At 72.3% G+C, this 57,671-nt stretch carries 44 protein-coding genes and 2 pseudogenes (1 of these 46 running past the window's edge); 16 read left to right on the top strand and 30 right to left on the bottom strand.

Annotated features, from left to right (window positions below; genetic code table 11):
* The 3 genes from I3F54_RS09430 to I3F54_RS09420 all read right to left on the bottom strand — a co-directional run.
* Window positions 1-1,148, bottom strand: the 5' end (the start) of a protein-coding gene (locus I3F54_RS09430; RefSeq protein WP_240118193.1) for a SpoIIE family protein phosphatase. Its footprint begins 1,357 nt before the window's first position; 1,148 of the gene's 2,505 nt are visible here — the first part of the coding sequence; it begins with the start codon at window positions 1,146-1,148; the stop codon falls past the left edge of the window.
* Between the two features lie 125 nt (window positions 1,149-1,273).
* On the bottom strand, window positions 1,274-3,685 hold the full coding sequence (locus I3F54_RS09425) for an MFS transporter (RefSeq protein WP_240118192.1): 2,412 nt from the start codon (window positions 3,683-3,685) through the stop codon (window positions 1,274-1,276).
* A gap of 151 nt (window positions 3,686-3,836) precedes the next feature.
* Window positions 3,837-4,277 (bottom strand): SRPBCC family protein, encoded by a 441-nt coding sequence (locus I3F54_RS09420; protein ID WP_240118190.1) that lies wholly within the window; start codon window positions 4,275-4,277, stop codon window positions 3,837-3,839.
* Between the two features lie 181 nt (window positions 4,278-4,458).
* Here I3F54_RS09420 and I3F54_RS09415 point away from each other — a divergent pair, with 181 nt between their 5' ends.
* From I3F54_RS09415 to I3F54_RS09405, 3 genes are all read left to right on the top strand, one after another.
* Window positions 4,459-5,502, top strand: coding sequence for an Rv2578c family radical SAM protein (locus I3F54_RS09415; RefSeq protein ID WP_240118188.1), 1,044 nt, complete (start codon window positions 4,459-4,461; stop codon window positions 5,500-5,502).
* Between the two features lie 136 nt (window positions 5,503-5,638).
* Entirely contained in the window at window positions 5,639-7,231 is a 1,593-nt protein-coding gene (locus I3F54_RS09410) for an alpha/beta hydrolase (protein ID WP_240118187.1), read from the top strand.
* A gap of 91 nt (window positions 7,232-7,322) precedes the next feature.
* The gene (locus tag I3F54_RS09405; RefSeq protein WP_240118185.1) at window positions 7,323-7,847 is read left to right on the top strand and encodes a GNAT family N-acetyltransferase; all 525 of its coding nucleotides are present in this window, start codon (window positions 7,323-7,325) and stop codon (window positions 7,845-7,847) included.
* A 129-nt stretch (window positions 7,848-7,976) separates the two neighbouring features.
* Here the strand turns inward: I3F54_RS09405 and I3F54_RS09400 are convergent, their stop codons facing one another.
* A complete protein-coding gene (locus tag I3F54_RS09400) occupies window positions 7,977-8,561 on the bottom strand; it encodes an adenylosuccinate lyase (protein ID WP_240118183.1) in 585 nt (194 codons plus the stop codon).
* A 379-nt stretch (window positions 8,562-8,940) separates the two neighbouring features.
* Between I3F54_RS09400 and I3F54_RS09395 the strand changes: the two genes are divergently transcribed.
* From I3F54_RS09395 to pssA, 9 genes are all read left to right on the top strand, one after another.
* Window positions 8,941-10,746 (top strand): 3-hydroxyacyl-CoA dehydrogenase family protein, encoded by a 1,806-nt coding sequence (locus I3F54_RS09395; protein ID WP_240118182.1) that lies wholly within the window; start codon window positions 8,941-8,943, stop codon window positions 10,744-10,746.
* Between the two features lie 160 nt (window positions 10,747-10,906).
* Window positions 10,907-11,719, top strand: coding sequence for a TetR family transcriptional regulator (locus I3F54_RS09390; RefSeq protein WP_240118180.1), 813 nt, complete (start codon window positions 10,907-10,909; stop codon window positions 11,717-11,719).
* Between the two features lie 462 nt (window positions 11,720-12,181).
* Entirely contained in the window at window positions 12,182-13,519 is a 1,338-nt protein-coding gene (ccrA, locus tag I3F54_RS09385) for a crotonyl-CoA carboxylase/reductase (RefSeq protein WP_240118324.1), read from the top strand.
* A gap of 9 nt (window positions 13,520-13,528) precedes the next feature.
* The gene (locus I3F54_RS09380; RefSeq protein ID WP_240118179.1) at window positions 13,529-15,556 is read left to right on the top strand and encodes a protein meaA; all 2,028 of its coding nucleotides are present in this window, start codon (window positions 13,529-13,531) and stop codon (window positions 15,554-15,556) included.
* Window positions 15,553-16,512, top strand: a complete 960-nt coding sequence (locus tag I3F54_RS09375; protein WP_240118177.1) for a CoA ester lyase — start codon at window positions 15,553-15,555, stop codon at window positions 16,510-16,512. Before I3F54_RS09380 ends, I3F54_RS09375 begins: the two co-directional genes overlap by 4 nt.
* Window positions 16,513-16,517: 5 nt before the next feature.
* Window positions 16,518-17,042, top strand: a complete 525-nt coding sequence (locus I3F54_RS09370; protein ID WP_240118176.1) for a MaoC family dehydratase — start codon at window positions 16,518-16,520, stop codon at window positions 17,040-17,042.
* A gap of 3 nt (window positions 17,043-17,045) precedes the next feature.
* Entirely contained in the window at window positions 17,046-18,260 is a 1,215-nt protein-coding gene (locus tag I3F54_RS09365; protein ID WP_240118175.1) for an acyl-CoA dehydrogenase family protein, read from the top strand.
* Between the two features lie 171 nt (window positions 18,261-18,431).
* Window positions 18,432-19,088: a phosphatidylserine decarboxylase gene (locus I3F54_RS09360; RefSeq protein ID WP_240118174.1), complete on the top strand. Its 657-nt coding sequence runs from the start codon at window positions 18,432-18,434 to the stop codon at window positions 19,086-19,088.
* A gap of 22 nt (window positions 19,089-19,110) precedes the next feature.
* Window positions 19,111-19,929, top strand: coding sequence for a CDP-diacylglycerol--serine O-phosphatidyltransferase (pssA, locus tag I3F54_RS09355; RefSeq protein WP_205382880.1), 819 nt, complete (start codon window positions 19,111-19,113; stop codon window positions 19,927-19,929).
* A gap of 132 nt (window positions 19,930-20,061) precedes the next feature.
* Here the strand turns inward: pssA and I3F54_RS09350 are convergent, their stop codons facing one another.
* Window positions 20,062-21,180, bottom strand: coding sequence for a glycerate kinase (locus tag I3F54_RS09350; protein ID WP_240118323.1), 1,119 nt, complete (start codon window positions 21,178-21,180; stop codon window positions 20,062-20,064).
* 197 nt (window positions 21,181-21,377) lie between these two features.
* On the opposite strand from I3F54_RS09350, the gene I3F54_RS09345 reads away from it, so the two are divergent.
* Entirely contained in the window at window positions 21,378-22,451 is a 1,074-nt protein-coding gene (locus tag I3F54_RS09345) for an ADP-ribosylglycohydrolase family protein (protein WP_240118322.1), read from the top strand.
* Window positions 22,452-22,560: 109 nt separating this feature from the next.
* A complete protein-coding gene (locus I3F54_RS09340; protein ID WP_240118173.1) occupies window positions 22,561-23,298 on the top strand; it encodes a Sir2 family NAD-dependent protein deacetylase in 738 nt (245 codons plus the stop codon).
* Between the two features lie 167 nt (window positions 23,299-23,465).
* Here the strand turns inward: I3F54_RS09340 and I3F54_RS09335 are convergent, their stop codons facing one another.
* The 6 genes from I3F54_RS09335 to lpdA form a co-directional block, all read right to left on the bottom strand.
* Window positions 23,466-25,466, bottom strand: a complete 2,001-nt coding sequence (locus I3F54_RS09335) for a DUF1996 domain-containing protein (protein ID WP_240118172.1) — start codon at window positions 25,464-25,466, stop codon at window positions 23,466-23,468.
* 591 nt (window positions 25,467-26,057) lie between these two features.
* Window positions 26,058-26,366, bottom strand: coding sequence for an SHOCT domain-containing protein (locus I3F54_RS09330; protein WP_240118171.1), 309 nt, complete (start codon window positions 26,364-26,366; stop codon window positions 26,058-26,060).
* Window positions 26,367-26,395: 29 nt separating this feature from the next.
* On the bottom strand, window positions 26,396-26,857 hold the full coding sequence (locus I3F54_RS09325) for a DUF6325 family protein (protein WP_240118170.1): 462 nt from the start codon (window positions 26,855-26,857) through the stop codon (window positions 26,396-26,398).
* Window positions 26,858-27,008: 151 nt separating this feature from the next.
* Entirely contained in the window at window positions 27,009-27,539 is a 531-nt protein-coding gene (locus I3F54_RS09320; protein ID WP_240118169.1) for a methylated-DNA--[protein]-cysteine S-methyltransferase, read from the bottom strand.
* A 40-nt stretch (window positions 27,540-27,579) separates the two neighbouring features.
* Window positions 27,580-29,163: an AlkA N-terminal domain-containing protein gene (locus I3F54_RS09315; protein WP_275675907.1), complete on the bottom strand. Its 1,584-nt coding sequence runs from the start codon at window positions 29,161-29,163 to the stop codon at window positions 27,580-27,582.
* 137 nt (window positions 29,164-29,300) lie between these two features.
* Complete coding sequence (gene lpdA / locus I3F54_RS09310) at window positions 29,301-30,713, bottom strand: dihydrolipoyl dehydrogenase (protein ID WP_240118168.1); 1,413 nt, start codon at window positions 30,711-30,713, stop codon at window positions 29,301-29,303.
* 316 nt (window positions 30,714-31,029) lie between these two features.
* On the opposite strand from lpdA, the gene I3F54_RS09305 reads away from it, so the two are divergent.
* On the top strand, window positions 31,030-31,572 hold the full coding sequence (locus tag I3F54_RS09305; RefSeq protein ID WP_240118167.1) for a hypothetical protein: 543 nt from the start codon (window positions 31,030-31,032) through the stop codon (window positions 31,570-31,572).
* A gap of 82 nt (window positions 31,573-31,654) precedes the next feature.
* Here the strand turns inward: I3F54_RS09305 and I3F54_RS09300 are convergent, their stop codons facing one another.
* From I3F54_RS09300 to I3F54_RS09250, 11 genes and pseudogenes are all read right to left on the bottom strand, one after another.
* A complete protein-coding gene (locus tag I3F54_RS09300) occupies window positions 31,655-35,560 on the bottom strand; it encodes a glycoside hydrolase family 2 TIM barrel-domain containing protein (RefSeq protein WP_240118166.1) in 3,906 nt (1,301 codons plus the stop codon).
* Window positions 35,561-36,300: 740 nt separating this feature from the next.
* Window positions 36,301-36,822, bottom strand: coding sequence for a peptide-methionine (S)-S-oxide reductase MsrA (msrA, locus tag I3F54_RS09295; protein WP_240118165.1), 522 nt, complete (start codon window positions 36,820-36,822; stop codon window positions 36,301-36,303).
* Window positions 36,823-36,968: 146 nt separating this feature from the next.
* Window positions 36,969-37,910, bottom strand: a complete 942-nt coding sequence (locus tag I3F54_RS09290) for an alpha/beta hydrolase (RefSeq protein ID WP_240118164.1) — start codon at window positions 37,908-37,910, stop codon at window positions 36,969-36,971.
* Window positions 37,907-39,151 (bottom strand): branched-chain amino acid ABC transporter permease, encoded by a 1,245-nt coding sequence (locus I3F54_RS09285; protein WP_240118163.1) that lies wholly within the window; start codon window positions 39,149-39,151, stop codon window positions 37,907-37,909. Before I3F54_RS09285 ends, I3F54_RS09290 begins: the two co-directional genes overlap by 4 nt.
* A complete protein-coding gene (locus I3F54_RS09280; protein WP_240118162.1) occupies window positions 39,148-40,035 on the bottom strand; it encodes a branched-chain amino acid ABC transporter permease in 888 nt (295 codons plus the stop codon). Before I3F54_RS09280 ends, I3F54_RS09285 begins: the two co-directional genes overlap by 4 nt.
* Entirely contained in the window at window positions 40,035-40,889 is an 855-nt protein-coding gene (locus tag I3F54_RS09275) for an ABC transporter ATP-binding protein (RefSeq protein ID WP_240118161.1), read from the bottom strand. The genes I3F54_RS09280 and I3F54_RS09275 overlap by 1 nt, the downstream gene beginning before the upstream one ends.
* Window positions 40,886-41,680, bottom strand: a complete 795-nt coding sequence (locus tag I3F54_RS09270) for an ABC transporter ATP-binding protein (RefSeq protein WP_240118321.1) — start codon at window positions 41,678-41,680, stop codon at window positions 40,886-40,888. Before I3F54_RS09270 ends, I3F54_RS09275 begins: the two co-directional genes overlap by 4 nt.
* A 6-nt stretch (window positions 41,681-41,686) precedes the next feature.
* Window positions 41,687-42,916, bottom strand: a pseudogene (locus tag I3F54_RS09265) (substrate-binding domain-containing protein); the annotation flags it as partial.
* Window positions 42,917-43,432: 516 nt separating this feature from the next.
* Window positions 43,433-43,987 carry an O-acetyl-ADP-ribose deacetylase gene (locus tag I3F54_RS09260; protein WP_240118160.1) on the bottom strand — a complete coding sequence of 185 codons (555 nt, stop codon included), beginning with the start codon at window positions 43,985-43,987 and terminating at the stop codon, window positions 43,433-43,435.
* Complete coding sequence (locus I3F54_RS09255) at window positions 43,984-45,393, bottom strand: NAD(P)/FAD-dependent oxidoreductase (RefSeq protein ID WP_240118159.1); 1,410 nt, start codon at window positions 45,391-45,393, stop codon at window positions 43,984-43,986. Before I3F54_RS09255 ends, I3F54_RS09260 begins: the two co-directional genes overlap by 4 nt.
* 235 nt (window positions 45,394-45,628) lie before the next feature.
* The gene (locus I3F54_RS09250; protein ID WP_240118158.1) at window positions 45,629-46,477 is read right to left on the bottom strand and encodes an inositol monophosphatase family protein; all 849 of its coding nucleotides are present in this window, start codon (window positions 46,475-46,477) and stop codon (window positions 45,629-45,631) included.
* Window positions 46,478-47,109: 632 nt separating this feature from the next.
* Between I3F54_RS09250 and I3F54_RS09245 the strand changes: the two genes are divergently transcribed.
* The gene (locus I3F54_RS09245) at window positions 47,110-47,775 is read left to right on the top strand and encodes a hypothetical protein (RefSeq protein ID WP_240118157.1); all 666 of its coding nucleotides are present in this window, start codon (window positions 47,110-47,112) and stop codon (window positions 47,773-47,775) included.
* A gap of 56 nt (window positions 47,776-47,831) precedes the next feature.
* On the opposite strand, the gene I3F54_RS09240 is transcribed toward I3F54_RS09245, so the two are convergent.
* The 8 genes and pseudogenes from I3F54_RS09240 to I3F54_RS09205 all read right to left on the bottom strand — a co-directional run.
* On the bottom strand, window positions 47,832-49,358 hold the full coding sequence (locus I3F54_RS09240; protein WP_240118156.1) for an NCS1 family nucleobase:cation symporter-1: 1,527 nt from the start codon (window positions 49,356-49,358) through the stop codon (window positions 47,832-47,834).
* Window positions 49,359-49,479: 121 nt separating this feature from the next.
* Entirely contained in the window at window positions 49,480-50,499 is a 1,020-nt protein-coding gene (locus I3F54_RS09235; protein ID WP_240118155.1) for a TIGR03842 family LLM class F420-dependent oxidoreductase, read from the bottom strand.
* 21 nt (window positions 50,500-50,520) lie between these two features.
* Complete coding sequence (gene hydA / locus I3F54_RS09230; RefSeq protein WP_240118154.1) at window positions 50,521-51,921, bottom strand: dihydropyrimidinase; 1,401 nt, start codon at window positions 51,919-51,921, stop codon at window positions 50,521-50,523.
* Between the two features lie 73 nt (window positions 51,922-51,994).
* Window positions 51,995-52,837 (bottom strand): nitrilase-related carbon-nitrogen hydrolase, encoded by an 843-nt coding sequence (locus I3F54_RS09225; protein ID WP_240118153.1) that lies wholly within the window; start codon window positions 52,835-52,837, stop codon window positions 51,995-51,997.
* 157 nt (window positions 52,838-52,994) lie between these two features.
* The gene (locus I3F54_RS09220; RefSeq protein ID WP_240118152.1) at window positions 52,995-54,557 is read right to left on the bottom strand and encodes a PucR family transcriptional regulator; all 1,563 of its coding nucleotides are present in this window, start codon (window positions 54,555-54,557) and stop codon (window positions 52,995-52,997) included.
* A 26-nt stretch (window positions 54,558-54,583) separates the two neighbouring features.
* Window positions 54,584-55,834 carry an aspartate aminotransferase family protein gene (locus I3F54_RS09215; protein ID WP_240118320.1) on the bottom strand — a complete coding sequence of 417 codons (1,251 nt, stop codon included), beginning with the start codon at window positions 55,832-55,834 and terminating at the stop codon, window positions 54,584-54,586.
* Window positions 55,835-55,863: 29 nt separating this feature from the next.
* Window positions 55,864-56,706, bottom strand: coding sequence for a nitrilase-related carbon-nitrogen hydrolase (locus I3F54_RS09210; protein WP_240118151.1), 843 nt, complete (start codon window positions 56,704-56,706; stop codon window positions 55,864-55,866).
* 118 nt (window positions 56,707-56,824) lie between these two features.
* Window positions 56,825-57,671: pseudogene (locus tag I3F54_RS09205) on the bottom strand (hypothetical protein); the annotation flags it as partial.

The following is a 57,671-nucleotide window of genomic DNA, read 5'->3' as shown; positions in this document are numbered from 1 at the left end:
CCGGTGGTCATGCACTGGAAGAACGGGGTGTGCGCGGGGAACGGCATGGCCTCGCCCACCGGTACGACGTCGTCCCAGCGACCGGGTTCGTCGGTGTGCTCCAGGGCGACCCGGTGCCACATCGTGGTGGTGTCCGGGACTCCGTCGGGGAATCCCTCGCCGGCGACGACCTGTTCGCGCAGATAGGTGCCGGCGACGTCGGTGAAGCGCGGGACGACGGCACGGCTCACCTCGACGATGGTCCGCGCGAGGTCGAGGGAGGTGCCGATCCGCCCGCTGATCTCGTTGAGGAACTCCAGCCGCTCGCGCACGGCGGCGTACTCCAGGTCCTCGGCGTCCTGAGCCTCCGCCAGGTGGTCGCCGTCCACCGGTCGCCCGCCGTCGTCGGGCAGGCGCGGCGGCAGCGGCCGGCCGGCTGCCGCGGCCCGGGCGGCCGTCTCGCGGCGCGCCCTGCGCTCGTCGCGCCGCGGCACGCCCCAGTCGGGAGTCACCGGGACCCGGTCGTTCTGGCTGAACTCCAGTACGGGATAACCGAGTTCGAGGACCTGCGCGACGATGCGGGCGCTCTCCCCGACACTCATGCTGGGCAGGATCTCGGGCAGACGGCGGGCCAGCTGATCGGCGCCGGGGAAGTCCGTGTGCAGGGCGAAGCCGGGCGCGATGCGCTCGGCGGCCGGGGCGGCCGGGTCGTCCCGGGCGAGGGCCCCGGCGTCGGCGGCGAGGACGAGCAGTCGCCCGCTGCCGGGTCCGACCAGCGGATAGGCCCACCACAACACGTCGGCGCGGTCACGCCCCGGCACGGTCAGTCGGGCCCGGCCGGCCGCGGGGTAGGACAGCTGCCCGTCGAGGGAGGCCTCCAGGTCGGGGCCGAGGCCGTCGTAGGCGTCGTACGCCCCGTAGGGGCCGGGGTCGCCACGGTCCGGGAACGCGCCGGAGACGGGCAGCAGGTCGGCCACCGGGCGGCCGATCGCCTCCTCCTTGACGGTGCCGAAGAGCCGCCGTGCGCCCCGGCTCCAGTGGGAGACGAGGCCGTCACGGTCGACGACGACCACGGCGAGCGGGATGCGTCCGGCGCCGGTCGGTCCGGTCGGCGTGGCGGACGCGGCGGTGCGGCTGAGAGGTGCGTCCCGGTCCGTGCCACGCTCCATGGCCCAGGTCCTCTCCCCAGGTATCGGCAAGATCTCCTCCCCTACTCAACGGTACGGCCCATGCCTGCGGCAAGGGGCGGCAACAACGGAATTGGCCGCGGCCGGGTCCTCGGCAAGCCCATGTGTCAGTCCTCGTGCCCGAGTTGGAGGTCCCGTTCGGCTCGTCCGCCGCCCGCCAGCTGCAGCACGGTGGCCACGGGCGGGTACCCGGCGGCGATCACCGTGTACTCGCCGGAGGACAGGTCGACGAACCGGAAGGCCCCGTCGGGGCCGGTGGCGAGCGTGTCGACGACGTTCCCGGCGGCGTCGAGGAGGGTCACGCGCGCGTCCTCGACGGGCCGTCCGCCGCCGGCCCGGACGGTGCCGCGCAGCACGGCGCCGCCCGCGAGTTCGATGTCCTGGCGGGTCTCCCGGGAGGCCTGGACGGTGACCGGGAGGGCGGCGGGGCGGAAGGCGGGGGCGCTGGCAGCGAGGGTGTACTCCCCGGCGACGAGTTCGGTGATGACGTAGCACCCCTCGCGTCCGCTGCGGGTGGCGGCGACGACCTCGCCGTGGACGTTGGTGAGGGTGACGGTGGCGTCCCGCACGGGGGTTCCGTCGGCGGTGGCCACGCTGCCGGCCAGGCGTCCCGCGCCGCCGAGGACGACGTCCAGCTCCACGGGGCGTTCGCCGACCGTCACGGAGACGGCCTGCGGCTGGTGGCCGCCTGCGGCGGCGATGAGCACATAGGCGCCGGGGCCGGGCGTGGAGAGCGCGTACTGGCCGGCCTCGCCGCTCGCCCCGCGCCCGATCTGCGTTCCGGAGGCGTCGATGAGGGTGAGCGCCGCGCGGGGCACAGCGGTGCCGTCGGGGTGCTGCACCGCGCCGCAGACCGGGATTCCGCCGGTGCGCGGCGCGCGGGGCGGGCCGGCGGTCGCCGGGCCGGAGGGGCGGGGCAGGGTCCGCGCGGCGGGGGCGTGCGTCTGCTCGGTCCCGTCGGTGACGGCGTGGTGGGACACCAGGGGTTTCTCCTTGAGGAAGAAGGCGATGAGCAGGCCGAGGACGAGCACCGGCACGAGCCAGAGGAAGATCCGCGGCATGGCGTCGGCGTACGCCCGGACGTAGGCGTCGCGCAGCGCCGGGGACAGGGTGCGGACGAGTTCCGGGGTGAGGGATTCGGGGTCGGGTGCGCTGCCGCCCCGGGGGAGCTCGGCACGGAGCGCGTCGGCGAGCCGGCGAGCGAAGAGGGTGCCGAAGACCGCGGCGCCGACGCTGCCGCCGATCTGCCGGAAGTAGTTGTTGGCGCTGGTGGCGGTGCCGAGGTCGGAGGCGCGCACGGAGTTCTGCACGGCGAGGATCAGCACCGGCATCACCATGCCGATGCCCGCGCCGAGGACGGCCATCCAGACGCTGTAGTGCAGCCGGGGGGTGTCGGTCTGGAGCCGGGACAGCAGCCACATCCCGGCGGCCGACAGGGCGCAGCCGAGGACGGGGTAGAGCTTGTAGCGGCCGGTGTGGCTGACGAGCTGGCCGGAGACGATCGAGGCACCGACGATGCCGCCCATCATCGGCAGCATCAGCAGCCCCGACTCGGTGGCCGAGGCCCCGTCGACCATCTGCAGGAAGGTCGGCAGGTAACTGGCGGCTCCGAACAGGGCGGCTCCGACGACCAGGCCCACCACGCCGGTGACGGTGAAGACGGAGTCCCTGAACAGCCGCAGCGGGATGAGGGGTTCGGCGGCGAAGCGCTCGGCGAGCACGAAGAGGACGGTGGCAAGCGCTGCGCCGGCGCCGAGCCCGAGGACGACGCGCGAGGTCCAGGCGTATTCGGTGCCGCCCCAACTGGTCAGCAGGACCAGGCAGGTCGAGGCGGCGGCGAGCAGCAGGGAGCCGAGGACGTCGAAGCGGGGGCGGGCGGTGGGCCGGGGCAGCCTGAGCACGAGGGTGACGACGGCGAGCGTGACCAGCCCGAAGGGGACGTTGACGTAGAAGCACCACCGCCAGGTGAGGTGGTCGGTGAAGTAGCCGCCGAGCAGTGGTCCGGCGACCGACGCCAGACCGAAGGCGGCGCCGACGAGTCCCATGAACCGGCCGCGCCGACGGGGCGGCACGATGTCGGCGATGATCGCCTGAACACCGATCATGAGTCCGCCCGCACCGACGCCCTGGACGGCGCGAAAGGCGATGAGCTGGTCCATCGTGGCGGCGCGACCCGCGAGGGCGGAGCCGATCACGAAGACCACGATGGCGAACTGGAAGACGCCCTTGCGGCCGAGGAGGTCCCCGAGCTTGCCGTAGACCGGCAGGCCGATGGTGGAGGTGAGCAGGTAGGCGGTGATCGCCCAGGACATCCGGTCCAGGCCGTGCAGCTCGCCGACGATCCTCGGCAGAGCGGTGGCGACGATCATCTGTTCCAGGGCGGCCAGCAGCAGGGCCAGCATCAGCCCGACGAAGACCAGCCGCACCCGGCGCGGACTGAGTGCCCCGGCCGGTGCGGGGGCGGCGCGGCTCGGGGGCGCCACCGCCGGTTCGTCGTGCACCAGAGTGATCCCGCCCACCTACCGCTCCCCTCGTCACGCCTGTCACAATCCCCGCGTAATGCGGCAACTGCGGTCAGGCGCGACGGGTTACGGCGGCGCGGCACGTCACACGGAGATCCACCCGAACCGGTGAGGGGGTCAACCCCCCTTCACCGGCGACGACGTGGCGTCACTCGACCTCGGCGGCGAGCTTGGCGAGCAGGGCGTCGTAGATCCGGCCCAGCCCCTTGGGCGCGAAGGCCCGCTCGAAGAAGCCGCCGATGCCGCCGGCGCCCTGCCAGGTGGTGGTGACGACGACCCGGGCACGGCCCTCGCCGGCGGGCGTGACGGTCCAGGTGGTGACCATCGAGGAGTTCCGGTCCTTCTCGACGAGCTGCCCGTCGGTGGGTTCGGTGACATCCAGGAGGCAGTCGCGGATGCGCTTGCTGGTGGCCTGGAGCTTCCAGTGCACCAGGGTGCCCTCGCCGTCGCCGCCCTCCCGCACCTCGTACTCGCTGAAGTGCTCGGGCAGCAGCTTCCGGCGGGCGCCGCTGTAGTCGGCGAGGGTGTCGAACACCTTCTCCGGGTCCGCCGCGACGACCCGCTCCGTAGTGGCCTCGACCTGCGCCATTGGATCCCTCCAGGACCTCATGTTCTCGGGGTTGGGGCAAGCCAACCACCCCGGTCGCCGACCACCCAAATCGGGGTACCGGAACCGATCGTTCGAGTGTCAGGGACGGACCGAAGATGACGCTCGCACGATCATGCGAACATGTGTTCTATTCTATGCCCAGTGCTACCGAGGAGGCCTCATGCGCTGGGAGAACCTCACCCTGGAGTCCGGCGGCCAGGAGCGCGCCGCCGGCGCCGCGCTGTTCGGCGCGCACGCGGTGGTGACCCGCACCATCGACACGCCGGAGTTCGCCGGCGTCACCTTCCACGAGGTCCGGGCCCGCTCGATCGTCAACCGCGTGCCGGGCGCCTCCCGCATGCCCTTCGAATGGACGGTCAACCCGTACCGGGGCTGCACGCACGCGTGCGTCTACTGCTTCGCGAGGAGGACACACGGCTATCTCGACCTCGACACCGGCACCGGTTTCGACAGCCAGATCGTGGTGAAGGTGAACGCCCCCGAACTGCTGCGCCGCGAGCTCGGCGCACGCGGCTGGCGGGGGGAGCACATCGCCATGGGCACCAACGTCGACTGCTACCAGCGGGCGGAGGGACGCTACCGGCTGATGCCCGGGATCCTGGCCGCCCTGCGGGACCACGCCAACCCGTTCTCGATCCTCACCAAGGGCACACTGATCCTGCGCGACCTGGAACTGCTGACCCGGGCCGCGCGGGTGACCGACGTCGGCCTGTCCGTCTCGGTCGGCTTCAGCGACCCCGAACTGTGGCGCGCGGTCGAGCCGGGCGCCCCGGCACCGCAGCGGCGCCTGGACGTCGTCCGCACCCTGGCCGGGCACGGGCTCGGATGCGGGGTGCTGATGGCGCCGGTGATCCCGTTCCTGAGCGACGACCCCGCCCGGCTGCGCGCCACGGTGCGGGCGATCGCGGCCTCCGGTGCCACCTCCGTCACGCCGCTGGTGCTCCACCTGCGGCCCGGCGCCCGCGAGTGGTTCATGGCCTGGCTGGGCCGGGAACACCCGCATCTGGTACGCCGCTACGAGCGGCTGTACGCGGACGGCGCCTACGCGCCGAAGTGGTACCAGCGCCGGATCACCCGTCAGGTGCACGAGCTGGCACGGGAGTACGGCATCGGCCCGGACGGTGCGGGCACGCCCCGCGGGATCCGCCCGCCGGACCCGGTCGCGCCGCCCGCATCCCGGCCGACCCAGCTCACGCTGATCTGAGCGCGTTCGAGCGCATCGGGCGACCCGATCGGGTCAAGTATCGGCAGAACACGTTCCTCCGGGCGGGATCCCCGGGACGATGCGGCCGGGGCCGTGGGCACTGTGCCCCGTGCCTCTCCGTCCTGGGAGGACCCGCATGAGAAAACGCGCTGCCGTGCTGTGCGCCGCCGCGGTCGTGGCCGGTTCGCTGTCCGCCCTGCCCGCGCGGGCGAGCACTCCGCCCCCGCCTGCCGCGGCGACCACCGCCCACGACGGCCGGGGCGCCGGGCCCGACTGGAAGAAGTGCGGCACCACCCGCTATCCGACGCTCGAGTGCGCGTCCCTGCGGGTGCCACTGGACCACGCCCGCCCACGGGGCCGCCAGATCACGCTCGCCCTCTCCCGGGTCCCGCACACCGGGACGACGTACCAGGGCCCTCTGCTGGTCAACCCGGGCGGCCCCGGGGGCAGCGGTCTGAAGCTGGCCGGCTTCGTCGCCTCGGCGCTGCCGAAACGCGTGGCGGAGCAGTACGACGTGATCGGCTTCGACCCGCGCGGGGTGGGCAGCAGCGAGCCGGCTCTGGACTGCGGCCCCGGCCACTTCGACCCGCCGCGTCCCGACCCGGTCCCGAGCACCCGCGCACTGGAGAAGGCGAACCTCGCCCGGGCGAAGTCCTTCGCGGAGGCCTGCGGCAGGAAGTACGCCGACCTGCTGCCCCACATGGGCACCGTCAGCGCCGTGCGGGACATGGACGCGATCCGGCGGGCGCTGGGCGCCCGGAGCATCAACTACTTCGGGTACTCGTACGGCACCTACCTGGGCGCGGTCTACGCCAAGCTCTACCCGCACCACGTGCGGCGCCTGGTGCTGGACTCCGTCGTCGACCCCACCGGGGCGTGGTACGACGACAACCTCCGCCAGGACTACGCCTTCGAGGACCGCCACCGCGCCTTCCTGGCCTGGGTCGCCGAGCACGACGCGGCGTACGGGCTCGGCACCGACGCGGAGAAGGTCGAGGACGCCTGGTACGCGATGCGGGCGGCCCTCGGCAGGAAGCCTGCCGACGGCCGGGTCGGTGCCGCGGAAGTGGAGGACACCTTCCTGCCCGGCGGTTACTACAACGGCTACTGGCCCTACCTCGCCGAGGCGTTCGCCGCGTACGTCAAGGACCAGAACACCGTTCCGCTGGTGGCGGCGTACGACGCCTTCGGCGCCGTCGACGCCGCCGGCGACAACGGCTACAGCGTCTACACCTCGGTGCAGTGCCGGGACGCCGCCTGGCCACGCGACTGGCAGCAGTGGCGCGAGGACAACTGGGCGGCGTACGCGAAGGCACCGTTCCTGACCTGGAACAACGCCTGGTACAACGCGCCGTGCGCGTTCTGGCCGACGCGTTCGCTCACCCCGGTGGACGTGACCAACCATGCACTGCCACCGGCGCTGCTGTTCCAGGCGACGAACGATGCGGCCACCCCGTTCGAGGGCGGCCTGACGGTCCATCACCTGCTGGGGCGGTCCAGTCTGGTGGTCGAGCAGGGCGGTGGCAACCACGGCATCACCCTGAGCGGCAACAGCTGCCTGGACGGGTATCTGGCCGCGTACCTCACGGACGGGACGGTGCCGCGCGGCTACGACGACGTGGACGCGGTCTGCCCGGCGCAGCCCGGACCCGAGCCGCTGGACGCCAAGGCGGCCCGGGGCGGCAGCCGCGGCACCACGCTGCACGGCCTGGTCGGCTTCCGGAGCTGACGCGTCACGCCCGGCCGCGGCCGTCGGTCGAACCGGGCCGCGGCGGAAATCCGTTGGGACGCGGGCCGGTACCGTCGGCCATGATGGCCGCATGAGCGCGCTCACCGTCCGGGAGATGACCCACGCCGACTGCGACCGCGTCGCCGCGATCCGCGTCCGCGGCTGGCAGAGCGCCTACCGGGGGCTGATGCCGCAGCCCTACCTCGACGCGCTGAGCGTCCCGGTGGACGCCGAGCGGCACCGCAGCCGGTTCTCCCGTCGCGACGGCGGTGTGGTGGATCTGGTCGCGGAGCGGGGCGGGGAGGTCGTCGGCTGGGCCTGCCACGGCCCGTACCGGGACGGCGGCCTGCGCACCGCCGATGCCGAGCTGTACGCGCTCTACGTCGACCCGGCCCGCCACGGCATCGGCGCGGGTCGGCTGCTGCTGGCGGAGGCCGTGCGCCGGTGCGCGGCCTCCGGGCACGCGCGTGTGCTGCTGTGGGTGCTGAAGGAGAACCTCCGCGCCCGGCGCTTCTACGCGCGGTCGGGATTCGCCCCGGACGGCGCCGAGGAGCCGTTCGAGGTGGACGGCGTGGCCGTGCCCGAGGTGCGGTACGTCAGGGACCTGACCGGCTGACGCCGCGCCGGCGGCGCGGACCGCGGACGTCCTACGTGGGCGGTTCGTGAACCTCACGAACCGCCCACACCGAGCGACCCGGCCCGGTGCGCCCTCCTGCCGACGCCCGGCACCCGCCCGGCCGTCCGCTCACGTCCCCCCACGCTGCCCGGGGATGCGGGCCAGGGCCCGGACCGCGGCCTGAGCCAGGGCCGGGTGGGCGAGGGCGTCGTTGAGGACCGGCCGGGCCCGGGGGTCGCCCAGGGTGCCCAGGCCCTCGACACAGGCCAGCGCCACCCGCCGGTAGGGATCGTGCGGGTGCAGTCGGCGCCGCAGCGTGGTGATCAACGCGGGTACGGCCTCGGGTGCGCGCAGTTCGGCCAGCAGACGCACCGGGTGCAGGGCGTAGGCGACGCGCAGTTCGTTGGTGGCCAGGGCCGCGGCCGCGCGGGCGGTGCGCGGATCACCGAGGCGGGCCAGGGCGTACGCGGCGGAGGCACAGCGCTGCGGATCACGGTGGTTGAGCAGGAGGACGAGGGCCTCGAAGGCCCGCCGGTCGCCGGCCAGTCCCAGCCGGAACGCGGCCAGTTCCCTCGCCCACAGCGGCTGCCCGGGCGCGGTCAGCACGCCCGCCAGTTCGTCCGGGTCCTCGGTGGCCGCCAGCCGGTCGTACTCCGCCGCGCCGTGCGCCTCCCGCCGTACGCGCTCCGTGAGCGATCGCAACTCTTCGTCCATGACGCCGAAGCGTAGGCGGGCCGCCCGGCCGACGGGACGTACATCACAAACTCGGGGGACTGGCGCGCTCGTTACCCACTGGTTAAGCTCAGACGAGCGAGTTACCCCCTCGCGTACTCCTCACGGCGGTCTGGTGACGCGGCCCCGTGAGAGCAGTCGGTTCGGTACCCGAGGTACCGCAGTACGACCCGGCCCCGGGACAGGGCTGGTCGGATCAGCCGTCCTGCCGCGGGCGTGTGCGCGCCCCGCGACGACGGCACCGGGCGTGTGCGCTTGCAGCCCGTGACACCCGCATTCCTCCTCACGCATCCGGTGCGCCGCCTCAGCGACGCACCCGGGTCGCGCTTCCCGTCGTCACCCTCATCCCTGGAGTCCCGCGATGGCCGCTCCCCTGACCGACCCCTCCCTGTCCCCCCTCAAGACCGTGGCCGTGGTCGGCCTCGGCACGATGGGCACCGGCATCGCCGAGGTCCTCGCCCGCGCCGGTCGCGAGGTGATCGGCATCGACATCAGCGAGGCGCAGGCCGCCCGGTGCGTCGCCGCCCTGGAGACCGCCACCGCCCGCGCCGTGGAGCGCGGGCGCCTGACCGGGCCGGAGCGCGCCGAGGCACTCTCCCGCGTCCGCACCTCCGCCGACCTCGCCGCGGCGGCCGACGCCGACCTGGTCATCGAGGTCGCTCCGGAGTCCTACGAGGTCAAGCAGCAGATCATCCGGCAGCTCGACGGCATCGTGCGGCCCGGGACGATCCTGGCGACCGGCACCAACGCGCTGTCCGTCACCCGCCTGGCCGCCGACTCGGCCCACCCCGAGCGCGTGCTCGGCCTGCACTTCTTCAACCCGGCCCCGGCGATGAAGCTGGTCGAGGTCGTGTCGTCGGTGCTGACCGCGCCCACCGCCGTCGCCGCCGTCACCGACCTCGCGGTCGACCTGGGCAAGGAACCCGTCGCGGTGGGCGACCGGCCCGGCTTCGTCGCCGACGGGCTGCTGTTCGGCTACCTCAACCAGGCCGCCGCGATGTACGAGGCGAAGTACGCCTCCCGCGAGGACATCGACGCCGCGATGCGGCTCGGCTGCGGTCTGCCGATGGGTCCCCTGGCGCTGCTCGACCTGATCGGTGTCGACACCGCGCGGACGGTCCTGGAGGCCATGTACACCGAGTCCGGGGACCGGCTGCACGCCCCCGCCCCGATCCTCAAGCAGCTCAGCGAGGCGGGCCTGACCGGCCGCAAGTCCGGCCGCGGCTTCTACACCTACGAGGCCCCCGGCAGCGCCACCGTCGTGCGGGACACGCAGACCCCGCTGGAGAGCGGTGCCGCGGCCGCCGGCCGTCCGGTCCGCTCGGTCGGCGTGGCCGGCTCGGGCACCATGGCCTCCGGCATCGCCGAGGTGTTCGCCAAGGCGGGCTACGAGGTCGTCCTGGCGGCCCGCAGCGAGGAGAAGGCGGAGGCCGCCAAGGCCCGGATCGGCAAGTCGCTGGCCCGTTCCGTCGACAAGGGCCGGCTGACCGCCGAGGCCGCTGCCCGGACGCTGGAGCGGATCACTCCCGCCGGTTCCTACGACGCCTTCGCCGACGTCGACCTGGCCGTCGAGGCGGTGGCCGAGGACCTGGCGGTCAAGCAGCAGCTGTTCGCCGCGCTGGACAAGGTGTGCAAGCCGGGCGCGGTTCTGGCGACCACGACGTCCTCGCTGCCGGTGGTCGCCTGCGCCCGCGCCACCTCGCGCCCGCAGGACGTGATCGGCATGCACTTCTTCAACCCGGCGCCGGCGATGAAGCTGGTCGAGGTCGTGCGCACGGTGCTGACGGCGGACGACGTCCACGCGACGGTCCGCGAGGTCTGCGTCAAGATCAGGAAGCATGCCGTGGACTGCGGCGACCGCGCCGGGTTCATCGTCAACGCCCTGCTGTTCCCCTACCTGAACAACGCGGTCAAGATGGTCCAGGAGCACTACGCCTCCCTGGACGACATCGACGCGGCGATGAGGCTGGGCGGCGGCTACCCGATGGGCCCGTTCGAACTCCTCGACGTCGTCGGCCTGGACGTCTCCCTGGCCATCGAGAAGGTCCTCCACCGCGAGTTCCGCGACCCGGGTCTGGCCCCGGCCCCGCTGCTGGAGCACCTGGTGGCCGCGGGCTGCCTCGGCCGCAAGACCGGCCGGGGCTTCCGCGAATATGCCCGGCGCTGAGCGGCCCGGCGACCGGTTCACCGGGGGCCGGGACTGGGGCGGACTGCTCGATCCGGCCATGGCACCGCCCCCGGCCCGGCCCGGTCCTCCCCCGCCCGCGGAGGGCGGGGGAAACTGCGGACCTGCGCATCGAGCTGCGCGCATGCAGTACGTTCGGGTCATGTCCCAGCCCGCCAAGTCCTCACGTACCCCAGCTACGCCAGACGCGCCGGAAAGTGCCGCAGGCAGTCGCGCCGCCGCCCAGCGGCTCAAGATGCGCCGGGAACTGGCGGCGGCGGCGATGGAGCTCTTCGCGACCAAGGGCTACGAGGCGACCACCGTCGACGAGATCGCGGCTGCCGCCGGCGTGGCCCGCCGCACCTTCTTCCGCCACTTCCGCTCCAAGGAAGAGGCGATCTTCCCCGACCACGACGACACGCTCGTCCGCGCGGAGGCGGTGCTCAACGCCGCCCCGGCGCACGAGCACCCGCTCGACACGGTGTGCCGCGGCATCAAGGAAGTCATGAAGATGTACGCGGCGCGGCCGGAGATCTCCGTCGCCCGCTACAAGCTGACGCGCGAGGTGCCCACCCTGCGCGAGGCGGAGATCGCGTCGGTGGCCCGCTACGAGCGCCTGTTCACCCGCTACCTCCTCGGCCACTTCGACGAGCACGCGCACGACGACGACGCCAACGACGACCCCCTGCTGGCCGAGGTCGCCGCCTCGGCCGTCGTCACCGCCCACAACCACGTGCTGCGGCGCTGGCTGAGGGCCGGGGCCCAGGGCGACGTGGAGGCGCAGCTCGACCACGCCTTCGCGATCGTCCGCAAGACGTTCGGGTCGGGCATCATGGCGGGCCGCACCACCCCGCCGGCGAAGCCCACCGCGGCGACCGCCTCGACGCAGGGCGAGGTGCTGGTGACGGTCGCACGCACCGACGCCCCGCTGGACGAGGTGATGCGGACCATCGAGAAGGCGCTCAGGGAGCGCTGAGCCGCCCTGCCGGCGCTGTGACAACGGCCACCCGACCGGGTGGCCGTTTTGCCATGTCAGGGGCCCTTTTCGGCTACCTCTCCAGCCGCATTCGATCGATCATCGCTCATTTGTTGCGTAGAGATTTCATCTGAGAGCAAGTTCTGGCACTCAGTGCCTTGCCACCTGACACGGTGTGCCATACGTTGAAGATGTCCGGGCGGCCGGCGTGCAGAGACCATACGTACGCCGGCTGTCCCCGCAGACCCTTCCCGGGGCCTGCGCGCCCGGCGCCTGCGTCACAGGCAACCTCCCGCGCCACCCAGCGCTGCCGATCAGCACCACCGCCGAACCGACGGCACTTCCCCAACCCTCAGCAGCACCGACACCACCCTCAGCGCCCCTCCCTCAGGGCGCTTCCCCTCGACCCCCGGCACCGTCCGGGCAGGGGAGACCCCAACCGCCGGAGGCAACACCGTGACCGTGAAGGACATCCTCGCCGCGATCCAGTCGCCCGACTCCACCTCGGCCGACTTCGCCGCGCTGCCGCTCCCCGAGTCGTACCGCGCGATCACCGTGCACAAGGACGAGACGGAGATGTTCGCGGGCCTGGAGACCCGTGACAAGGACCCGCGCAAGTCGATCCACCTCGACGAGGTCCCCGTGCCCGAGCTGGGCCCGGGCGAGGCCCTGGTGGCCGTGATGGCCTCCTCGGTCAACTACAACTCGGTGTGGACCTCGATCTTCGAGCCGATGTCCACCTTCGGGTTCCTGGAGCGCTACGGCAAGCTCTCCCCGCTGGCCAAGCGGCACGACCTGCCGTACCACATCATCGGCTCCGACCTCGCGGGCGTCGTGCTGCGCACGGGCCCCGGCGTCAACGCCTGGCGGCCCGGCGACGAGGTCGTCGCGCACTGCCTCAGCGTCGAGCTGGAGTCCCCCGACGGGCACGACGACACCATGCTCGACCCCGAGCAGCGCATCTGGGGCTTCGAGACCAACTTCGGCGGCCTCGCCGAGATCGCCCTGGTCAAGACCAACCAGCTCATGCCGAAGCCGAAGCACCTGAGCTGGGAGGAGGCCGCCGCCCCGGGCCTGGTCAACTCCACCGCCTACCGGCAGCTGGTCTCCCGCAACGGCGCGGCGATGAAGCAGGGCGACAACGTCCTGATCTGGGGCGCGTCCGGCGGACTCGGATCCTACGCAACCCAGTTCGCCCTGGCCGGCGGCGCCACCCCGATCTGCGTGGTCTCCTCGCCGGAGAAGGCGGAGATCTGCCGGAGGATGGGAGCCGAGCTGATCATCGACCGCGCCGCCGAGGGCTACCGGTTCTGGAAGGACGAGCACACCCAGGACCCCAAGGAGTGGAAGCGCTTCGGCAAGCGCATCCGCGAACTCACCGGCGGCGAGGACGTCGACATCGTCTTCGAGCACCCCGGCCGCGAGACCTTCGGCGCCTCCGTCTACGTCACCCGCAAGGGCGGCACGATCGTCACCTGCGCCTCCACCTCCGGCTACATGCACCAGTACGACAACCGCTACCTGTGGATGTCGCTGAAGCGGATCGTCGGCTCGCACTTCGCCAACTACCGGGAGGCCTACGAGGCCAACCGCCTCGTCTCCAAGGGCAGGATCCACCCCACCCTGTCGAAGGTGTACTCCCTTCAGGACACCGGCCAGGCCGCCTACGACGTGCACCGCAACCTCCACCAGGGCAAGGTCGGAGTGCTGTGCCTCGCCCCCGGGGAAGGCCTGGGCGTGCGCGACGAGGAGATGCGCGCCCAGCACATCGACGCCATCAACCGCTTCCGGAACATCTGAGGTCCGTCCATGACTGAGCGTCAGAAGGACCGGCCGTGGCTCATGCGGACCTACGCCGGTCACTCCACGGCCGAGGCGTCCAACGAGCTGTACCGGCGCAACCTCGCCAAGGGCCAGACGGGCCTGTCGGTGGCGTTCGACCTGCCGACGCAGACCGGCTACGACTCCGACCACGTCCTCGCCCGCGGCGAGGTCGGCCGGGTCGGCGTGCCCGTCGCGCACCTCGGTGACATGCGCCGGCTGTTCCAGGACATCCCCCTGGAGCAGATGAACACCTCGATGACGATCAACGCCACGGCCATGTGGCTGCTGGCGCTCTACCAGGTCGTCGCCGAGGAGCAGGGCGCGGACATCACCAAGCTCCAGGGCACGACCCAGAACGACATCGTCAAGGAGTACCTGTCCCGGGGGACGCACGTCTTCCCACCGGGGCCCTCGCTCCGCCTGACGACGGACATGATCGCGTACACGGTCTCCCACATCCCGAAGTGGAACCCGATCAACATCTGCAGCTACCACCTGCAGGAGGCGGGTGCCACACCCGTACAGGAGATCGCGTACGCGATGTCCACCGCGATCGCCGTCCTGGACGCCGTACGCGACTCCGGGCAGGTGCCGCAGGAGCGCATGGGCGACGTCGTCGCCCGCATCTCCTTCTTCGTCAACGCGGGCGTCCGCTTCGTCGAGGAGATGTGCAAGATGCGCGCCTTCGGCCGCATCTGGGACATGATCACGCGCGAGCGGTACGGCATCGAGAGCCCCAAGCAGCGCCGCTTCCGCTACGGCGTCCAGGTGAACTCCCTCGGGCTGACCGAGGCGCAGCCGGAGAACAACGTCCAGCGGATCGTGCTGGAGATGCTGGCCGTGACCCTCTCCAAGGACGCACGGGCGCGTGCCGTGCAGCTGCCGGCCTGGAACGAGGCGCTGGGTCTGCCCCGCCCCTGGGACCAGCAGTGGTCGCTGCGCATCCAGCAGGTCCTCGCCTACGAGAGCGACCTGCTGGAGTACGACGACCTCTTCGAGGGCTCGAAGGTCGTCGAGGCGAAGGTGGAGGAGCTCGTCGCCGCCTCCCTCGCCGAGATCGAGCGGATCCAGGAGATGGGCGGCGCGATGGCCGCCGTGGAGTCCGGCTATCTCAAGTCCCAGCTCGTCGCCTCGCACGCCGAGCGCCGCGGGCGCATCGAGTCGGGCCAGGAGAAGATCGTCGGCGTCAACATCTTCGAGTCGACCGAGCCCAACCCGCTCACCGCCGACCTGGACACCGCGATCCAGACGGTCGACCCGGCCGTCGAGCAGCGCGTCATCGCCGCACTACGGCACTGGCGCGACACCCGCTACCAGCCGCCCTTCAACCACCCGCGCCCCTGCAAGGCGCTGGAGCGGCTGAAGGAGGCCGCGCGGGGCACCGCCAACCTCATGGAGGCCACCCTGGAGTGCGCCCGCGCCGGCGTGACGACCGGGGAGTGGGCCGGGGCGCTGCGCGAGGTGTTCGGCGAGTTCCGCGCTCCCACGGGCGTGTCGTCCGCGCCGGTCGCGGTGACCGCCGAGGAGGGCACCAAGCTGGCCGAGGTGCGCCGCAGGGTGGACGTCACCGCCCGCGACCTGGGCGTGGGCAAGCTGCGCTTCCTGGTCGGCAAGCCGGGCCTGGACGGGCACTCCAACGGCGCCGAGCAGATCGCCGTGCGGGCCCGCGACGCCGGGTTCGAGGTGGTCTACCAGGGCATCCGGCTCACGCCGGAGCAGATCGTGGACGCGGCCCTCGCCGAGGACGTGCACGCGGTGGGCCTGTCCATCCTCTCCGGCTCGCACGCCCAGCTGGTGCCGGACGTGCTGGAGCGCCTCCGTGTGGCCGGTGCCACAGATATACCCGTGATCGCAGGTGGCATCATCCCGAACGGTGACGCCGAACAGCTGCGAGCCGCCGGGGTGGCCGCCGTCTTCACCCCGAAGGACTTCGACATCACGGGCATCATCGGCAGCATCGTCGACGAGATCCGCAAAGCGAACAAGCTCGACCCCCTGGAGGTCCCCGCATGACCGTCAACCGCCTTCGCCCGCGCCGCTCCTGCCTGGCGGTCCCGGGAAGCAACCCCCGCTTCCTGGAGAAGGCGCAGGGTCTCCCCGCCGACCAGGTCTTCCTGGACCTGGAGGACGCGTGCGCGCCGCTGGCCAAGCCCGAGGCGCGGCACACCGTCGTCAAGTTCCTCAACGAGGGCGACTGGACGGGCAAGACGCGAGTCGTGCGCGTCAACGACTGGACGACCGAGTGGACGTACCGCGACGTCGTGACGGTGGTCGAGGGCGCCGGCCCGAACCTCGACTGCATCATGCTGCCGAAGGTGCAGAACGCCGAGCAGGTGGTCGCCCTGGACCTGCTGCTGACCCAGATCGAGAAGACCATGGGCTTCGAGGTCGGCCGCATCGGCATCGAGGCGCAGATCGAGAACGCGCAGGGCCTGAACAACGTCAACGCGATCGCGCAGGCCTCGCCGCGCCTGGAGACGATCATCTTCGGCCCGGCCGACTTCATGGCGTCGATCAACATGAAGTCGCTGGTCGTCGGCGAGCAGCCGCCCGGCTACCCGGCGGACGCCTACCACTACATCCTGATGAAGATCCTGATGGCGGCCCGCGCCAACGACCTCCAGGCGATCGACGGCCCCTACCTGCAGATCCGCAACGTCGACGGCTACCGCGCGGTCGCGCAGCGCGCCGCGGCGCTCGGCTTCGACGGCAAGTGGGTACTGCACCCGGGCCAGGTCGAGGCGTCGAACGAGATCTTCTCGCCGTCGCAGGAGGACTACGACCACGCCGAGCTGATCCTCGACGCGTACGACTACTACACGTCGGAGGCGGGCGGCAAGAAGGGGTCCGCGATGCTCGGCGACGAGATGATCGACGAGGCCAGCCGCAAGATGGCGCTGGTCATCGCGGGCAAGGGGCGCGCGGCCGGTATGCAGCGCACCAGCACGTTCGAGATCCCGGAGGCGTGAGGGCCATGCAGTTCGGACGCACCTACGAGGAGTTCGAGGTCGGGGCGACGTACAAGCACTGGCCGGGCAAGACGGTCACGGAGTACGACGACCACCTGTTCTGTCTCCTCACCATGAACCACCACCCGCTCCACATGGACGTCAACTACGCCGAGAAGACGACGGACTTCGGCAGGAACGTGGTGGTCGGCAACTACATCTACTCCCTGCTGCTCGGCATGAGCGTGCCGGACATCTCCGGCAAGGCGATCGCCAACCTGGAGATCGAGTCGCTCAAGCACGTGGCGCCGACCTTCCACGGGGACACGGTCTACGGCCAGACGACGGTCCTCGACAAGTGGCCGTCGAAGTCGAAGAACGACCGGGGCATCGTCTACGTCGAGACCAAGGGCTACAAGCAGGACGGCACCCTGGTGTGCGTCTTCCGCCGCAAGGTGATGGTCCCGACCGAGACGTACATCAAGGAGCGCGGCGGCGAGCAGCCGGGCCGCCCGGAACTGAACGCCCCTTCGGAGAAGACGGAGAAGTAGGTCATGGCACGTCTCGCCCAGACCGCCGGTCTGACGGACATCCAGCAGGAGATCCTCGCCACCGTCCGCGACTTCGTGGACAAGGAGATCATCCCGGTCGCGACCGAGCTGGAGCACCGCGACGAGTACCCGCAGGCGATCGTCGACGGGCTGAAGGAGTTGGGCCTGTTCGGCCTGATGATCCCCGAGGAGTACGGGGGGCTGGGCGAGTCCCTCCTGACGTACGCGCTGTGCGTGGAGGAGATCGCCCGCGGCTGGATGTCGGTCTCCGGCATCATCAACACGCACTTCATCGTGGCGTACATGCTCAAGCAGCACGGCACGCAGGAGCAGAAGGAGCACTTCCTGCCGCGGATGGCGGCGGGCGACATCCGTGGCGCCTTCTCGATGTCGGAGCCCGCACTGGGCTCGGACGTCTCGGCCATCACGTCCAAGGCCGTCAGGGACGGCGACGAGTACGTCCTGAACGGCCAGAAGATGTGGCTGACGAACGGCGGCACGTCGTCCCTGGTCGCCGTTCTCGTCCGCAGTGACGAAGGACACTCCCCCGAGGAGACGGCCAGGGCCCCGCACCGGTCGATGACGACCTTCCTGGTCGAGAAGGAGCCCGGCTTCGGCGAGGTCCGCCCGGGCCTCACCATTCCGGGCAAGATCGACAAGATGGGCTACAAGGGCGTCGACACGACCGAGCTCATCATGGACGGCCTGCGCGTTCCCGCCGATCGGGTGCTCGGCGGGGTGACCGGCCGAGGTTTTTACCAAATGATGGACGGCGTGGAGGTCGGCCGGGTCAATGTGGCGGCGCGTGGCTGCGGCGTCGCTCAGCGTGCGTTCGAGCTGGGCGTCCGGTACGCCCAGCAACGCCACACTTTCGGCAAGCCGATCGCCCAGCACCAGGCGATTCAGTTCAAACTCGCGGAGATGGCCACCAAGGTCGAGGCCGCCCATGCAATGATGGTGAATGCAGCACGCAAAAAGGACTCCGGAGAACGAAACGACCTTGAGGCTGGGATGGCGAAGTACCTCGCCTCCGAGTACTGCAAGGAGGTCGTGGAGGATGCCTTCCGGATCCACGGCGGCTACGGCTTCTCCAAGGAGTACGAGATCGAGCGCCTCTACCGCGAGGCCCCGATGCTGCTCATCGGTGAAGGTACCGCCGAGATCCAGAAAATGATCATCGGGCGCAGGCTGCTCGAAGAGTATCGGTTCCAGGGCTGATTGTCCGGATACGGGGTGTTATCTCCGGGAGGAAGATCACACCCCGTAGGCACTCTTCGTATGCCGACTCGGCTTCCTGGCTTACCCAGTTGTGGCCGTGAACCGCTACGATCGCCGGAAAGCCGCCGTCCCCCTCCTGAAGCGCGGCATCATCCGCTACGAAGGTCATCCATGCCCCACAGCCAAACCTCTGCACCACGCGACAGCCGAGTCGGCGTACGCCTCGCGCGCGGAGCATCGCCGTGGCTTCTCCCGACCGTCGCCACCGCAGCCGTCAGCCTGGTCCGTGCTCGCCGCTCCGGCACGGCCAAGGCCCTCGCCGTTCCCGCCACCGCGCTCGCGGCGGGAATGCTGTGGTTCTTCCGCGACCCCGAGCGCGAGATCGCCCAGGGCCGGGTCATCTCGCCCGCCGACGGCGTGGTGCAGAGCATCATGCCGTGGAAGGACGGCCGCACCCGCGTCGCGATCTTCATGAGCCCGCTCAACGTCCACGTCAACCGGGCCCCCCTGGCCGGCACCGTGACGTCGGTCGAGCACATCCCCGGCGGCTTCGTTCCCGCGTTCAACAAGGAGAGCGAGAACAACGAGCGCGTCGTCTGGCACTTCGACACCGAGCTCGGTGACATCGAGATGATCCAGATCGCCGGCGCCGTGGCCCGCCGTATCGTCCCCTACGTGCCCCAGGGCACCAAGGTCGAGCAGGGTGAGCGCATCGGCCTCATCCGCTTCGGCTCGCGCGTCGACATCTACCTGCCCGAGGGCGTGGAGGTCGCGGTCGAGGTCGGCCAGAAGACGGTGGCTGGGGTGACTCGCATTGACCGTGATTGATCCGGAGACACAGAGCGGCTGGGTGCCCGAGGCGGCCGAGGCGGAGGAAGAGGAGGAGATGCCCCTCTCGCTCCGCCTCTCGATAGCGGACACCCTGACCCTGGGCAATGCCACGTGCGGCTTCATGGCGGTGTACTTCACCACCACCGGGATCCTGATCCCGCACCTCACCGGCAGCCAGGAGACCGGCATGGCCCGCCACAGCGCGGCCACGGCGGTCATCCTGATGCTCTGCGCGGCGGTCTTCGACCTGTTCGACGGCCTGGTGGCGCGCAAGCTGCGCAGCTCGCCGATGGGCGCGGAGCTGGACAACCTCTCCGACCTGATCAGCTTCGGCCTGGCACCGGCGTACTTCGTCCTCGTGTACGGCATGGTCGCGGACGACGCACACCAGCGAGTGGCCGCGCTCGGGGCAATCGTGGTGCTCCTGGCCGTGGTCCTGCGCCTGGCCCGCTTCTCCTGCGTGACGATGAAGGACGGCGTGTTCCAGGGCATGCCGAGCCCCTTCGGCGCACTGACGGTCGTCTCGATCGTCCTGCTGGAACTGCCCTTCGTGGCGACGCTCCTCGCCATCCTGGGCACCGCCTGGCTGATGGTGAGCCGGGTGGAATACCCCAAGCCGCGGGGCCGTCTCGCCGGCGCGATGCTCTCCTGGATCGTCCTGTCGATGGGCCTTCTGGCGGCCTGGGCCTTCGACGCCCCCAGCGGTCAGCTCCTCCTCCAGACGGGCTGCGCCCTGCAGCTGGTCATGGGCGCGGTCATCCCGCTGTTCGCCACGGCCCGCCGGGTGAACAACTTCCGCGACAACCGGCGCGAGGCACGGGCGGCGCAGCTGCCGTAGCGAGCACCGCGTCCGGACGGCACGTGCGAAGGGGCCCCGAACCAGGAGATGGTTCGGGGCCCCTTCGCACGCCTGGACGGCCGCGTGCCATGGCCGAGCCTCGGTGCCCCGCCCCGCGGCCGGGCAGGCAGCTCAGACCAGGAAGTCCCGGGCGATCCGCGCGGCGACGCGCTCCAGGATCGGTCCCGCCTCCGCGATGCACAGGGCGACGTCCGGCTCCGCCTCCGTCAGCGCGTAGGCCCGCCGGATACCGGCCCGCCCGAGTTCCTCGGGCGGCAGGGCCAGCCGCCCGCACACCGCGACGACCTCCTTGCCCGCCGCTCGGGCCGCCGCGGCGACGCCCGCAGGCGCCTTGCCGTGGAGGGTCTGCTCGTCCAGGGAGCCCTCCCCGGTGATCACCAGGTCGGCCCGGTCCAGCGCCGTACCGAAACCGAGCACGTCGAGCATGACCTCGATGCCGGGCCGGAACCGTGCGCCGATCAGCAGGGCGCCGTAGCCGATGCCCCCCGCCGCCCCCGCTCCCGGCGCCGCGGCGCACTCGGCGGCCTTCGGGCCGACCGCGTCCTGAAGCACCTTCGCGTAATGGGTGAGCGCGGAATCCAGCGCCGCCACGTCCTCCGGCGAGGCGCCCTTCTGCGGCCCGTACACCGCGGGCGCGCCCTTCGGGCCGGTCAGTGGGTTGTCGACGTCGCTGGCCAGCACCAGCTCGACTCCGGCCAGGCGCGGGTCGAGGCCGCTCAGGTCGGCGGACGCCAGCTCGGCCAGCCCGCCGCCGCCCGGCGGCACCGGCTCCCCCGTGCCGTCGAGGAGCCGGGCGCCCAGCGCGGAGAGCATCCCGGCTCCGCCGTCCGTCGTCGCGCTGCCGCCGACCCCGAAGACGATCGTGCGCGCACCGGCGTCCAGCGCGGCGCGCAGCAGTTCGCCGGAGCCGTACGTGGAGGAGGAGAGCGGCGCGAGCACCCCGTCCGGCAGCCGCTGCAACCCGCTGGCCTCGGCCATCTCCACCACCGCGGTCTCACCGCGCACCGCGAACGCCGCGGTCACCTCCTCGCCCAGCGGCCCCGCGACACGCACCTCGTGCCGCTCGAAACCGGCCGCGACGGCCGCGGCGACGGTGCCGTCACCGCCGTCGGCGACGGGCAGCGACTCCACTTCGACGTCCGGCACGACCAGCCGTAGTCCGGCCGTCACCCGCCGGGCGACCTGCACCGCCGTCAGCGAGCCCTTGAACTTGTCCGCGGCAACGAGCACCCGCCGGGTGCCGTGCACAGCAGCATCCGCCACCTTGCAATCCCCTTGCTCTCCGGGCCCGACGCATGTCGGGGCCAGTCGCGCCGCTGCGACCTTAACCGGAGACCGCCCGTGCCGTCATGCCCCGCCCGAACCGTGGACCCGGGACACGGGCGACACCGCCGGGAATCGGGTAGACCGGTGGCATGACCTCTGTCATGACACCCGTGGAGACTAGGCCGGGACTCGCCGACCGCGTCCGCGGCGGCTGGCTGGGCCGGATCGCGGGCAACATGCTCGGCAAGCCGGTCGAGCAGGGCGAGGTGTGGACCCGTGAGCGGATCGACCGCTACCTGCGGCGGGCCGGCGCCCTGCCGCTCACCGACTACCTTCCGGAACCCCCGGGCGGCGACGGGCTTCCGCCCCTGCGCCCGGAGTGGCGCCAGTGCGTGCGCGGACACATCCACGGCAGCTGCCGCGACGACGACGTCGACTACGCGATCCTCGGCCTGGACCTGCTGGAGACACACGGCTTCCGCTTCACCACCGAGCAGGTCGGCGACCTGTGGCTGCTGCGGCTGCCGTACCGGCAGACGTTCACCGCGGAGCGCGCGGCCTACCGCAACCTCGCCAACGGACTCAGGCCGCCGCTGACCGCGACGTACGACAACCCGTACCAGGAGTGGATCGGCGCCCTGATCCGCGCCGACGTCTACGGCTGGGCCTGCCCCGGCGAACCGCGCCGCGCCGCCGCCCTGGCCCGCCGTGACGCGGTGCTGTCGCACACCGGCAACGGGGTGTACGGCGCGATGTTCGCGGCGGCCCTGATCTCGGCCGCGTTCACCGCCCCCGGCGTCCGCGGCGCTCTCGACGAGGCGCTCGCCGTGATCCCGGCGGGCTGCCGCCTGGCGCGTACGGTCCGCCGGGTCGTCTCCCTCCACGAGACCCGGATGACCTGGGAGGACACGCTCACCACCCTCGCCGAGGAGACCTCCGGGCTGGGCTGGATCCACACGGTCCCGAACGCCGCGGTCCTCACCGCGGGCCTGCTGTACGGCGACGGCGACTTCACCCGCACCATCGCACTCACCGTCCGCGGCGGGCTGGACACCGACTCCAACGGCGCGACGGCCGGGTCGGTGGCCGGCGTGCTGACCGGCGCGGCGGCGATCCCTCCGCAGTGGACGGAGCCGCTGGAGGACACGGTCCGCAGCGCGGTGTTCGGCTTCGACGGGGTCCGCATCAGCGAACTGGCCGAGCGCACGCTGCGCCTGACGGAGGCAGCCCCCTGACCGGCGGTCGGCAAGTGGAGACCGCCGCTTCGCAGCGACCGCTTCGCACGGCCAAGGGCATACCCGATACCCGTTCGCCCCGGCGACGCAGGCGTCCTACTCTCGGTCCATGAACAGCCCTCTCGTGGCCATACTCAGTGGAGCGGGTGTCTCCACCGATTCGGGGATCCCCGACTATCGCGGTCCGAACGGGCTGTGGCGGCGGGACCCGGAGGCCGAGAAGCTGGTCACGTACGAGTACTACATGGGCGATCCGGAGATCCGTCGGCGGTCCTGGCAGATGCGCCGGAAGAATCGCACGCTCCACGCCCAGCCGAACGCCGCGCACCGAGCCGTCGCCGAGTTGGAGCAGTCCGGCACCCCGGTCCGGGTCATCACGCAGAACGTGGACGGACTGCACCAGCTCGCCGGCATGCCCGCCCGCAAAGTGCTCGAACTGCACGGCACTGCTCACAGCGTCGTATGCACGCGGTGCCACGACCGCGGCCCCATGGACGCCGTCCTTGCCCGGGTCGAGGCCGGTGAGGATGATCCGCAGTGCCTTCGGTGCGGCGGCATCCTGAAGTCCGCAACGGTGATGTTCGGCGAACGACTCGACCCCATGGTGCTGGGCAAGGCCGTGGCGATCAGCAAGGCATGCCACGTGTTCATCGCCGTCGGTTCCAGCCTGCAGGTCCAGCCGGCCGCTGGCCTTGCAGGCATCGCCGCCGACCACGGCGCCCGCCTGATCATCGTCAACGCCGAGCCGACGCCGTACGACGACGTTGCCGACGACGTCGTACGGGCCCCCATAGGTTCCGCACTGCCCGATCTCCTGAGTTCGTTGCATACGCAACGTGATCAGTAGACCTACCTCAGGTGCGCCTCGCCGGGCGCACGTACCACGACGTGCGCCGTTCGGCACCGACGACGCCCTGACCGCGGGCTCCGACCCACCGTGACCACGGCCGCCCGTACCTGCCGGCACGCAGGTACGGGCGTTCTCACGCGTGGGCTCCCGCCGGTGACGTCACATCACGCGGAGCGCCGCCGCCGCTTGGCGAGCAGAAGCACCGCACCGGCGATCATGAGCGCTCCTCCGGCCATGGCCGGCCAGAGGGTCGTGCCGGTCTCGGCCAGATCGCCCGCCACGGTCTGCGTTTCGGTCTGCGGCTCCGTGGAGGGAGAGCCGCCACCGGCGGACGAAGCGACCGACGACGCTTCGGGCTCGGCCGTCCCGGTGACCTGGCTGTCGTCCGAGCCGTTCCGGGGTGCCTCTGTGGGCTCGTCTTCCTGTTCGACCGATGAAAGCGCCTTGTCCTGCTGCTCGGCCGAGGAGGGAGCCTTGTCCTGCTGCTCGGCCGACGAAGGCGCCTTGTCCTGCTGATAGACCGGGGAGGGCGTCTTGTCCGCCTTGGGCGCTGCGCTCTGGCCGGTGGGCGAGTCGCCTCGCGCCGGTTCGGTCGCCCGTGTGCTGGCCGGTGCCTGCGGCGGGTCCATGCTCCCGGAGGTGTCGTGGTTCATGCCGTTGCCGTCCTTGCCACCCCCGGATCCGGCACCCGCGTCAACGGTCGCCGTCGGCTTGTCCTGTGGCTGCTCATCGACTCCGGTGCCGCACTGCTGGCCGTTGTTGATGCAGTCGACCAGCTTGTTCATCAGGCCGCCGTCCATGACGCTGATGAAGTCGTCGTGGTCGGTGATCGCCTTGTGCAGCTCGGCCTGGAACCCGTCCACGGCGAACGCGTTCTTCACCTGGCCGTTCCCGATGGTCGGCGTCGGAACGTCGTACACCAGCCGCATCGTCAGCTGCGGAATCGCCTCGAAGCCGTTCTGGCAGTTGCCGTCGGCGTCGGCGAAGGCGACGTGTGAGCGGTGGTTGGCGCTGTCGATGTTCTGGCCGTCCCAGCAGCTCTGGAAGGCGAACGAGCGGACCACGCTGCTGCCCTGCGGACACAGCGGGTACTTGTCCGTCAGCTGAACCTTGTCCTCGAAGCCGGTGCAGCTCCAGTGCGCGTTGGCGTTCGCCGTGCCGTTGCTGAAGGCCTTGGCGTCACCGGTGATGATGCGCAGGAACTTCGGCATCGCGACGACCTTGCTCGTCGGGCTGCCCACGTACTCGATCTCGGCCGTCCTGGCCTTGAGGATCCTGCCCGCGTTGCCCTCCGCACCGCCGCCGAGTTTGTTGTCGTCGAACTCCTTCGTGCCGTCCTGCAGGCGCAGGACGGGCCAGTAGTAGGCCGACTTGTCGCCCTGTTCCGAGCAGGTGGTGGTGGCGTTGGCCAGGTCCTGGTCCTTGGAGAAGGCGTTGACGTCCTGGTTGCCCACGTAGTCGTGCGTGTGGTGTGCGCCGTTGTTCACACCGGGCGCCACGATCAGGTTGTCGGTGTTGAAGTTGTTGTTCTCGTTGACACCGCAGGAGACGCTGAACGTGCCGGTCGAGGCGTTGCCCCCGGCCCGCGGCGCCGGCGGGACGTTGGGGCGGACCCTGGTGATGTCGACGAAGTCGTCCGCCACCGGACCGTTCCCGGCCTGACCGCCGATGTTCTGCTGGGCGCCGTCGCCGTTGTTGTTCTGCCCCTGCTCCCCTCCCTGCTGCTGGTCACCGTTGTTCTGACCGGCATCGGCCTGTACCTGGTCGGCGGCGACCGCGGTGCAGTTCGCGAGTTCCTTCAGCGCGTCGTCGAAGGTGCCGCCGACGCGCTCGATGTCCATCCGTATCCTGTCGATCACCGCGGTCCGCTTGTCCTTCAGCGGACCGAGGATCGCGTTCTGCACGAAAGAGGCGTCACCCGCCTGCGCCTGGCGCGTGGACGCCAGCCTGGCATAGGCCTCGTTGACCTGCTGGTCGAGGTTCGCCAGCTCCTTGTCGACCCCGGCCCGTGCCTTGTCCGGCACGTCCGCCAACTGCTGGCCGACGTCAGGGCACTTGATGGTCGCGATCTGGGTCGCGGCGGCCTTCGTCCGGTTCTGCCCCGAGTCGTTCGACTCGTGCGCCGAGGCATAGAAGTTCGCCGCTACGAGCCCTCCTCCGCCCATGATCAGCGCGACCGATGCGAAGGTCGCGCGCCGTGCGCCTGTAGGGCGTCTGCGTGCGTTGCGTTTCACGAAAGTACTCCTACGCGTCCTGCTGCCCCGGATTGACGGTCAAACGGTCAAAGTGAAGACCTTCCATGTCCTACGCAGACCGCCCCGGCAGCGTTCAAACGCCCCGCGAATTCACGGCGGTTTCATGGCCCGCTGCTGGCCGGCGCACAGCTCGGTCCGGGTGGACCGGGCGAAACGGCCGGACCGACTGCTCGCCGTCCGCGGCCACGGGCCCGGTGTCCCGCCTGGCCATGACGTCCGACTCCCAGATCCCCGGCCACCGTTGCCCCGACCGCCCCGGCGACGGGCCCCGAGGCGGAGCGGCTCGCGACGGACGGGTGACCGCGTGGGCGCTCCGCTCTCGCCGACGGGGCGATCCGCGCATCGGTCGGCCCCGTCGTCCGCCGGACCCAGCAGGCGGACGACGGGGCCGACCGAACGCGCCGGGCCGCGGACCAGAACCGGCCCCGCGCCGCTCACGGGAGCGGCGCGGGGCCGGTGGGGACCTCGTCCGGTAGGTCCAGGTCCGGTACGTCCGGGGCGTCAGCCGAGGACGCGGCGCTTCTGGGCCTCGAACTCCTCTTCGGTGAGGGCTCCCTGGGCCTTCAGCTCGCTCAGCTCCTTGAGCTGTGCGATCCGGTCCGCCATGTCGTCCGGGGATCCGTCCGAGGGGGCGCGTTGGGCCTGGGTCTGGGCCTGGGGCGCGGGGGCCTGCTGCTGGGACGCGGCCTGCTGCGTGTAGTCCTGTTGCGCCCACCGGCCGGCCTGGCGCCGCGAGACCCGGTTCGACACGGCTGTGGCGGTGCCCGCCACGACGGCGGTGCGTGCGACACCGCGGAGCAGTCCAGGCATGTCTCTCATCTCCCAGTGGTGGTGCGGTGTCACGCGGCGGCGGGGCCGCTGCCGGGCGGCGAGGCCTCCGCGGCCTCCAGCGAGGCAAGCAGCGCCTGGACCGGCACCCGCCCGCCCGCCACGAGTTGGGCGCCGCTGCGCCGGAGCGCCCGCGCGAGCGGCGCCGCCCAGAGGTTCTCGTAGATCACGAGTGCCGCGGAGTTGCCCGGTTCCAGCACGGCTCCCGCCTCGTCGATGTCCTCCTGGCCCATCAGGCCGGAGGACGCGCCGTTGAACACGGACAGGTCCACCTCGTCCCCCAGGTCCGCGAGCTCCACGACGGAGACCGAGCCGTCCTCGTCCTTGCGGACGAAGAGGAGATCGAGGAGGCGGATGATGCCGCGGTCGACGAGGTCGACGAGGAGCGGCAGGCCCTCCCCCGTCATGCGGTTGCCGGGGAACTCGACGACGAGGTAGTCGACGGGACCCATTTCTTCCACAGCGTCACTCATGTGCTCACTCCCGAGGAGTGGTGGGGACACGACGATGTCGCGCGTCCGCGCCGACCGGTGTCCGCGCGGGCGGGCACGTCGTTTCCGACGTTTCCTTTGTTTCCGCCTCAATTCCACCATCGGTGCCGGGGCCGCGCACGTCGTGTACGTCTCACCGGGCCTCCGGCCGGGTGTCGGCGCCGGCGCCCGTCCAGGGGCCCGGGATCAGGGCCGCCTCCCCTTCGAGGTCCAGCAGGTGGCGCTTGCGCTCCAGACCGCCGCCGTAGCCGGTGAGGCTGCCGCCGGCGCCGACGACGCGGTGGCAGGGGACGATGATGCCGATCGGGTTCCGGCCGTTGGCGAGGCCGACGGCCCGGGACGCGGTGGGGTTGCCGAGGGCGGCGGCGAGGTCGCCGTACGTGCGTGTCCGGCCGTAGGGGATGCTTCTGAGCTGGTCCCACACACGGCGCTGGAACGGTGTCCCGTCCGTACGCAGGGGCAGCGTGAACTCGGTCAGCTCCCCCGCGAAGTAGGCCTCCAGCTGTGCCTTCGCCTCCCCGAAGGGGGTGTCCTCCCGCTGGCCGAACGTCTCCTGTGCGGGGCGGTGCCGTTGGCCGGTCATGTAGAGCCCGCACAGGACGCCGTCATGGGCGACGAGGGTGAGGGGCCCGAGGGGGCTGTCGGTCACGGTGTGCTGTCTCATGGCTGCCCTTCGATGTCACGGGTGCTGCGGCCCAGGCCGTTCAGGGGGTTCCGCGGCGCCCGGCGCGGGCCCGCCCGCCGGGCCGTGGCCCCGCGGGCGTTGCTCCGCCCGCAGCGCCGGGCCGGGGGAGGAGGTTGATCGGGTGGCTGTCGGTGGCCCACAGGTACTGGACCGCGTAGGCCCGCCAGGGGCGCCAGGCCTGCGCGCGCACGGTCAGTGCCCCCGGGGTGGAGGGCAGGCCCAGGTCCCGGGCGGCGCGGCGGACGCCGAGGTCGGTGGGGAGGAAGGCGTCGGGGTCTCCGAGGGCGCGCATCGCGACGATGTCGGCCGTCCACGGGCCGAAGCCGGGCATTTCCAGGAGGCGGGCGCGGGCCTCGGCCCAGTCGCTGTCCGCGCCCAGGCGCAGTGAGCCGTCGGCCAGTCGGCCGGCCAGGGTGGTCAGGGTGGTGCGGCGGGTCCGCGGCATCGCCAGCGTGCCGGGGTCGACGGAGGTGAGTGCCCCGGGCGTCGGGAAGAGATGGGTGAGACCGCCCTCGGGGTCGTGGACCGGGTCGCCGTGCGCGGCGACGAGGCGGGCCGCATGGGTGCGGGCGGCGGCCGTGGAGACCTGCTGGCCGATCACGGCCCGGACGGCGAACTCGGCCTCGTCGACGGTGCGCGGCACGCGCCGCCCGGGCGCCTTGTCGACCAGGGGCGCGAGCACCGGGTCGGTGCGCAGCTGGTCGTCGACGGCGGCGGGGTCGGCGTCCAGGTCGAGCATGCGGCGGCAGCGGCTGATGGCGACGGTGAGGTCGCGCAGGTCGCTGAGGGTGAGCCGGCAGGCGATGTGGCCGGGGGCGGGGGTCAGCGCGACGACGCCGTACCCGTACGGCAGGCGCAGCGTGCGCCGGTAGGCGCCGTCCCGCCACTCCTCCACCCCGGGGACGGCGGTGGCGGCGAGGTGCCCGAAGAGGTTGTCGGGGTGGAGCGGGGCACGGAAGGGCAGGCGCAGGTTCAGGGCGCCCGGCCCGGTCGCCGGGGCGGTCTCCGGCGGACGTGCGGCGGCCTCCTTCGGGGCGCGGGCCCGCAGCTCGCTCGGGCTGAGGGCGAAGACCTGGCGCACGGTGTCGTTGAAGGTGCGGATGGAGGAGAAGCCGGCGGCGAACGCGACGTCGGCCATGGGCACCGTGGTCGTCTCGATGAGGAGCCGGGCGGTCCGGGCGCGCTGGGCGCGGGCCAGGGCGAGCGGGCCTGCGCCGAGTTCGGCCAGGAGCTGGCGTTCGACCTGGCGGGCGCTGTAGCCGAGCCGTACGGCGAGGCCGGGGACGCCCTCGCGGTCCACGACGCCGTCGGCGATCAGACGCATCGCGCGGGCGGTGAGGTCGGCACGCTGGTTCCACTGCGGTGAGCCGGGGCTGCTGTCGGGCCGGCAGCGCTTGCAGGCCCGGAAGCCGGCCTGCTGGCAGGCCGCAGCACTGGGGTGGAAGACCATGTTGACGGGCTGCGGCGGCACGGCCGGGCAGCTCGGCCGGCAGTAGATGCCGGTGGTCACGACAGCGGTGAAGAACCAGCCGTCGAAGCGGGCGTCCTTGGACTGGACGGCGCGCACACAGCGCTCCCGGTCGGTGTGCATCCCGTTCTGCATGGGTCAAGCCTGGGGCACGTGCCGGGGGTGGGGCTGGCGGGAATCCGACCTCGACGTCGACCGGCCCGCGCCGGCCCTGATCGCGTTCGGCGGCGTCCCCTCCCCCGCCGCGCGGCACGGTGCACGGCCCGGCGGGATCAGAAGTTGATCATGTGTCCGGCGAGTCCGTGGACGGCCTCCTTGACGGCCTCTCCCAGTGTCGGGTGGGCGTGGACGTTGCGGGCGACCTCGTGGACGGTCAGGTCCCACTGCTGGGCCAGTGTCAGCTCCGGCAGCAGCTCGGTGACGTCGGGGCCGATGAGGTGGCCGCCGATGAGCTCGCCGTGGGTCGCGTCGCTGATCAGCTTCACGAAGCCGGTGGAGTCACCGAGGCCGTGCGCCTTGCCGTTGGCGGTGAAGGGGAACTTCGCCACCTTGACGTCGTATCCGAGGTCTCGGGCCTGCTCCTCGGTGTAGCCGAAGCTGGCGATCTGCGGCTGGCAGTAGGTGGCGCGCGGGATCATGGCGTAGTCGAGCTCCATGGTCTCCGCGCCCGCGATGGTCTCCGCCGCGACCACGCCCATCGCCTCCGCCGCGTGGGCGAGCATCAGCTTGGCGGTGACGTCGCCGATGGCGAACAGGTGCGGGACGGACGTACGGCAGCGGGCGTCGACGTCGATGGCACCGCGCTCGGTGACGCGCACCCCGGTCTTCTCCAGTCCGTAGCCCTCGACGTTCGGCTGGAACCCGATCGCCTGGAGCACCTTGTCGGCCTCCAGGACCTGCTGCGAGCCGTCCTTGGCGGTCACGGTCACCCGGACCCGGGGCCCGGACTCGTCGATGCCGTCGACCCGGGTGGCGGTGAGCACGTCGACGCCGAGCCTGCGGTACTGCTTGGCGAGTTCGGCGGAGACCTCGGCGTCCTCCAGCGGGGTCATACGGTCCAGGAACTCGACGATCGTGACCTTCACACCGTAGTTGTGCAGCACGTACCCGAACTCGACCCCGATGGCGCCGGCCCCGGCGATGACGATCGACTCGGGCAGGTCCTCGGCGAGGATCTGCTCCTCGTAGGTGACCACGCGGGAGGTGCGGCGGGTGCCGGGCAACAGTTTCGGTGTGGCGCCGGTGGCGATGATGCAGTGGTCGAAGCCGATGGTGCGGGTGTCGCCGTCGTACCCGGCCACCTCCAGGGTGTGCGGGTCGAGGAAGGTGCCGCGGCCGTCCAGCTCCGTGATCTTGTTCTTCTTCATCAGGTAGTGGACGCCCTTGACCCGGCCGTCGGCGACCTTGCGGCTGCGGCGGAACGCCTCCCCGTAGTCGAACGTCACCTGCCCGTCCACCCTGATCCCGAAGGTCTTCGCCTCGCGGTTGACGATGTGCGCCAGCTCGGCGTTGCGCAGCAGCGCCTTGGACGGGATGCAGCCCACGTTCAGGCACACTCCGCCCCAGTACTTCTCCTCCACGACGGCGACGCGGCGGCCCAGCTGTGCGGCGCGGATCGCGGCGACGTAGCCGCCGGGGCCCGCACCCAGGACCACGACGTCGAAGCGATCGTCCTGCTCGGCCATGGGGACCACCTTTCGGCACGGTTCAGTCGGCTCGAAGTGATTCTTCCGCCCCGGACTGCTCCTCGCCACACCGTCCACGGACCGCTCCGGCCGGAGCGGCGCCGGGACGCGCCGGGGCCGTATCCGGAGCCCCGCACCGCCGCACGGCGGCCTTGGGCGGACCCGGTCGCGGGTGGGACCGGGCCCGCGGCGCTCTCCGCCCGCTCCCGGACGCCTTCCACCCGGCCGTCGGGCACGCCCCACCGCGCCCGACGGGAGGCGGCGGGTCACTCCCCCGGACTTCCCAGGAGAGGCCCGCTATTGTCATGATCCAGCCATGACTGGCGACGATTCACCCGTGTACACGGCGCGCTACGGCTGGGACCTGCGGACCACGTGCGTGGTGGCGCTCTCCCTCCTCTTCGCGTCGGTTCTGCTGCTCCCGGACACGCCGCTGTTCGCGAGGATCCTGGGTCTGCCGCTGTTCGGCGGGGGCGGCCTCTTCGCGACGTACGTGGCGTTCAGCGGCAAGGTCGCCTTCCGGATCGACGAGACGGGCGTGCTCCTCGGGGGGAGTCCCGCACGGTACGGGGCCACCACCGCGCACGTGCCCTGGGACGACATCACGGGCTTCGTGCTCTGGCGCCAGGCCGCAGGCCCCGCCTCCGTGCGCTACGCGGGGGTCGTCCGGCGCGAGGGCGCGCCGCCCCTGCCCGGGGACGGCCCCAGGAGCCGCGCCGTCCTGGAGCGTCTCGTTCCGGTGTCCGCCGACGTCGCGGTGTCCTCCCGGGCGGTGACGGGGTGGCGTCTCGACAAGGAACGCCTGACCGGGGCCGTCGCGCACTTCGCGCCCGGCGTCCCCGTACACGACGCCCTCTAGGCCTTCCCCGGAGCCCCCTCCGGGCCGGGTCCGGCCGTCGGGCACGCCTCCCCCGCGGGCGCGGCGCCGCGCCCGCGGCGGTTCAGTCGTCGACGTCCACGGCCGTGGGCCGCCTCGACGCCGCCGTCGCCTCGGCCAGGTCCGCGAGGGGCCGCAGCCGGTAGGTGTAGGCGTAGTCGCGGTCCGCGAAGAGCTTGTACGCGTCGTGGGTCTGGGCCCCCCAGCTGTTGTCGCCGCCGACACCCATCTGCCGGTGGTTGACCCGGAGGACGACCTCCTCGCGGGGTTCGAGCTGGTAGTCGTGGCGGGCGGCGAGGGAGAGGTCCTCCGGGGTGAAGTGGGAGGCGTTGACCTCGATCAGCGGCTCCCCGCTGACGAGCAGACCGCTGCCGCCGCCGTCGGTGAGGGCCAGCCACCGCACGTCCGTCCTGTTGCCGTTCTCCTGGGGGCGGATGTAGGGGGTCCACTGCCCCGAGACGGTGCCGGACCACAGGCCCACGTCGGTGCCGTCGTTGCGGTCCCGGTAGTTCTCCTCGGGGCCGCGTCCGTAGTAGCGCAGGTGCTCCAGCCGGCCGGGCAGGAACAGCAGGGTGCCGACCTCCGGGATGTACGGCAGGCTCGCCGCCCCGGGATGCAGGGTGTTGTCCACGCGGATCTCGCCGTTGCCGAACACCGTGTAGGTGGTGGTGTACGTCGAGGTGACGGTCGTCGGCAGGGTTCCGGCCACCTCGATCCGCACCGCGCGGTCGAGCAGGGCGCGCACGGTGACGGAGGTGACGGTGCGGCGGGCGCCCGCGTCGCGCCAGGTCCGGTTGCGGGTGTGCTGCCCGTTGCCGTGGTCGTTGTCGGTGGGCGCCCGCCAGAAGTTGGGGGCGGGGCCGGAAACGATCAGGTCACGGCCCCTCGCCCGGTACGAGGTGATGGCGCCGGTGCGCCGGTCGACGGTGACGCCGAAGTCCTGGCCGGTGACGGTGACGGCGGTGCCGCCGTCCTCGTACCGGAGCGCGGGGACGCTCCGCAGCGGCACGGCGGTGACGGCCGGGCCGGCGGCGACGAGCGGGAGCTGTGACCGCGCCACCTCGAAGCCCGCCTTCGCCCACGGGGTGGACTCGCGGAGGGCGAAGGAGAGTTCGAGGAAGTACTCGGTGCCGGACGCCGGGTCCGCGGGCAGTTGCAGGGGGACGGTGACGTCCTTGGCGGACAGCGGAGTCACTTCCAGTTGGCGGCGCGTCAGCTCTCCCCTGTGCAGGGTCTGTCCGTCGGCGACCAGGGTCCAGGTGCCGTCGAAGTCGCGGAGGTTGGTGAACAGGTGCTCGTTGGTGAGCCGCACCGTGCGGTCGTCCTGTGCCGCCCAGGCGGCGCCGATCGCCTGGTAGATCCGCTTGATCTGGGCGGCCTTGCCGGTGTGGCCGCGGTCCGCGGTGACGATGCCGTTCGCGGCGAAGTTGCCGTCGTTGGGGTTGTCGCCCCAGTCGCCGCCGTAGGAGAGGAAGGTCTCCTCCTCGGGCTGCTTCCGGGTGAGTTGGGCGGTGGCCGCGTCGAACCAGAAGCGGACGCCGTCGCCGTCCGGACCGCGGCCGGTGTCGGCCAGCTCGGCGGCGCCGAGGGCGCGGGCATACACCCGGGCTCGGCGGACGGTACCGCTGAACTCGCGGGTCATGGTGTCCGCGTCGACGGCGAGGGAGAGCGGGGCGGTGTTGCCGCTCGGCCGGCTCGTGGTGGTGCGGGTGGCCCTGACCACGCCGTCGACGTGCAGCGTCAGGGTGCCCGCGGCGGCGTCGAAGACGCCTGCGACGTGGTGCTCGGTGCCGGTCCAGTTCCCGGGCAGGGACCAGCTCGCGCTGATCCAGCCGCTGCCGCCGTAGATGAAGAACTCCAGTTCGCCGCCGGTCTGCTTCAGCGCGTACTGGGTGTCGCCCTTGGCGATGATCGGCTGGTGGTAGCCGGTGAAGCGCGGGGTGATCCACGCCTCCAGGGTGAGGGAGCCGGTGAGGTCCAGACGCGGGTCGCGGGCGAAGACCGTGGCGCCGGACAGGCCCCGCGTGCGGTCGAAGGTGCCCGCGGCGGCGATGATCTCGCCGCGCAGGCGGACGGGACCGGTCTCGGTGAGCAGGGTGCGCGCGGGGGTGGGCCGGCGCAGGGACTGGTCGGCGAAGTCCCAGATCCAGCCGCCCTGGAGCACGGCGTGGCGCCGGACGAGGTCCCAGTACTCCGTGAGGTTGCCGCACGAGTTCCCCATCGCGTGGGCGTACTCGATCATGACATAGGGCCGGGTGTCGGAGGTGTCCGCGGCGCGCTGCGCCACGCGTGCCGGGCTCTCGTACATCGCGGAGCGGATGTCGCTGATACCGGGGCGGTCGTCGCCCTCGTACTGGATGACGCGGGTGGGGTCGCACGAGCGGATCCAGTCGTGCAGGGCGACGAAGGTGCTGCCGCCGCCGGCCTCGTTGCCCAGCGACCAGATGACGACCGAGGCGTGGTTCTTGTCGCGGTGCACCATGTTCCTGGCGCGGGCCAGGCAGGCGGCGGTCCATTCCGGGTGGTCGCCGGGGTACCGGCTGCGGATGCCGTGGGTCTCCAGGTTGGTCTCGTCGACGAGGTAGAGGCCGTACTCGTCGGCGAGTTCCAGCCACTGGGGGTTGTCGGGGTAGTGGGAGGTGCGGACGGAGTTCATGTTCATCCGCTTGATGAGGGTGATGTCCTCGACCATGTCGGCGCGGGTGAGCGCGGTGCCGCGGTCGGGATGCATCTCGTGGCGGTTGGTGCCGCGCAGGGAGACGGGCCTGCCGTTGATGCGCATCAGGCCGTCCCGGAGGGCGAACTCGCGCAGACCGACGCGGTGCGAGAGGGTCTCGGTGACCTGGCCGGCGGGGTCGCGCAGTTGGAGGACGGCGGTGTAGAGGTAGGGGTCCTCGGCCGACCAGAGTCTCGGTGAGGGCACGGCGCGGACGGCTCGCACGGTCCGCTCATCGCCGTCGGGCACGTCGGCCGGCTGCACGAGGGGGCGGGGCCAGACGGGGTGCCCGGCGGCGTCGTACAGCATGGTGTCGACGGTGTACCGGCCGCCGGGGCGGTCGCCGTAGGCGCGCACACTGGCGGTGACCGACAGCTCGGCGCTGCGGTAGCCGTCGCCCAGGGGGGTGACGAGGGTGAAGTCGCGCAGGTGCACGGGTGGGGTGGAGTACAGGTAGACCGAGCGGAAGATGCCGCTCAGCCGGATCATGTCCTGGTCCTCCAGCCAGTCGCCGTCGCAGTAGCGGTAGACCTCGACGGCGATCTGGTTGGCGCCCGGGAGCAGGTGGTCGGTGACGTCGTACTCGGCGGGGGTGAACGAGTCCTCGTGGTAACCGGCGAGCCGGCCGTTGATCCACACGTAGTGCGCGGACTTGACGCCCTCGAAGTGCAGGAAGGTGCGGCGGCCGGCCCAGTCCTCCGGGACGGTGAAGGTGCGCCGGTACTGGCCGACGGGGTTGTAGCGGGTCGGCGCCGCGGGCGGCTGGGGGTCCTCTCCGTGGCCGTTGGGCCCCCAGTAGGGGTAGGTGACGTTGACGTAGATGGGGAAGTCGTGGCCGTGCAGCTGCCACACGGAGGGGACGGGGATGGTCTCCCAGCCGCTGTCGTCGAGGTCGGTGCGGTGGAAGTCGGGGTCCCGGTCGGCGGGACGGTCGGCGTACGCGAACCTCCAGGTGCCGTCGAGGCCGAGCCGGTACGGCGACGCGGTGCGGTCGGCGGCCAGGGCGTGCGCGAGGTCCGGGTACGGCATGAGGGTGGTGTGCGGGGGCTCGGTGCCCACCTCGAAGACGTCCATCCGTGCGTTCCACTCCGGCGGCCCGGCCGCCGCGTCCTCGGGTTCTGCCGCGTGCGCCCGCCCCGGAGGTCCGGACAGGGCGAGAGCGCCGAGGACGGCGGCCGACGATTCCAGGAGCCGGCGGCGGCTGACGGGGGCCCGTCCGGCAGGTGCGGGCCGGGACGCGTGCGGGTGCGGCATGGCCGTGGCCTTCCTCGTGACGCCCGTGGGCTGCACGGACTGAGGTGCGTCGGATTGTGTTCAGTGCTGTTTGTATTTCGAAATTGTTGATATTTCGAACGAGAGCGCGCACATGCCGAGAATGAGGTAACCGCTGGTGCGGGAACGGCTACCGAGACAGGCACACCCTAGGACCGGGGCAAACACAAGGCAATGATCCTGTCGGAGTTTGTGCGTTCCTGATGATCTGACGCCCCGGATGCGGGACTCGTGCATCCCGGCTGGGAGGGAGCGGTCGCGCCACGGACCGCGACCGCTCCCCCTCGCCCTCCCCTGCCCGAGGAGAACCGGACCTGCCCCACTGCACCACGCGCGACGGCGTCGAGATCCTCTCCAGGGACCGGGGCAGCATCGGACGCCCCGCGGTCCGCCTCCACGGACGGCCGCTCAGCGGCGACGCCTGAGCCGTGTACCAGACCGTCCAGGGCGGCGCCGACTGCGTGGACGCCTCCGGGGCACACGAACCTCCACGAGGACCCGGAGGAGTTCGACGTACCGACGCTGATCGCGCACGACGACGATGGTGCCGATCGGCGCCACGGCGCGCGAGACGCCCGCATCGCCCCCGGCGCCGTCCAGAAGGTGCACGGGGGCGGCTCGCACGGCATCGCGACGGTCGCCGGGGAGGCGAGGGGGTCGACGCGGACCTCGTCGGCTTCCTCAGGAGCCGAGCGGGCCCCGGCCTGCCGGGGCCCGGCCCGTCACTCCGCAGCCGTGGCGGCCCTCCTCGGCAGCCTCCAGTCCGGGCGCGGGAAGTGGCAGGTGTAGCCGTTCGGATAGCGCTCCAGGTAGTCCTGGTGCTCCGGCTCGGCCTCCCAGAAGTCACCCACCGGCTCGACCTCGGTGGCCACCTTGCCCGGCCACAGCCCGCTCGCCTCCACGTCCGCGATGGTGTCCAGCGCGATCCGGCGCTGGTCGTCGCCGGTGTAGAAGACGGCGGAGCGGTAGCTGCGGCCGATGTCGTTGCCCTGACGGTCCCGGGTGGTCGGGTCGTGGATCTGGAAGAAGAACTCCAGCAGTTCCCGGTAGCCCGTGGCCGCGGGGTCGTAGAGGATCTCGATGGCCTCGGCGTGGTCACCGTGGTTGCGGTACGTGGCGTGGGGGGTGTCTCCCCCGGTGTAGCCGACGCGGGTGGCCACCACTCCTGGCTGCTTGCGGATCAGGTCCTGCATGCCCCAGAAGCAGCCGCCCGCCAGTACGGCCCGCTCGGTTCGGACTGTCATGTCGCACTCCCTGTCGGCGCCGCGCGGACACCGGCAGTGCCGTCCGGGACCGCGCGCCGCCCTGCTCGGTCATCCCCTCCAGTGTGCAGTGTGCGGCACCGGGAACGCGATCACCGTCCGGGGGCCGGCGACGGCCCCGCCGCCCGTCACGGGGTGTCCTGCTCCGCGGCGGCCTCCAGCAGCAGGCCGGCGACGAGTGCCGCGCCCTCCTCACCGGTGAGCAGCGTGTAGTGGTTGGTGTCCGGGGCTCGCAGCGCCGTCACGTCGGCGCCGTCGAGCGCGGTGGCCAGGCGGTCCGCGTCGTACAGACCCCGCGGCTCGTCCAGCAGGCCCCGCTCCGCCCAGACCAGGGTGCCGGGGGCGGGCAGCCGGTGCACCGCGGCGAGGACGTCCTCGCCGAACAGGCCGGTGCCGTCGGCGCGGACGGCCTCCACCCGGCACGAGGAGCGCAGCCGGGGCTCCTCACCCACCAGGTCGCGCTGGATGTACGCGTCGACCTCCGGCGTCCACCGCTGCGCGAACGCGGGGTGCGCCTGCCAGAAGGCGCGGTAGGCGGCACGGTCGGGGAACGTCATCGACAGCCGGTCCATGGCCGGTCCGATGACCGCCGTCAGCAGTTCGTCCGGCGACAGGTGCGTGGGCGCCGGGAAGCCGACCCCGCCGTCCACGAGCAGCAGCCGGCCGAAGCACCGCGGATGGCGTACGGCGGCCAGGGCGGCCGTGAACGCGCCCATCGAGTGCCCGGCCAGCACCGGCCGGCGCAGCCCGAGCGCCTCGGTGACGGCGGCGGCGTCGTCGGCGTGCACGGCGATGCCGTACGGTCCGGGCAGCCCCGCGCTGCCGGCACGCCCCCGCAGGTCGGGGGCGACGAGCGTGGCCCGGCCGGCGAGGCGGCGGGCGACCGGGCCCCAGCTCAGCGCGTTGGCGGTGATCCCGTGCAGGGCGAGCACGGTGGGCGCCGCGGGATCGGGCGCGGCCCAGCGCAGCACGGTCAGGTCACCGCCGGGCACGGGGACCCGGAGTTCTTCGAAGGGCAGCGGCTCGGGGCCGGGGCGGCTGCCGGCGGGCGCGGTGTCGGAGGGGGTCACGTCGTCTTCCTTTCCCTGTGCCCGGCGTGGGCGGGGGCATCGGTGGCGGTGGGGGTGCGGTCGGCGGGCGCTCCGGTGCGCCGGTCGGCGGACGGCCCGGGCCGGGCGTTCCGCCGCCCGCGACCGCCGTCGCCCCGGGTGCCGCGGCGTGCGGCCCGCGCGTTGCGGATGCGGTCCGGCAGCGCGGCGAGCCCGCCCGGCAGCACGTTGACGACGACCACGAAGAGGACACCGAGCAGGAACAGCGGCTGGCTGAGCGGGACGCGCAGCACGGCGGGCAGATCCGCGACGACCGCCGAGTCGGCGACGTCGCCGAGACGCTGGCCGGCCCAGGTGTAGAGGATGCCGCCCAGCATCGGGCCCCAGCGCGTGCCCGAGCCGCCGAGGACCACCATCACCAGCAGCGACAGGGTGAACTGGGAACTGGTGGTGTGCGGCGTGGAGCCGCCGGTCAGCAGCAGGTGCACGATGCCGCCCAGTGCGGCCAGGCCGCTCGCCACGGTGAACGCCACCAGCTTGAATCCGTACGGGCGCAGGCCCAGCACCTCGACCCGGCGCTCGTTCTCCTTGATGCCCTCCCAGACCCGGCCCGTCGGCGAGCGGGCCGTCCAGTGCACGACCGCGAGGGTCAGGGCGAGGAACGCGAGGGTGATCCAGTACAGGGTGGCGGTGTTCTCGATGCCGACGAACGCGGCCGGCAGCCGGTCAGCGGCGACGGCGCGGCCCTCCTCGCCACCGGTGAAGCCACCCGGGTCGCGGGCCACCAGGATGGCGGCGGCCTGCGCGAACGCCAGCGTCACCATCGAGAAGCCGATGCCGGTGACCCGAAGGCTGACCGAGCCGAGGAGCACCGCGAGAGTGACGCCGAGGGCCAGGCCGAGGACGGCGGACGGGCCGAAGGGCAGTCCCGCCTCCCGCATCACGGTGTTGGTGGCGTAACTGCCCGCCGCGAAGTACAGGGCATGCCCGAAGGACAGCAGTCCGGTACGGCCCAGGAGCAGGTCGTAGCCGGTCGCCAGTGAGCCGAACAGCAGGCACAGCGCGAGGAGTTGGAGGCTTCCGGGACTGCCGAGGGGCCCGTCCAGCAGGCCGGGCAGCTCGACGGCGCTGTACGGCAGGAGGAACAGCAGGGCGAACAGGCCCACGGGCCACAGACGCCCCACGCGGCCCGCGGCGGACCGCCCGGTGCCGACGGCGGCCCGGGCACCGGTATCGGTATCGGTATCGGTGACGATGCTCATGCGAGCCTCCCGGTGAGACCGTGCGGGCGTACCAGCAGCAGGGCGGCGAGCAGCACGACGACGGCGAGGTCACCGAGTCCGGCGGCTGCATAGTAGTTGGCGAACTGCTGGACGAGGCCGATGACGACGGATGCGACGGCCGCGCCGGTCACCGACCCCATGCCGCCGGTGACGACGACCACGAAGGCGAAGATCAGCAGCGAGGTGCCCTGCCCGGGGTCGACCGAGCCGAAGTACAGGCCGCCCAGCGCCCCGCCGAGCGCGGCGGCGGCACCGCCGATGGCGAAGACGAGGGTGAACGCCCGGCGGACGTCGATACCGAGCGCGGTCACCATCGCCCGGTCCTCCACGCCCGCGCGGACCACCAGGCCGTGCCGAGTGCGGTCGAGGAACAGTTTCAGACCCGTCCACACCAGCACGGCCGCGCCGATCAGCACGAACCGGTTGGCCGGGATCCGTGCGCCGAACAGGCCGACGGTGGCCCGGAGCGCCTCGGGCCCGGGGAAGGTCAGCGCGTCGGAGCCCCAGATCCCCGACAGCAGGGCGGGCACGGCCAGCGACACGCCGACGGTGGCCAGGACCTGCTCGCGCGGCCGCGTGTACAGGGGCCGCACGATGCCCAGTTCGAGCAGGACCGCCGCGGCGGTGCCGACGGCCACGCCGAACGCGACGGCGAGAACGAACCCGGGACCGCCGGATCCAGCGCCGGGCAGGCGGCCGGAGGCGGCCCACCACGTGGCGTAGGCGCCGACGGACAGCAGTGCTCCGTGCGCGAAGTTCAGCACGTCCATCAGGCCGAGGATGAGCGACAGGCCGGCGGCGACGAGGAAGTACAGCGCGCCGAGACCGAGGCCGGTCAGGGTGAGCAGGACGACGGTGTCCATCAGGCGTCGGCCTCCCCGTGGTCGGACCGCCGGCCCGGAGACGTCCCGGTGTCCGCCGCCGGCGGGTGGATCGGGACGGCGAGGGGACCGGCGGGCGCGGGTGCGCGGCCGACGCCGAGCAGACGGCGGGTGGCCCCGGGGTCGTGCAACAGGTCGCCGGCGGGCCCCTGGTGGGCGGTTCGGCCGTCGGCGAGCACCACGCAGTGCGTGGCGAGCCGGCGGACCACGGCCAGGTTCTGTTCGACGAGCAGCACCGGTACGGCCTCGGCGGCGCGTTCGAGCACCTGCGTGACCTCGGTGACGACCTTCGGGGCGAGGCCCTTGGTCGGCTCGTCGGCGATGATCAGCCTGTTGCCGTTGAGGAGCGTGCGGGCGATGGCCACCATCTGCTGCTGGCCTCCCGAGAGGGTGCCGGCCGGCTGCCCGGCGCGCCGCGGCAGTTCGGGGAAGAGTTCGTGGACGAGGGCGTAGTCCGGTTCGCCGCCCGGGCGTTCGGCCAGGCGCAGGTTCTCCTCGACGGTCAGTCCGCCGAAGACACCCCGGTCCTCGGGGGCGTAACCGATGCCCCGGCGGACCAGGGCGTGCGTGGGAAGGCCCACGGTCTCCTCGCCGTCCAGGCACACGCTGCCGGTGCGCGGCACCAGACCGAGCACGCCGCGTACGGTGGTGGTCTTGCCCGCGCCGTTGCGGCCGAGGAGGGCGGTGACGCCCTGTCCGGCGACGTCGAGGTCGACGCCGTGCAGGATGTGCCGCGCGCCGATCAGGACGCGCAGGCCGCGGACGGTCAGCAGCGGCGCGGCGTCCCGGGCGGGGCGGCGGTCGGTGACGGCCCCGGCCGTCCGGTCGGGGCTCACAGGGCCTCCCCCAGGTAGGCCTGCTGGACGGTGGCGTCGGCCACGACGGCCTCGGGGGTGTCCAGCGCGAGCAGGCTGCCGTGGTGCATCACGGCGAGCCGGTCGGCCAGGCCCAGCAGGACGTCCATGTGGTGCTCGACCATGAGCACGGTGCGGCCCTCGTCGCGGTGCAGGGTGCGGATGAGTTCGGTCAGGGTGGGTACCTCCTCGGCGCTGACACCGGCCATCGGCTCGTCCAGCAGCATCAGCCGCGGCTCGCCGACCAGCAGGACGGCGAGTTCCAGCTTCCGCTTCTCGCCGTGCGAGAGGGACCGGGCGGGCACGTCGGCCCGGTGTGCCAGACCGGTGCGGGCCAGCACGTCGTCGACCCGGTCGCCGTAGCGCGGGGCGCGCCGCCAGATCCGGTACGAGCCGCCGTCGGCCGCCTGGGCGGCGAGGCGGACGTGCTCGGCGGCGCTCATGGCGGGCCACAGGCTCGACGTCTGGAAGGTGCGCCCGAGGCCGCGCCGCGCACGGGCGTGCGGGGCGTCGCGGGTGATGTCCCTGCCGTCGAGGGCGACCCTCCCGGCGGTGGCCGGCACCAGGCCGCTGACCAGGTTGAACAGCGAGGTCTTGCCGGCACCGTTGGGTCCGATGAAAGCGAGGAACTCGCCCTCCTGGACGTCGAGGGTGACGTCCGAGAGAATGGTCGCCCCGCCGACGGTCCACCCGACGGAGTCCAGGGCGAGGACGGCGGAGCCGTCCGCCGTCGTGCCGGACTCGCGCCCGGTGTGCGGGGATGCGCCGGTCACGGGTCGGCCCGCCAGGGGGTTCACGGGCGGGGCGACCTCGCCCATCGGCAACGCCCTGACCAGTTCGGGCCGGGCGGCGGGGCCGCTGCCGTGGAGCCTGGCCTGGAACATCGGCTGGAGCATGGCGTGGTCCGCGGCGCGGATCTGCTGCCGGCCCTTGACCCCGTCGAACGTCCAGCCCTCCAGGGACCTCACCATGGCGTCGGTGTCGGTGGCGCCGCCCTCGACGGCGTGCACGATCATCTGGGCGGCGGTGAAGCCGTCCGGGGTGAACAGGTCGGGCGTACCGCCCGCCTGGCGTACCGCCTCGTCCATCGCCTTCTCGGTGTCGGTTCCCGCCGCGCCGGCGAAGTAGTGCGCCAGGAAGGTGATCTTCTCGCCGCCCGCCCCGAAGACCGGGTAGGAGGCGGTGCCGGCCAGGCCGGTGGTGACCTTCGAGGAGGACAGCACGCCCTGCTGGTCCAGGGCGGTCCACAGGGCGGGGGCGGTGGAGCCGGCCCAGGCCACGAAGACCAGGTCGGGCCGGGCGGCCTCGACCTGGCGGGCGAACGGCGTCAGATCGGTGGCGCTCGGCGGGGCGAGCACGGAGGAGACCCGGGCGCCCTCCTTGCCCAGGACCGCCTTCACCGCGGCGACGTTGGCCTGGCCGAAGGTGGAGTCCTGGGCCAGCACGGTGATCTTCTTGCCCTTGGCGTCGCCGAGCATCGCGGCGGCGGTGAGGGTGTCCTGGTAGGACTGGCGGCCGGCGCGGAAGGTGTACCTGTTGATGCCGGTGAGGGCGTCGGTGGCGGCCGGGCCGTCGATGAACAGCACCTTGTTCTGGGCGGCGAGCGGAGCCATCTGCAGGGCGATGCCGGAGTCCGTGCTGCCCGTGATGATCTTCGCGCCCTTGCCGATCAGGTCCTTGCCCGCGGCGACGGCCTTGGTGGCGTCTCCGGCGTCGTCGCGCTCGACGACCTCGACGGGGTGTCCGTCGACCTCGCCGGTTCCGTGGGTGGCGTGGTCGAGGCCGGCCCGGAACCCTTCGATGAACTGCTTGCCGTAGGCCGCGAGCGGGCCGGTCCTGGAGTACACGACGCCGACCTTGACGGGGGCGGTCCCCTCGGCATCGCCGCCGATGGTGGAGCCGGCGGTCCCGGGCTCGGCGCAGCCTGCGGCGAGAAGGGCGACGACCGCGAGGGTGGTGCCCGCGGCGAGGGTGGAGATGCGGCGTGGGTGTGCGGTGTTCGCGGACATCGTGGACATCTGACCGGCTCCCGGAACGTGGTGGCCGCCCCCGGTGCCGGTCCGTGCCCTGGTCGTACGGCACATCCGCGGCGGACGTCGGAGGCGGCGCCGTTACTGACGGATGGGACGGTAGGAGCCCTGAACCGCTGCGGACATGGTGTTGCACGCCGCAACTGGGAGGAAGCTCATGTACGCAGCCCACATAGCTGTGGCGTGATGAGAACGGCGATCATGGCTGGTGTCCCCGTCCGGCGCGGCTGCCCCGGACGCGCGCCCCACCAGCTCCGGCCCGGCCCTCGGTCCGCCGGCCCCGCGGCCTGCCGCTGGGCGGAGTACGTCCTTCCGCGCGAGCGTGTCGTCAGGCGTCCCGGTTCGCTCCCGGAGCCTGCCCGAGGGGCTGCGGTCAGCCCGTCCGGTTCGGCGGGACGACGCCCGGGCCACCGGTGGCCCGGGCCGGCCGCAGCGAGGGGCCGCGGCCGGGCGGGGAGGCGGCGCCTGCTTCAGGTGCCGCTCCCTGCGGCGCGGTCATCGGGACCCTGGCGAAAGGGGGCCCTCACCGCCGCGTTGCTGCTTGTGGACCTGCTCGGCGAAAGCCCTGAACGCCCGCTCGTCGAACAGTACGAACCTGACGTCCTCGACCGCGGTCTCCGTGCCCCGCACCGTCTCCACCGCGATGCGGGCCGCGTCGTCCATCGGCCACCGGTACACGCCGGTGGAGATGGCCGGGAACGCGACGGAGCGTGCTCCGAGGGAGTCGGCCACCTTGAGCGACTCCCGGTAGCAGGAGGCGAGCAGACCCGGTTCGGCGCCCGACCTCCGGTACACCGGTCCGACGGTGTGGATGACCCAGCGGGCGTCCAGGGCACCGGCGGTGGTCGCGACCGCCTGTCCGGTGGGCAGGCCCCCGCCGTACCGTGCGGCGCGGAGCCTGCGGCACTCCTCGAGGATGGCGGGGCCGCCGCGGCGGTGGATGGCGCCGTCGACTCCGCCGCCGCCCAGGAGGGAGGAGTTGGCCGCGTTGACGATCGCGTCGACGCTCTCCCGTGTGATGTCGCCTTGTACGAGCGTGATGGCGGTCATGGCCGCATCAGCCTCCTCCACACCGCCTTCGCGGCGTTGTGGCCGGACATCCCGTGCACGCCGGGGCCGGGTGGGGTGGCGGAGGAGCAGATGAAGACGGCGGGGTGCGGCGTGCTGTACGGGAACAGGGTCGGTCTGGGGCGCAGCAGGATCTGCAGGCCGGAGACGGCGCCGGTGGCGATGTCGCCTCCGACGTAGTTGGCGTTGCGGGTGGCGAGTTCGGCCGGGCCCATGGTGGCGCGGGCGAGGACGCGGTCCCTGAAGCCGGGCGCGAAGCGCTCCAGCTGGCGTTCGACGGCGTCGGTGAGGTCGCCGGTCCAGCCGTGGGGGACCTGCCCGTAGGCCCAGAAGACGTGCTTGCCGTCGGGGGCGCGGGTGGGATCGACGACGCTGGGCTGCACGGTGATCAGGAACGGTCTGACGGGGGCCCGGCCCTCGCGGGAGACGGCGCGCAGCGCGGTGCCGATCTCCGCGCTGTTCGCGCCGATCTGCACGGTGCCGGCGGCTCGGGCCTCCGGCGCGGTCCAGGGGACGGGACCGTCCAGGGCGTAGTCGATCTTGAAGACGCCGGGGCCGTAGCGGAAGCCCTCGTAGGTGCGGCCGAGGCCGGCGATGCGGGCCAGGGCGGTGGGTGAGGTGTCGAAGACGTAGGCGCGGGCCGGCGGCAGGTCGTCCAGGCGTTTGACCTCGTAGTCGGTGTGGATGCTGCCGCCGAGGTCCGTGAGGTAGGCGGCGAGGGCGTCGGAGACGGACTGTGAGCCGCCGCGGGCGACGGGCCAGCCTCGGGCGTGTGCGGCGAGCGCGAAGACGAGGCCGACGGCACCCGTCGCGATCCCGTTCAATGGGGCCATGGCGTGGGCGACGAGGCCGGCGAAGAGCGTCCGGGCCCGCTCGTCCTTGAAGCGGCGCATGAGCCAGGTGGAGGGGGGCAGGCCGGCCAGCCCGAAACGGGCGAGGGTGACCGGGTCGCGCGGGAGCGCGGTCAGTGGCAGGGACATGAAGTCCCGGGCCAGGGTGTCCCACCGGGGCAGGAACCGCTCCACGAGCCTGCGGTAGGCGCCCGCGTCGCGCGGGCCGAAGGAGGCGGCCGTCTCGGCGACCGAGCGGGAGAGCACGGCGGCACCGCCGTCGGCGAACGGATGCGCCATCGGGAGCTCGGCGTGCAGCCACTCCAGGCCGTAGCGGTGCAGTGGCATGGCGCGGAACGCGGGCGAGTTGACGGCCAGGGGGTGCGCGGCGGAGCAGGGGTCGTGGCGGAAGCCGGGCAGCGTCAGCTCCTCGGTGCGGGCGCCGCCGCCCACGGTGCCGCGGGCCTCGAACAACGCGACGGAGAAGCCACGGCGGGCCAGCTCCACGGCAGCGGTCAGGCCGTTCGGTCCCGCACCCACCACGACTGCATCGAGCATCGACGGCACCTTCGGACTCCTTCGTCAGCCGACGGCCTGCCTCAGGACATCAGGATAGGCCGGGGGGCCGGAAGGGCTCGGGGGCGGGTGTGCGCGTGGCACGTCCCCGGCGCGCGGCCACGGCCACGCGGTGTTGCGCCGCGCAGGGGCCACGTGCCTCCCCGCGGCCCGGCCGGGGCCGGCACACCGGCCGGCCCCGGTGCCCCCGGGCCGCGGTTGAGCCGCATCCGGGGCCTCAGGCGCCGCCGCCCGCCAGGAGCGCCGCGATCTGGCGGGCCGTGGCGGCGTCCCGGGCCGCGGTGAAGGGCAGGTCGTTGCCGCCGGTGATGCGGAACGGCCGGCCGGTGACGGTGAGGTGGGCGCCGCCGGCCTCCTCCACCAGCAGCAGGCCAGCCGCGTGGTCCCAGGCGGCCTCCCAGGAGAACGCGGTGGCGTCCGACTCCCCGCGGGCCACGGCGAGGTACTCCAGGCCGGCCGAGCCGCAGGGGCGGGGCGCGACGCCGGGGACGCGCAGGCCGAGCAGGGCGCGCTTCTGCTCGTCGGTGGTGTAGTCGGGGTGGGAGGTGGCCACGCGCAGGTCGCGGCCTGGTTCCGGCGGCCCGGCGAACAGCCGCTGCCCGTCGAGGTGGGCGCCGCCGCCCCGTACAGCGACGGCGAGTTGGCCGCGGGCCGGGGCGTACGTCCACGACGCGCGGACCACGCCGCCCTGGGCCAGGGCGACCAGGGTGCAGAAGCCGTCGTCGCCGTGCACGAACTGCCGCGTCCCGTCCACCGGGTCGACGATCCAGACCGGAGCCTCGCCACGGATCGCCTCGTACGACAGGGGGTTGGCGTGCACGGCCTCCTCTCCCACCACCACGGACCCGGGCAGCAGTGCGCTGAGCGCCTCGGTGAGGTAGAGCTCGGCCCGGCGGTCGGCGTCGGTCACCAGGTCGTGCGGACCGCTCTTCTCGTCGATCTCGTGCGCGGCGAGCCGCCGGAAGCGGGGCATGATCTCGGCCGCGGCGGCCGTGCGCACCGCCTCCTCCACGTCGGCCGAGTGGCGGGCGAGAAACTCGTCGATGGTTTCGCTGTTCTTGATCACCCCTCCATGAGAGCACGCGCCACTGACAATCCCCACCGGGACCGTGGACACCCGGTGGAATCGGCGTGAACAGCGGGCTCTGCGGCGGCGCCCTCCGCGCCTCGCGGGTCGGGACCCGCCGCGGACCCGGCCCCGCAGGGCGAGCCGGAGGGTGCGGCGGGTGGTGGCCGTTCGGGCTGTCACCTGACAGCCACCCCACGTCGGGCGGTCGGTTCCGCGCCCGGGATCGAGTCCGGTGAGACTCAGGGGAGTTCGGGCCCGGGCTCTGCCCCGCAGGGTCCCCGCACGGGCCGCCGCCCCGCACACTCCGCGGCAACCGCGGCCCGGCCGTGGAATCCGGGGCGTCGGGGCACGGCCGCCCGACTCCTCACCCCACACGCCCGGTTGGGCCGACCACGGGCAGGCGGCGGCAGGCCGCCCGGTGCCGCGGCCGCTCCCGCGGGCGGACCCCGGACACACCGGTCGTCGCGCGGGCGTCGGACCAGGGCGGCGGACCGCGCCCCCGGAACTGCTGCGTGACCACGCGGGCACGGAGCGAGTTGACCCTTCCGCACCACACGGACTCGTGTGACACTGTCGTCCCGTCCGCACCATGGACGGGGTCCGCAGCCCTCCCCCACGAGAAGTGCGCCGTGCGATCTCTTCCCCTGCCGCTCACTCTGACCGCGCGCCTGTCCCCGGTCGCCGTGCTCGCCACGGTCGGCTGGGCCCTGTCCTCCGGCCCGCTCGCCCCGGCGCCGGCCGCCGGGCGGGAGCCCGCTCCCACGAGGACGGCCACGCAGTCGCCCTCCGCCCCGTCGGCGTCCGCGGCGTCGAAGACGTACACGACCGCCCCCGCCCCCTGCCAGGGTGTGGGCGAGAAGACGGTCGGGACGCTGGTGCCGGGCGCGAAGACGGCCGGCAAGGAGATACCGTCCACGGACCGGACGACGCGCCGCACGTGCACCTGGAACGCCCTCAAGGGCTACGACTACCGCTGGCTCGACGTGACGTTCGACATCACCGACTCGGCGGACTACGCGCACAGGTCGTACCTGGACCGCATCACGGAGAAGAGCGGGGGCGGCGCGGTCCCGGGGCTCGGTGACGAGGCCTACTCCGTCGTGAACCTCACCACCGAGGACAAGCAGCAGACCCGGGAGGGTGTCGTCATCGCGCGCGCCGACAACGCCCTGGTCGTGGTGACGTACAACGGCAGCGACTTCGAGTCGAAGAAGGCGCCGGGGACGGACGAGATCAACAAGGGTGCCATCAAGGCGGCGAAGGAGGCCGTGGCGGCACTGGGGAAGGACCGGTAGGGCCGGTCCCTCCCCAGTCGCCGACGGGGTTCTCCCCCGGCCCTCGGTGCCCCGCGTCAGGCGGCCGCCTCCCTGCTCCGGCGGGTCGCCATCAGCAGCAGGTAGAGCACCAGCGACGTGCCCAGCCCGACCGCCCAGCCGTAGTCGGCGAGCGGTTCCAGCACCGGGATCGGACGGCCGTCGACCAGCGGCCGGAAGCTCGCGCCGCCGACCGCGAGGACGCCTCCGGTGACGAAGGCGGCCACGGCCCGCCAGTTCCAGCCGCCCCGGTACCAGTAGCGGCCCCCGGTGCGGTACAGGTCGACGAGGTCGAGCCGGGTGCGGCGCAGCAGCCAGTAGTCGGCGATGAGGATGCCGGCGACGGTGCCCAGCAGGCCGCCGACCAGGCCGAGCCAGGTGAAGATGTAGCCCTGCGGGTCGGCGTACAGCTTCCAGGGGAAGATCAGCACGCCGAGGACGCAGGTGGCCAGGGCGCCGGTGCGGAAACTGATCCTGCGGGGCGCGATGTTGGAGAAGTCGAACGCCGGTGAGACCAGGTTCGCGGCGATGTTCACCGACAGGGTGGCGACCAGCACGGTCACCAGCGCGTACAGCAGGCCCACCGTGTTGTCCGTCTTCGCCGCGAGCTGAACCGGGTCCCAGACCGGCTCGCCGTACACCGCCTGCGAGCCGGAGGTGACCAGCACCGACAGGAACGCGAAGAGGGTCATGGTGGTCGGCAGGCCGAGCGCCTGGCCCCAGGTCTGGGCCTTCTGGCTGCGGCCGTAGCGGGTGAAGTCGGGGATGTTCAGCGACAACGTCGACCAGAAGCCGATCATGCCCATCAGGGAGGGCCAGAACAGCTTCCAGAAGTCGGCGCCCCAGCCCAGTCGCGAGGGCTGGTCGAACAGCGGGCCCAGACCGCCGGCCCTGCTGCTCATCCACCACAGCATCACGAAGGCGCCGACGAGCACGAAGGGCGCCGCCCAGTTCTCGAAGCGGCGGATCGTCTCCATGCCGCGGTAGATGATCGCGACCTGGAGCGCCCAGAACAGCGCGAACGACAGCCACATGGTCCAGGCCTGCCCGCCGATCCTCGCGGCGTCGCTCCAGCCGGCGCCGATGAGCTTGCCGGCGAGGAAGTAGATGGCCTCGCCGCCGATCCAGGTCTGGATGCCGAACCAGCCGCAGGCCACCAACGCCCGGACGACCGCGGGCAGGTTGGCCCCGCGGATGCCGAAGGAGGCACGGGCGAAGACCGGGAAGGGGATGCCGTACCTGGGTCCCGCGTGCCCGGTGAGGAGCATCGGCACCAGCACGATGACGTTGGCGAGGGCGATGGTGAGCACCGCCTGCTTCCAGTCCATGCCGACGGCGATCAGACCGGAGGCGAGGGTCCATGAGGCGGTGTTGTGGGCCATGCCGACCCACAGCGCGGAGAAGTTGTACGTCGTCCAGGTCCGCCGTTCGACGGGGACCGGCAGCAGGTCCTCGTTGGCGTACGGACCGCTCGGGCCGGCGGAGCCGGGCGCGAGCTCCACCCGCCCGTCGGGGAGGGTGACCTGGGTGGCCGGGGGTGTCGCGGTGGGAGCGGTGTCGGTCATGGCAGCCCCATCAGGTGAGGTGGGTCGGAAGTGGCCGTGCGGGCACCGGCCCCTTCCCGCGGCGGCGGGAAGGGGCGACCAAGGGCTGGGGGGTGGCGGGTGTGCCGGAGCCGTGCGGGGGTCAGGTGTTGACGGCGGGGATGACCTGCTGCCCGTAGGCGTCGATGACGGCTTCCTGCGCGTCGTGCATGTCGTACACGGCGAACTGGTCGACGCCCAGCTCGCGCAGGGCGTTCAGCTTCTCGATGTGCCGCTCCACGGGCCCGATCAGGCAGAACCGGTCGACGATCTCGTCCGGCACGAAGGCGGTGTCCGGGTTGCCGCTGCGTCCGTGGTGGGCGTAGTCGTAGCCCTGGCGTGCCTTGATGTACGCGGTGAGTTCGTCGGGCACCTGGGAGGAGTGCTCGCCGTACTTGGCGACCAGGTCGGCGACGTGGTTGCCGACCATCCCGCCGAACCAGCGGCACTGCTCCCGGGCGTGGGCGAGCGCGGCGGGCGAGTCGTCGTCGGTGACGTAGGCCGGGGCGGCGACGCAGATCGTCACCTCGGACGGGTCGCGGCCGGCGGCGACGGCGGCGTCCTTGACGGCCTTCACCATGTACCGCGTCAGATACAGGTCGGAGAGCTGGAGGATGAAGCCGTCGGCCTCCTCGCCGGTCATCTTCAGTGCCTTGGGACCGTAGGCCGCCATCCACACCGGCAGTGCCGCGTCCGATTTGGTCCACGGGAAGCGGATGGTGGTGCCGCCGAGGTCGGCCTCCCGGCCGCTGCCGAGGGCGCGGATCACCTTCATGGCCTCGCTGATGCGGGCCAGTGTGTTGGGTTTGCGGCCCGCGACGCGCATCGCGGAGTCACCACGTCCGATGCCGCACACGGTCCGGTTGCCGAACATGTCGTTGAGGGTGGCGAAGGTGGAGGCGGTGACCTCCCAGGTCCGGGTGCCCGGGTTGGTCACCATGGGACCCACGACCAGTCGCTCGGTCCGGGCGAGGATCTGACTGTAGATCACGAACGGCTCCTGCCACAGCACGGCGGAGTCGAAGGTCCAGCCGTGGGTGAAGCCGTTGCGTTCGGCCCGCTGCATCAGGCTGATGACGCGGGAGGCGGGCGGGTCGGTCTGCAGGACGAGTCCGAAGTCCATGGGCGCCGCTCCTGGTGGGGGTTAGTGGAGGTACTGGCAGGTGGAGCGCGGGGTGTAGGCGCCGTGGCCGGCGCGCCCGGTGTACTCGCGCTCGGTGATGACGGGTTCGCCTCGCGAGAGGACGGTCTCGACGCGGCCGGTGACACGCTTGCCCTCGTACGCCGAGTAGTCGACGTTCATGTGGTGGGTCCCGGCGGAGATCACCTGTTCGGCGTGCGGGTCGTAGACGACGACGTCGGCGTCGGCGCCCGGGGCGATGGTGCCCTTCTTGGGGTACAGACCGAACATCCGGGCCGGGGTGGCGCAGGCGATCTCGATCCAGCGGCGCCGGCCGATGTGCCCGTCGACGACGGCCTGGTGCAGCAGGTCCATACGGTTCTCGACGCCCGGGAGGCCGTTGGGGATCTTCGAGAAGTCACCGCGGCCGAGCTCCTTCTGGCCGACGAAGCAGAACGGGCAGTGGTCGGTGGAGACCACCTGGAGGTCGTTGGTCCGCAGGCCCTGCCACAGCCTGGCCTGGTGCTCCCGGGGACGCAGGGGGGTGGAACAGACGTACTTGGCGCCCTCGAAACCGGGTTCGGCGAGGTTGTCGGTGGACAGGAACAGGTACTGCGGGCAGGTCTCCCCGAAGACGTTGAGCCCGTCGTCGCGCGCCCGGGCCAGTTCGGCGACCGCCTCGCTCGCCGAGACGTGCACGACGTACAGCGGCGCCCCGGCGACCTGGGCGAGGCGGATGGCGCGGTGGGTGGCCTCGGCCTCCAGCAGGGCCTTGCGGACCTCGCCGTGGTGGCGGGGGTCGGTCTCGCCGCGGGCGAGCGCCTGCTCGACGAGGACGTCGATGGCGATGCCGTTCTCCGCGTGCATCATGATCAGGCCGCCGTTCTCGGCGGAGCGCTGCATGGCGCGCAGGATCTGGCCGTCGTCGCTGTAGAAGACGCCCGGGTAGGCCATGAACTGCTTGAAGGACGTGACGCCCTCCTCGACCAGCAGGTCCATCTCCTTGAGGGTCTCCGCGTTGACGTCGGAGACGATCATGTGGAAGCCGTAGTCGATGGCGCAGTTTCCCTCGGCCTTGGCGTGCCAGGTGTCCAGGCCGTCGCGCAGGGAGCGGCCGACGCTCTGCACGGCGAAGTCGACGATGGTCGTGGTGCCGCCCCAGGCCGCGGCCCGGGTTCCGGTCTCGAAGGTGTCGGACGCGAACGTGCCGCCGAACGGCAGCTCCATGTGGGTGTGGACGTCGACGCCGCCGGGGACGACGTACTTCCCGGTGGCGTCGATGACCCGGTCGGCCGTCCAGGCCTCGGCGGCCGGGGTGCCGGAGGCGGCGAGGGCGGCGATGCGGCCGTCCTCGATCAGGACGTCGGCGTGGATCTCGTCGGACGCGGTGATGACGAGGCCACCACGGATGACGGTACGGCTCATGTTCCCTCTCCTTCCGGTCGTGCGTACGGGAGGTACGGCGGGTACGCGGGGTGCAGGGGGTACGGGGTGGTGCTCAGGGCGCGGTCAGCGGCGCGTAGGCGCCCGGCGCGCGGTCCCGGTAGAACTGCCAGCGGTCGCGGACCTCGCGCAACTTGGCCAGGTCCAGGTCGCGGACGACGAGTTCGGTCTCCTTGTCGCTCGCCACCTCACCGACGAACTGGGCCTCCGGGTCGACGAAGTACGAGGTGCCGTAGAAGTCGTTGTCGCCCAGCTCCTCCACCCCGACCCGGTTGATCGCGCCGACGAAGTACTCGTTGGCGACGGCCGCCGCCGGCTGCTCCAGCTGCCACAGGTAGCCGGACAGTCCGCGCGAGGTGGCCGAGGGGTTGAAGACGATCTCGGCGCCCGCGAGGCCGAGGGCCCGCCAGCCCTCCGGGAAGTGACGGTCGTAGCAGATGTAGACGCCGATCTTCCCGACGGCCGTGTCGAAGACCGGCCAGCCGCTGTTGCCGGGACGGAAGTAGAACTTCTCCCAGAAACCCTTGACCTGCGGAATGTGCGTCTTGCGGTACTTGCCGAGGTAGGAGCCGTCGGCGTCGATGACGGCGGCGGTGTTGTACAGCACGCCCGGCTGCTCCTCCTCGTACATCGGCAGCACGAGGACGATCCCCAGCTCCTTCGCCAGGGCCTGGAAGCGGCGCACGATCGGGCCCTCGGGAATCCGCTCGGCGTACTCGTAGAACGCCGGGTCCTGGACCTGGCAGAAGTACGGCCCGTAGAACAGCTCCTGGAAGCACAGCACTTGGGCGCCCTGCGCCGCCGCGTCGCGGGCCGCCCGCTCGTGGACCTGGATCATCGACTCCTTGTCGCCGGTCCAGGCGGTCTGGAACAGGGCGGCACGGATCACTTGGCTCATCGAGGTCTCCACTCGCTCGGTGTGGTGCGGTGAGCCTAGAAAGTCCGTACGGCGTCTTTGAGTTGCACGGTGTCACGTCTGCGGGCGCTGTGCGTGGCAGCGTGTCACGCCTGCGTCGGCCCATGTTTCACCGCCGTGTTCCCGATCGTCGGAGGTTTCACCGCTGTTGCGCGTCGTGTGCGAGGAGCGCGATGTGGACCGAGGCGGCCTGCTCGAAGTCGTCGAGGTCCACACCGAGCCGGGCCTGTATCGCCTCCAGGCGCCGGTAGAGCGCGGGCCGGGAGACGTGGTGGAGCTGGGCGGTGCGGGACTTGTTGCGGCCGGTGGCGAGGTAGGTGCGCAGCACGCCCAGCAGGTCCTGGTCGGTGGCGCGCAGCAGCCCGTCCAGTTCGCGCTCGGCGAAGGACTGCACGTGCGGGTGGTCACGCAGCAGGCGGACCAGGCCGCGCAGGTGGACGTCCCTGAGACGGACGACGGCCGGCAGGTCGAGGGCGGGTGCCGAGTCGGCGACGGCGTCGGCGACGTGCCGGGCCTCGCGCAGGCCGGCGGGCACCTCGTCCCAGGCCGTGCGCGGGTCGGCGGCGGCGACCACGGCCGTCCCCAGGTCCGCCTCGGAGCGCAGCCGGGTGGCGAGGTGGGCGGCGAGCGCCGCGGCGTCCTGGTCGCGGGCGAGGCTGAGCAGGACGGCGGTCGCCCCGGGCGCGAGCTCGGCGACCAGGCCGGGCAGGCCCACCATGCGCAGCACACGGTCGAGCCGGGCGGGGTCGGCGCCGCGGACCACGAGCGGGACGAAGGTGCGCCGGTTGACCGGCAGCCCGGCGGCTCGGGCCCGCGGCAGCAGTTGCCGGGCCGGCACGACCCCGGAGACCAGGTCGGTCAGCAGGCTCTGCGCGGACTGCTCCTCCCAGGTGGCGCCCGAGCCGCCGAGCATCCGGTGCAGTACGAGGGCCTCGGCGGCGCGGTCGGCGAGGAGCCGGCCCACGGCCGTGTCGCCGCGGTGGCCGCACAGCAGGATCCGGCCCCAGCTCTCCCCGCGCCCGCCCAACTCGGCGCGGACCCAGCCGTCGCCCTCGCTGCCGCCGGCCTGGCGTGCGATGCGTTCCCAGTCGCGCAGCACGTCGTCGACGGCGGAGCGCTCGCCCGCGGTCGCCAGGACCCGGTGGGCGAGGTTGGTGACCACGACGGGGCAGCCGCTGTACCGGGCGACCTCGTCGAGGAGCCCCTGGAGCGGGGCTCCCGCGGTGATGAGGCCGTTCAGGGCGGTGCGGACGGCCTCCGACAGGCTGACGGCCGCGAACTTCCGCCGCACCAGGCGGGACTGCACCTCCTCGGTCAGCTCGGCGAAGGGGAAGGGCCGGTGCAGGACGACCATGGGCAGCCCACACCGCTCGGCCACGCGGCGCATCGCGTCCGGCGCGGTGGGGAACGCCCGGCCGAGGCCGAGGACGACGGCCGCGGCCTCCGCGCGGTACAGGGAGCGGACGTACTCGGCCTGTTTGTCCTCGTCGCCGGCGAGCAGCACACCGGTGGTGAGGATCATCTCGCCGCCACTGAGCATCACACCGACGTCGGCGGCCTCGGCGACGTGGACCCAGCGCACGGGCCGGTCGAGCTGTCCCGCGCCGGCCACCACCTCGGGCTCCCCGGCGAGCACCCGTTCGAGGTTGAGCACCTGCCGCACGGACAGGGCCGGTTCCAAGGGCTCCAAGGTGGTGGTCATGGCGTGTTCCCCTGCTCGGTGCCGTGCTACTGGATGCTCCTCAGGGCCTGTTCGAGGACGGCCGCGCCCTCCTCGGCCTCCGCGACGGTGAGGGAGAGCGGTGGGGCGATCCGCAGGGCGCTGGTGTTGTGGCCGCCTCCCTTGCCGATGAGCAGGCCGCCGGAGCGTGCGGCCTCCAGCACCGCGGACGCCGCCTGCGGGTCCGCCTCGTCCGTTCCGGGCCGCGCCAGCTCGATGCCGATCATCAGCCCGCGTCCGCGCACCTCCCGCACGGCGGGCACCTGGGCGGCGACGGCCCGCAGCCGCTCGATGAGGAGGCCGCCGACGCGCCGGGCGTTGCCCTGCAGGTCGTGTTCGAGCAGGTAGGCGAGGTTGGCGAGCCCGGCCGCCATGGTGATCTGCGTGCCGCCGAACGTGGAGATGGAGTTGGCGTCCAGGCAGTTCATGATCTCGGAGCGGGCGATCACGCCGCCGATGGACATGCCGTTGCCGACGCCCTTGGCGAAGGTGACGATGTCCGGAGGTCCGCTGCGGGAATGCGCCTGCCAGCCCCAGAAATGGTCACCGGTGCGGCCCCAGCCGGTCTGCACCTCGTCGGAGATCCACAGCACGCCGCGGTCGTTCAGCACGTCGCGGAAGGCGGCGTACAAGCCGTCCGGCGGGGAGGTGAAACCGCCGACGCCCTGGACGGGTTCGGCGATCAGCGCGGCCGGGCGGCGGGTGTGGCCGAGCAGGTCCGTCAGGTCCTCGACGCAGGCCTCGACGAACGTGGCGTCGTCGAGGTGCGCGTACGGGCCGCGGGTGCGCACGCCGCCGTGCACGTACAGCGTCTGGAGCGGGGACAGCGAGGTGGGCGACCAGCCGCGGTTGCCGGTGACGCCGACCGCGCTGAACGAGCGGCCGTGGTAGCTGTTGCGCATCGCCAGGACGGTGTTGCTGCGGCGGTACGTCGTCGCCAGCAGCAGGGCGGTGTCGTTGGCCTCGGTACCGGAGGTCGTGAAGAACACCCGGGCGTCCGGGATGCCGCTCACCTGGGCGATGCGTTCGGCGAGTTCGACCATCGGCCGGTTGAGGTACAGGGTCGAGGAGTGGATGATCCGCCCGGCCTGCTCGCCGACCGCCTTGGTCACCTCGGGCAGGGCGTGTGCGGTCATCGTGGTGAGGATGCCGCCGAAGAAGTCGAGGTACCGGTTGCCGTCGGCGTCCCAGACGTGCCGGCCCTCGCCGTGGGTGATCTCGATCGGTTCGTCGTAGTAGAGGGCGAGCCAGTCGGGCATCACCCCGCGGTGGCGGGTGTAGAGGTCGTTCACGGGCGCACCAGCCCTTCGTAGGCGTCGGGGCGGCGGTCGCGGTAGAAGGCCCACTGCTGCCGCACGTCGTCGATGAGGCCGAAGTCCAGCTCGCGGACGAGGAGTTCCTCCGTGGTGTCGGAGGCGGTGTCACCGACGAACTGACCGCGCGGGTCGACGAAGTAGCTGGTGCCGTAGAAGTCGTTGTCGCCGTAGATCTCGCGGCCGACGCGGTTGATCGCGGCGACGAAGTACTCGTTGGCGACGGCCGCGGCGGGCTGCTCCAGCCGCCACAGGTGCGCGGACAGGCCGCGGTGGGTGGCGGACGGGTTGTAGACCAGTTGGGCGCCGTTCAGGCCGAGTTGCCGCCAGCCCTCGGGGAAGTGACGGTCGTAGCAGATGTACACGCCCACCTTGCCGACGGCGGTGTCGAACACCGGCCAGCCGAGGTTGCCGGGACGGAAGTAGTACTTCTCCCAGAAGCCCTCGACCTGGGGGATGTGGTGCTTGCGGTACTTGCCGAGATACGCGCCGTCGGCGTCGATGACGGCCGCCGTGTTGTAGTAGAACCCCGGCTGCTCCACCTCGAACACCGGCACGACGATCACCATGCCGGTCTCCCGGGCCAGATCCTGCATCCGGCGTACGGTCGGCCCGTCCGGCACCGGCTCTGCCCACCCGTAGTGCTCCGCGTCCTGGACCTGACAGAAGTAGGGGGCGTTGAAGACTTCCTGGAAGCCGATGACCTGTGCGCCCTGGCGTGCCGCCGCGCGGGCGTGCTCCTCGTGCTTCGCCACCATGGACTCGGTGTCGCCGGTCCAGGTGGCCTGGACCAGTGCGGCACGTACGACGTTGGCCATGAGCTGCTCCTTCGACGCGACGTCAGAGCCTCTACGCCCGTAGAGCAGGCCGTAGAGGGTCGAACGTAAGCCTCGGCGACGGGCTTGCCAAGACCATCGTCGCGTCCGTTCGGGTGTTTCAGGTGGCGAGGCCGGCGACGCGCAGGGCGTGCACGAGGTCCCAGTGCCGTTCGTCGGAGACGTCCTGCGCGGCACGCAACAGCAGCGGCACGATCAGCGGCGGGTCCACGGCCGCACTGCGGACGGCCTCCTCGGGGGTGCGGACGCGGACGTAGGCGTCGAGCAGGGCACGGATCTCACGCCGGCGCCCCTCGGCGGCGAGCACCCGGAGGGCCTCGCCGATCTCGGCGGCCGGGCGCACCACGCCCTGGCGCAGCATCTGCTGCCCGTCGGTGTCGCGACCGGCGGCGACCAGCGCGCTCGCGGCGGCGACCAGGTGGGCGGCGGGCAGTGAGACGGCCTCCCAGAGCAGGGTCGCCCAGTCGGCGCCGAGTCCGGCGTGCTGGAGTTCGGCGGCCAGCATCGGGAAGCGGGCGGCGGGCCAGTGCGCAGCCTCCACCAGCAGGGCGTGGGCCTCGCCGCTGCGGCCCTGGGTGCGCAGCCGCACCAGTTGCGCCACGACCGCGGCGACCTCCTCCCCCGCCGCCGGATCCGGCGGTTCGACCGGTGCGGCCGGCTCCTCTCCCGTCTCCTGCGCGGCGCCGGCGAACCGTGCGCCCCGCGGTGTGCGCCCGCCCTCCTGTGCCGCGGCGGGGGCGTCCGGCACGTCGGGGCCGGGTGCGGGGGCAGGCGGGAGGTCGCCTTCGACCATCCCGGCGAAGCGGGCGCTGCCGCGGCGGCGCTTGCGCTGCCGGGAAGGTGGCGGCGCGCAGGCGCCCGCGTCCCGGGCGTCGCGGGCCGGGCCGGAGCCGCGGGGGCCTCCCCGGGCGCCTTCGGCCGCGGAGACCGGTGCGCCGGTGCCGGCA

This window comes from Streptomyces sp. MUM 2J (genome assembly GCF_022414535.1).
Taxonomy (GTDB): domain Bacteria; phylum Actinomycetota; class Actinomycetes; order Streptomycetales; family Streptomycetaceae; genus Streptomyces.
This window is presented reverse-complemented; position numbering and strand designations above follow the sequence as displayed.

Coding starts and splice junctions, on each gene's coding strand:
- I3F54_RS09240 (WP_240118156.1), bottom strand. CDS start 49,358: ATGACCGACACCGCTCCCACCGCGACACCCCCGGCCACCCAGGTCACC.
- I3F54_RS09420 (WP_240118190.1), bottom strand. CDS start 4,277: ATGGCGCAGGTCGAGGCCACTACGGAGCGGGTCGTCGCGGCGGACCCG.
- I3F54_RS09220 (WP_240118152.1), bottom strand. CDS start 54,557: ATGACCACCACCTTGGAGCCCTTGGAACCGGCCCTGTCCGTGCGGCAG.
- hydA (WP_240118154.1), bottom strand. CDS start 51,921: ATGAGCCGTACCGTCATCCGTGGTGGCCTCGTCATCACCGCGTCCGAC.
- I3F54_RS09335 (WP_240118172.1), bottom strand. CDS start 25,466: ATGGGCGGAGGAGGGCTCGTAGCGGCGAACTTCTATGCCTCGGCGCAC.
- I3F54_RS09330 (WP_240118171.1), bottom strand. CDS start 26,366: ATGCCTGGACTGCTCCGCGGTGTCGCACGCACCGCCGTCGTGGCGGGC.
- I3F54_RS09305 (WP_240118167.1), top strand. CDS start 31,030: ATGACTGGCGACGATTCACCCGTGTACACGGCGCGCTACGGCTGGGAC.
- I3F54_RS09285 (WP_240118163.1), bottom strand. CDS start 39,151: ATGAGCATCGTCACCGATACCGATACCGATACCGGTGCCCGGGCCGCC.
- I3F54_RS09280 (WP_240118162.1), bottom strand. CDS start 40,035: ATGGACACCGTCGTCCTGCTCACCCTGACCGGCCTCGGTCTCGGCGCG.
- I3F54_RS09410 (WP_240118187.1), top strand. CDS start 5,639: ATGAGAAAACGCGCTGCCGTGCTGTGCGCCGCCGCGGTCGTGGCCGGT.
- I3F54_RS09415 (WP_240118188.1), top strand. CDS start 4,459: ATGCGCTGGGAGAACCTCACCCTGGAGTCCGGCGGCCAGGAGCGCGCC.
- I3F54_RS09360 (WP_240118174.1), top strand. CDS start 18,432: ATGCCCCACAGCCAAACCTCTGCACCACGCGACAGCCGAGTCGGCGTA.
- I3F54_RS09225 (WP_240118153.1), bottom strand. CDS start 52,837: ATGAGCCAAGTGATCCGTGCCGCCCTGTTCCAGACCGCCTGGACCGGC.
- I3F54_RS09390 (WP_240118180.1), top strand. CDS start 10,907: ATGTCCCAGCCCGCCAAGTCCTCACGTACCCCAGCTACGCCAGACGCG.
- I3F54_RS09405 (WP_240118185.1), top strand. CDS start 7,323: ATGAGCGCGCTCACCGTCCGGGAGATGACCCACGCCGACTGCGACCGC.
- I3F54_RS09210 (WP_240118151.1), bottom strand. CDS start 56,706: ATGGCCAACGTCGTACGTGCCGCACTGGTCCAGGCCACCTGGACCGGC.
- I3F54_RS09320 (WP_240118169.1), bottom strand. CDS start 27,539: ATGAGACAGCACACCGTGACCGACAGCCCCCTCGGGCCCCTCACCCTC.
- I3F54_RS09370 (WP_240118176.1), top strand. CDS start 16,518: ATGCAGTTCGGACGCACCTACGAGGAGTTCGAGGTCGGGGCGACGTAC.
- I3F54_RS09400 (WP_240118183.1), bottom strand. CDS start 8,561: ATGGACGAAGAGTTGCGATCGCTCACGGAGCGCGTACGGCGGGAGGCG.
- msrA (WP_240118165.1), bottom strand. CDS start 36,822: ATGACAGTCCGAACCGAGCGGGCCGTACTGGCGGGCGGCTGCTTCTGG.
- I3F54_RS09365 (WP_240118175.1), top strand. CDS start 17,046: ATGGCACGTCTCGCCCAGACCGCCGGTCTGACGGACATCCAGCAGGAG.
- I3F54_RS09325 (WP_240118170.1), bottom strand. CDS start 26,857: ATGAGTGACGCTGTGGAAGAAATGGGTCCCGTCGACTACCTCGTCGTC.
- I3F54_RS09215 (WP_240118320.1), bottom strand. CDS start 55,834: ATGCCCGACTGGCTCGCCCTCTACTACGACGAACCGATCGAGATCACC.
- I3F54_RS09300 (WP_240118166.1), bottom strand. CDS start 35,560: ATGCCGCACCCGCACGCGTCCCGGCCCGCACCTGCCGGACGGGCCCCC.
- I3F54_RS09260 (WP_240118160.1), bottom strand. CDS start 43,987: ATGACCGCCATCACGCTCGTACAAGGCGACATCACACGGGAGAGCGTC.
- I3F54_RS09255 (WP_240118159.1), bottom strand. CDS start 45,393: ATGCTCGATGCAGTCGTGGTGGGTGCGGGACCGAACGGCCTGACCGCT.
- I3F54_RS09380 (WP_240118179.1), top strand. CDS start 13,529: ATGACTGAGCGTCAGAAGGACCGGCCGTGGCTCATGCGGACCTACGCC.
- I3F54_RS09375 (WP_240118177.1), top strand. CDS start 15,553: ATGACCGTCAACCGCCTTCGCCCGCGCCGCTCCTGCCTGGCGGTCCCG.
- I3F54_RS09395 (WP_240118182.1), top strand. CDS start 8,941: ATGGCCGCTCCCCTGACCGACCCCTCCCTGTCCCCCCTCAAGACCGTG.
- lpdA (WP_240118168.1), bottom strand. CDS start 30,713: ATGGCCGAGCAGGACGATCGCTTCGACGTCGTGGTCCTGGGTGCGGGC.
- I3F54_RS09340 (WP_240118173.1), top strand. CDS start 22,561: ATGAACAGCCCTCTCGTGGCCATACTCAGTGGAGCGGGTGTCTCCACC.
- I3F54_RS09315 (WP_275675907.1), bottom strand. CDS start 29,163: ATGCAGAACGGGATGCACACCGACCGGGAGCGCTGTGTGCGCGCCGTC.
- I3F54_RS09235 (WP_240118155.1), bottom strand. CDS start 50,499: ATGGACTTCGGACTCGTCCTGCAGACCGACCCGCCCGCCTCCCGCGTC.
- I3F54_RS09345 (WP_240118322.1), top strand. CDS start 21,378: ATGACACCCGTGGAGACTAGGCCGGGACTCGCCGACCGCGTCCGCGGC.